Genomic DNA, 57440 nt, shown 5'->3' with positions numbered 1-57440 from the left:
CCTGACATGGGGAGTGCATTACCCAGCAATACGTAATCCAGTGCGGCCGTAATGACCGGCACCAGATAAAACAGGCTCGTTACGTTAACAATGCTCCCTGTGCTGAGCAGCCGGTAAAGCAGTAGCTGCGCTACCACAGAAATAAGTACACCCAGAAACAGCACTGAGGTGAAAAAGGCCGGGGTAAGGCTGACGTGGAAAGTGTCTGTGGGGAGCAGGCAAACGCATAGCACAAGACTTACTCCGTACTGCAGGGGAAGAACGTCTGCAGGGGCCTGGCGGGTTTTCTTTTGCATTATTGCGCCGAACGTCATAAACAGCAGTGCGGCCAAAGCAAATATCACGCCGGAGACAGGCATATGCGAAGCTGAGAGGCTGCGCCACACGAGCAAGACCAGACCTGAAAGTGCCAGCAAAAGCCCGGCGAGCCGGGTTCCCTGCATTCTGCGTTCAACGATGCACAGCGTAAGTATGGGCTGAATGCCCATGATGGTTGCAATCAGACCGGGTGTGACGCCGTGCGCCATCGCCTGAAAATAGCAGACGGAATAACCCCCAATAAGCATCAGGCCGGTCAACATAACCTGTTGGCGGGTACCTTTCTCAGGCAACCAGCGGCGACGTAAACAACCCATTAACAACAGCGTTCCGAGGGCAACGGCGAAGCGGAAAATCAGCAGCGCCAGTGGTGAAGCATTATCCAGTCCCAGGCGGGTAAATATAGCAGCACAGCCCCAGAGCAAAACAAAACCGGATGTTACCCCCTGTGCTAAAAAAGCATCTCTTTTCGCTGTCATTATTTTTGTATTCCTGAGGCGTTTTACGCTGGCCGGCAATCATGACGCCAAAATTACCATCTCAGTTGTAATCACAAAAACGAATCTTTAGCATGCTTAACATGACACATTCAGATGCATAGTCGGGTTCATGGACGTGAATATTCAGAAGTACAAAGCATTTATGAAAGTGGCCGAGGTAGAAAGTTTTACCAGAGCAGCCGAAAAGCTTTTTTACTCTCAGTCCGGTATAAGCCGCATGATTAATGATCTTGAAAAGGAGTGGAACGTTGTCCTTTTTGAGCGCGGGCGTACGGGTGTACGTCTGACTTCAGATGGCGTCAAACTGCTGCCTTTTGCTCAAAAAGTATTTAAGGAATACCAGCAGCTTCAGGCTGAAGTCGATGCGCTGAACGGTCTGCAGTCAGGCGTCATTCGTATCGGCACCTTTTCGAGCGTGGCGACACACTGGCTGCCCGGCATTTTGCAATCCTTCAAGCAGGATTATCCGAACATCGATTTTGAGCTGTTACTCGGGGATTATACGGAAATAGAAAGCTGGATTACTGAAGGGCGGGTTGATTGCGGTTTTACGCGCTTACCTGCTGCATCTGCACTGGAAACCATTTTTCTTGAAAAGGATGATTATCTGGCCGTTCTTCCCGAAGGGCATTTGCTTGCAGAACAGGATACGGTGTCTCTTGCCTCATTATGCGATGAGCCATTTATTCTGCTGGAAAAGGGGAAGAATAATGAGATTTCTGACATTTTCAGAGTGAGCGGGCTGAAACCACGTGTGAAATTTACTCTTTGGGATGATTACGCTGTCATGGCCATGGTGGGGAAAAAACTGGGCGTAAGTATTTTACCCAAGCTCATCCTCAGGAATATGCCCTATGACATTATTACCAGAGAGATAGACATATCGCCTCACCGAAATATTGGGCTGGCCTTCAGAGACAGGAAAATGACCTCCCGTGCAGTGAATCAGTTTATTCAGTATCTTGATTTTAGAACTTGTTAACCACTTCCTGATGCCATTTGCGGGACTGCAAATGGCAATGTGCATGAGAGCAGTCATAATGCCAATGCCCTTACATCCACTCTTTCGGAGAGCTGATGAACACTGCTGATTGTCCCGTTGTGCTTATCCCCGGCTTTATGCTTGATGAAACGTTATGGGACACTTTTACAGCCAACTTTCCCCAGATGCGGCACTTCATCCCGGTAAGCCTGGCGCAGGGAACGACCATTCAGGAGATAGCCGCCAATATAGTCAGGATGCTGCCCGACCGTTTTATCCTGATGGGTTTTTCACTCGGCGGGTATGTAGCCAGAGCCATTTATGAGGCCTTCCCGGAACGCACTGTCGCTATGATCCTGGTCGCCACCTCTCTCAGAGAAGATTCGGCGGAACAGAAGCGGACGCGCATAGCTGCAGCCAGCGCCATTTCTGCCCGAGAATTCACAGGGCTGAGTACAACAGCAATCAGAAACGCTCTTCATGATGGCCGCGCCACTGATTCTGCCCTCATTGAGAAAGTCAGGGCTATGGGTAAAAGGCTGGGTTCGGAAGTATTCAGAGCCCAGTCGGGGCTGAGCCGTGAGCGTCTTACCACAAAGCCAGTTAAGTGCCCGGTATATGTTATCGCGGCGAAACAGGATCGTCTTCGCTCCCTGGAGGAGGCCGAAGCTCTGGCGGCCCTGACCGGAGCCTGTCTGGATTACGTTGAGGGTTGTGGTCACCTTATACCTCTTGAAAAACCAGACAAACTGGCACGGCTTGTTTCCCGCTGGCTTAATGAAAAGGGAGTATGAGGCTGCGCAGATGACAGCAAATTCAAGGTAGTTATAGCAGGCCCAACGTTCTCCTCAATTAAGTTAGTGTTGCGCCGACCAGTTTAACTCCAGCGAAAAGCGGAAATTTACGTCAGATGAGCACCATAACAAGGCAGCTCAGAACGCATCCGCCGATAAAGAACGGTGCATTGATGGCCGTGTAATAAAATGGCCGCGGTATTTGAAGGGGGACGATGGAACCGGTTACTTCTGTACCGTTTACGCGCCTGCAAAAGAAACCTTTCAGGGATGCGCTGCATTTCTAAAATGTAGAAGACGTCGCCCATCGCCATAAACCCTGATATGTAAAAGCTGTCTGTCAACGGACAGCAGAGAATGCGTGCACCTGAACATTGGTCATCCTTGTGTTTTTTTTGATTTGAAGGGAAAAGGGTAACGCCGGATGGGATTTCTGCCAGTCATGGAAGCTGAGTGGTAAGTAACAGGCTGTGAGTGGGACGAGACAGTGGATGAATTTTTTTCGATAAACATAAACGAGCCCTGAAGCTGGCATTGCGCAGCCAGCCGGTCTTCGAACGTGATCTTCAGGCGACTTTTAAGCTGAATCAGGAGGGATGTTATGAGTGTTCAGGATTTCGGGAGTGATATAGAGCCCATCAAAATTTTCAGGGAGGAGGCTGAAGATATTCTGGACAGGATTGCCGGTTTTCTTTTCACCGTTTATCCGTATAAAAAAACCGCGGCTCATATCTGCGATGGGCTTGATAAAGGCCGTGCTAATTTCCGGATTATGGCTCACAGGAAAAAGTATGATCTCTATCTTCGTATCGGCCATACATGGGCGTCAGATGAGCGAAAGAGTATCGTCGTTGCGCGCATAGGATTTGAAAAACAATCGTCAGGGCATGGAACGGCGTTGCTGAAGAAACTGACAGAAATTGCACAAGAGTACGATTATAGGTTTTTGGCGATTGAGTCAGTGAATGCTAACAGTGAAGCGTTTGCCCGTAAGCTCGGTTTCGAACAGCACTCTATACCCAAATGCTACATCATCGCGACTGAAGCGCTGATCATGAACCTGCAAAGGCGGGGAGCATGAAAAGATATTTGAGGGTCAACTTATCTTTTCAATAACCTGAATCTGTTAAAGCCAATTAAACACCGGGACAACCTCTAACGCCGTTGAAAAGGGGCCGTTATAACGAATATGTAAGATCTGGCTGTTATGAAATGAATCATGTTTAGCGTTTTTATTGACCAATTGGTAGAGCCACAAATTTGTAATCTGTTCCTCTTTTCAGGAGGAACTCTTGTGCAATTACGTCACTTATTTATCTTGATATACGTTGTTCTGTTGATGGTCAATGCTCCGGATGCTTTAGCGGCATCCATCCGGCAGAGCGATGACCAGATCCGACAGCTCATTATCGACGAATCGATCGCATCTTATCCTGGAGTCTGTGCTTGTCCGTTCAATTCCGCGCGTAACGGAAGCAGCTGTGGCAGGCGAAGCGCGTGGAGCAAGCAGGGAGGATATGCACCAATTTGTTATAAAAAAGAAATACCAAAAGAGATGGTTGATGAGTGGCGGAAAGGACATGACGCTTAGCCCAACCGCTGGTGGATAATTTTTAGCGCTGGCTGGCATCTATCCCTTTCGAAACTAAGACGACTCATAGCTCATGAATTTACTGAAAAGTCGTGGCTGTTATCGGGATTCCAGGCAGGCAACTTACGGAAGTCTCTCGTCCGCTATGAGCGGAAAGCGGACATCAATCTTTAAGCATGTCCTCAAAGGCCAGGCTCCACGATAAAACCTCAACCGATGCTCGCAAGCCATGGACCCAAAAAGGATCATCGGAAAATATGGATAAGGCCTCTTCTTCATGCTCAGCCTTCACGACCCATAGCGCTCCGACAGGTTGATCGTTATGCTTTTCACGTAATGAACCGGCAGCAAGAACCACACCTCGTTTTTGCTTTAACCAGTCTAAATGAGGATTGAGATAGTGTTTTCTGACATTGTATTCACTTGGATGATCGGTGAACCTTATTGCGAAAAGCATGCGGTTGTCTCGCGTCAGTAAAAAAATGAGAACAATTAAGGGGTCAAAACTTTATTTTGGAGGTTTCAGCCTGTAAGCACTAAAAAGGATAGAAGTTTTTTGAATTTCACTAAAAGGGGGCAGCATTCGCTATAAATTAATTCTGCTGCATATTTGACAGGTTGATTTAACGTCAGCTTATATGCCCTGCCGGTCTAAATAGCCTGCTAACACAACTTTTTTGATAAGATAAGTAAGCGGAATGGCAAGAATTGCTCCGGTGATCCCCAGTAAGGCCTGCCAGAACAGAAATGCCAGCAACTGCGTAGTCATCGTCATGTCCAACTGCTTACCAATCAGGAGCGGTTCTATTACCAAACTCAGCGTCAGGTTTAATACCGTAAAAAATCCCGCCACCACCAGTGCAGTTTGCACATCAAACAGAATGTAGCTCTGGATCACTGGCGGTATCGCTGCCAACAGCGAGCCCAAAACCGGGACATAATTAAGAACGAACATCAGTACTCCCCAGAAAAAAGCAAATTTTAATCCGAGAAGATGTGCGCCTGTGCCGACAATCGCGCCACCAAGGATGCTGCTCAGCGTCTTCACTCGCACATAGACAATGACACTCTGAATACTTTCCTGTAATGCGATGTACAGCGCCTGGTATTTCCCCTGCGAACGGTGTTGCAGCGTGATTTTAAGTAGCGGTAGTTCATATAACATAAACAGCAGCATCAGGAACACCATAAGCCACCAAGAGAGCACGCCAGGGATTTGAGTCAGTAATGCAGTTACCCTACGAACCACCATGCCTGCATCGATAAACGCCAGTATTTCACTGGGTGTCAGAGTGATATCAATATAGGAAAACGTCAGTATCAATTGCTCCACCCGGCTTGCCAGTAACAGTGGTGCCTGGCGACTGAGCTGAATTAATTCCGGTGTCAGCACAGTCAGTTTGACAGTAATGAATACGATAATCATCAGCAAGACCACAATAACTGACAGTGAAGACAGGATGCGTGGGATCCGTTTTTTTTCCATCCCTGTGATGAGGGGATCGAGCATGACAGACAGCAAAACTGCCAGCAAAACCTGGTTAATTAACGGAGCGGCAAGATGTAATCCGAAGATAATCAGGGTGAGACAGGCAAGTGTAAACAGCACGGGTAACAGGGGCGTCCACAATGCAAACCAGTTCTTTCTCATCAATTGTGCTCCTTAACGACAGGGGCTCGCACTATAAATGAAGGTCTGCAAAACGAGCTTGTCTGAAGTCAATACGACTCAACCTAACGTGCCGCATGCGTAAGGTTTTAACCAGCCTGTCAGACCTGACACCATCACGGAGCAAATATTCTGTTCGCCGTTTAAGGTGAAGCCGGTGGCAAGGGTGAATGGACATCATAAACGTCTGATTAATGGCGGGCTGAGTTATTCAGAGCAGCAGTCGTATATCAGTGGTTATTTAATTCATTACTGATCACGGCAACGTTATGCCTGCCCGTAAAGGCAACGTAGTCAGCGTGGTTTATTCTCATCATTCCACACCGACAGTTTTCAGAGTCTGGAAAGTGAATAAAACCGCACCAGAATCAAAAAAAATTTTCTATGCGGTGGCATTATACACGCCAGATTCTGGCGCAACTTTCATTTACTGAAAAATTAAACCTGCATTGCTGACTTGCCAGTGAATATATCAGGATTAGAGGGTTAATCACTATGCATAAACTGTTGATAATATTAATTGGAGTGCTGATGGTCGCTGTCATCCTCATTTCTGACAGCCATGGCGGAAAAGTTCACAACAGGGATCAGGTATTTCAGTTAAAACCGCCTGTAACTGACTGACTGAGTTGTTATTAATTCCGTAATTGTAAATGTTCATACTTTCTGCCCCTTGCGCTTTCCGTCAATCTATATTTTAAACAAGGTAAGTAGAGCTCTGTAAAGAGTAATGAAGTAAAAATCCTGCCACACAAAAAATAATACATTATCTCTTCGCGCAGCGTCAGTTACCAACACTGCCGGCCCGGTGGATTATGTATTCCGGCTTCAGCCCCTGCGGTCCGAAATAAACATTATATTGATTAAGATCAGGGTAATGTTTTTCCCGGCCGGTAGTCTACCCGCCACCGTTATTTAAGCTCCGGAATATTTAATAAAGTTGCTGGTGATTTTAAAAAGTCATGGCAGAGGTAAGTTCAGCGGCTTTTACACATTAACTGTCGTTTATTTTAACAGGCTCAACGCTTTGTCGCACGCGTCTGTCCCTGCTCCTGAGTAAAAGCAAAGCAGGGAGAAGAGATAACTGAGAGAGGTAATAATGAAAATTAACTGTAAAGCGTGGCTTTGGCTCATCCTGGCAATAACGGCCGAAGTCACCGCCACCTTTTATCTTAGCCGTAGCGAAGACACTTACAGTCCTGTTCAGGTCATCACCATCATTCTGGGTTACGGTGTAGCGTATTACGCGCTGACGTGGGTGATGAAATCTCTGCCTCTGGGTTTTGCATACGCGTTGTGGTCCGGTATTGGCATCACGGCCGTCAACTTCATCAATATTGTCTGGTATCAGTACCGGCCTGAGCCAGCTTTTTACGCGGGCCTGATGCTCATAATCAGTGGCGTACTGATTATTAATCTTCTCTCCGGACATAAGGAGGAGAACCGGCATGAGTAACAGCGTGATTATTGCCTGGATGAGCCTGGCAGTCACTGCAGAGGTGCTCGGTACTACGCTTCTGGCCAGAACGGAACATTTCCGCCGGCCTGTTCCTACGCTTCTTGTTACGTGCAGCTATGTCCTCTGCTTTTATGCTCTTTCCCGCCTGATGGCACTGACTTCCCCCGGTCCTGCCTATGCCGTCTGGGCAGGGGGAGGGGTGCTGCTGGTCAGCCTCTCAGGCCAGATATTTTACGGTCACAAACCCGACCTGCCCGGCGCGCTAGGAATTGGCGCCGTCGTACTCGGCTGCGCGATGACTGGCCTTTACAGTTGAGAATGAAATGAGGTGCGTTTTGGAAACATATATCACTCCCCGCATCACCGCGATACGCGATGAATATCTTCAGGCCCGCCCTTCCGTGTGTATTAACCGGGCGCTGGCATTCACCGATGTATACCGCCGGAACCCGGGTTTACCAACCGTCATTAAGCGGGCCCGGGCATTCCGGGCGGCCTGCGAAAGGGCACCGCTGGCAATTTTCGACAACGAGCTGCTTATTAGCCATCCTGCCGGGCGTCGGCGGGGGGGAGAATGTTCGCCGGAAATCGCCTGGCGCTGGCTGGCCGATGAGCTGGATACGCTTAGTACGCGCAGTCAGGACCCGTATGACATTGATGAAAGCGACAAACGGCGCCTGCGGGAAGAGATTTTTCCCTTCTGGAAAGGCCAGTCACTGGATGAAATGGCAGAAACGCAGTTGCGTGAGGCGGGGCTGTGGAGCTGGAGTCATGAGGCGGGTATATGCGATTTGAGCATTAAAACGCAGAATGGCGGCGGCGATTCCTGTCCTGGCTATGGCAACCTGTTATTGAGGCGGGGCATGGCTGCCATCTGTAACGATGCTTATGAGCAGCTGGCCAGACTGGACAGCACCTGTCCGGAGCACATAAATAAAATTCATTTTATGCAGTCCGTTACCGAAACGTGTGAGGGAGTGATGCTTTACGCCCGGCGCTATGCAAATCATGCGCAGACCCTGGCGGGAAGTTGCGCCGATCCGATCCGTGCGCAGGAGCTCAGGAAAGTCGCAGAAATATGCCGTCGCGTGCCAGCCCATCCACCCCGAAATTTTCATGAGGCATTGCAGTCCGTATGGTTTCTGCAGTCGCTGTTTACTCTTGAAGAGAATCAGACGGGTATTTCGCTGGGCAGGGCCGATCAGTATCTCTGGCCGTTTCTGGAAAAAGACCTGAAAGAAGGCACATTAACGAAGGCTGAGGCGGGCGAGCTGATTTGCTGCTGGCTGGTAAAGATGTCGGAGGTTATGTGGCTGTGTAGCGCAGATTCCGCTATGTATTTTGCCGGCTATCAGCCCTTTATCAACCTGGTCGTTGGTGGCCAGAAACGCGAAGGCGGCGATGCGACAAATATGCTGAGCATGATGTTCATGGACTGCTCGGCCCAGCTGAAACTCTACCAGCCCGCGCTGGCGGTGCGGATCCACAATGCATCGCCGGAGCCCTTCATGCGCAAAATTGTCGAAGTGGTCCGCAGCGGCATGGGTTTTCCGGCCTGCCACTTTGATGATGCACACATTAAGATGATGCTGCGTAAAGGTCTGGATTATGAAGACGCCCGCGATTACTGCATCATGGGCTGTGTTGAGCCGCAGGTTGCGGGCAGAATGTACCAGTGGACGTCAGCCGGATACACCACTTTTACCGCTGCTATTGAGCTGGCCCTGAATGACGGCCACAGCCCACGGGACGGTTCGCTTCAGGGGGAGCGCACCGGCAAGCCGGAGAGCTTCAGCGACTACGCGTCCTTTGAAAAGGCAGTCTGGCGTCAGCTGGACTTCATCATCCGGCGGGCCGCTCAGGCAACGCTGATCCTGCAACGTCTGCACCGTGATTACGCGCCAAAGCCGCTCATTTCCTGCCTGACCGAGGGCTGTCTGGAGCAGGGGCTGAACGTTATGGATGGCGGAGCACGGTTCAATAACGGACCGGGTCTGATCTGGACCGGCCTTGCGGATTACGCCAACTCTATGGTGGCGATACGAGAGCTGGTTTATCGCCGGCGGCAGGTTTCTTTGCCGGGATTAGTGCAGGCGCTGAAAGATAATTTTGCAGGTCATACGGCCCTGCATCATGCCTGCATGGAAGTGGCCAAGTACGGTAATGACATTGAGGAGGTGGATAACGTGGCGCGCGATCTCATTAACTATGTCGATCGCGAGCACCGCAAGTATCGCATGCTGTATGGCCCCTTCACACTCGGTACGCTTTCCATTTCCAATAACACGCCGTTCGGCAAGCTGACCGGCGCACTGCCTTGCGGACGACTAGCTGGCCGTCCACTCGCTGACGGTATCAGCCCGGCCCAGCAGACGGACGTACTGGGGCCCACGGCCGTCATCAGCTCCGTCAGCCGTATCAACGTCGAGGCTATGGAGGTCGGGATGGTGCATAACTTTAAACTGATGTACGGCATTCTGGATTCTGAAGAAGGCGAGCGGGGCCTGATTAACCTGCTCCGCACTGCCAGCCTGCTGGGCAATGCACAGATGCAGTTCAGTTATATCGATAATGAAACGCTGCTTGAAGCCCAGCGGTCGCCGGAGGACTACCGCTCTCTGATGATCAGGGTAGCAGGTTACAGCGCCTTTTTTACCGAACTCAGCCGGGAGGTCCAGGATGAAATTATCAGCCGGACGGTGCAGTCAGGTTTCTGACAGACCGGAGGTCACCGGCCGGGTGATCAACATTCAGCGCTTTTCCATCCATGACGGACCGGGCACGCGCACCGTGCTGTTTATGAAAGGCTGCCAGATGCGCTGTGCCTGGTGTGCCAACCCGGAAAGTCAGGACCTGCGGCCTGAGGTTTTTGTAGATGAGTCAAAATGTGACGGGTGTGCCCGCTGTCAGCCTTACCGCCGCGCCTTTTTCGAGCGGCCTGATGTGGCCTTGCTTCCCGACCGTACTGCACCGGATTCTACAGCCTGTCGCGCACTTAAGCGTACCAGTGAGATCATTGCGCTGGATGAGGTGATGGCCCGCCTGCGACGTGATGAGCCCTTTTACCGGCTTTCAGGCGGTGGCGTGACCCTCAGCGGGGGCGAAGCTGCCCTGCAGCCTGACTTTTGCCGGGCAGTGATTACGGCATGCAGAGAGGAAGGGCTGCACACGGCGGTGGAAACGGCCGGCTTTGCGTCGTGGAAAAACGTGTGGCTGACGTGCGGGCAGGCAGATCTCATCTTATATGACCTCAAAATGTCGACAGATGAGCTGCACGTACGCTACACAGGCGTCAGTAACAGGCGCATTATCCGCAACCTCGAAATGCTCCTCGAAGCCGGTAAAAAGGTCCGCATTCGCGTCCCGGTCATACCGGGCGTCAATGACACAGAAACGGAAAGCGACCGGCTAATGGCGCTGATACGCAGCACGACGCTGGGATACAGCAATTTTGACGGAATAGATTTGTTGCCATATCACCGTTACGGCGTACATAAATACCGGATGCTGGGGAAGTCATATCCCTTCGAAACCCGGCACAATGAGAGCAGGCCGGCTGATATGGCGGTCATGAAAAATGCTGCATTGCGCTGGATGCTGATGACTGACGAGGACGCTTGTGTACCTGCTTTAAATCAACCGGTACATTTTCAGGAGCGCCCCCACCGGCACCAAATTTCCCGGCATCCTGAGATGCCGGAATATCAGGCATCATGCAAAAACCGCTTTAAAATTATAAATCCGGTTCATGTTTACCTGTAACGGTATGGACAGACTGCAAAGGTACAGGCATGCACATATGAGCATGCACCATTCACAATATATTTTTCGCAGCCAGTATGAGTTACCAGCATCTTCCAGAACGGCATACTGAACTGCTGTTCTTTGATTAAGGAAAGTGATTTGATTATTTGATTTTCCCGAAACCATACCCTGCCGCTTTTATAGATAATCTTTTTGTTTTTTACTATATTCCTGTTATATACATGCCAGACAATCATGGCCTCCTTTTTCGGATGAGAGATAAACGTAAAAGACATGTGCGTCTCCGGACTGACTAAAGTCTCTGTCACCGTATAAAACATACACTCCCCTTCATTTCATTAACACTAATTAGTTTAATGATAAGGTGAGGGAATAATATTGAGTTACAGCATTTGTATAAATCCGTAAAATATAATATTGAGGCAGTTAAGAGAAGGTTAATCAAATAAAGATAAACAGGTAGAGTTGCATGCCAGTTGTTATTTTTATCCTGAAAGCTCTCCGGTGTTAATTAATGTTACTATCAATGTTATATTTTCTTGGATGATGAATGAATAAATTCAGTACGATGTTAATAAGCAGTGAGGTGCGGAGTTATTACGCAAAGGAACAAGTAATCCAGTATCTCAGGGTTATCTCGCGGCAGTATATTATTGCGGTTTACCAGTACCCGCATGGTAAATCAGCTGTCGGGTATGATCTGGATTCGCGAAACGCGTATGGTCAGAGTGTTCAGGTTGTGGTCTGTGTTCCAGATAAGAGTGCACTCTTGCGTTATGCCAGACTGGCTAAGCCTGCGCCTGAATTCTGATTTTCGCAGTTTCGGGGGATGGCTGACGATGCAGATTTCTAAGACATTGCAAAAAAAGGAAATAATTGTCATTCAGTAATAACATCAGGCGTGAATTGATATCAGGATTTACTATAATCAAGCTGAATTCGGTGTTGCCGCCGTCAGAAGAACATAACCAGAGCAAAGTAGGCGACCAAGTCCCTACGCAGTCGTTTGATGAAATCATTTCAATATTTCGCCAGACAGGAGCGGAAAACAACATACAGTACAGAAAATGCGTGGTTTCAAAACTACAAAAGAAGAGGTTCTTTAAAATTAAAGGCCGCGTAAATCATATCGCCCAAGTACCGAGTTTCTCGTTACACCATTTATAACTGACTGGAAAAAAACGATGATAAGCAATAATACAAACTCTATCCCGTTTTATCAGGTTGATGCTTTCACTTCTCAGCCGTTCGGCGGTAACCCTGCGGGGGTTTGTCCGCTTGCGGAATGGTTGAGTGATGAAACATTACAGGCAATCGCGACTGAAAATAACCTCTCAGAAACGGCTTTCTTTGTGCCAGTAGAAGAGGGTTATCACCTGCGCTGGTTTACGCCCGCTGTAGAAGTGGATTTATGCGGTCATGCTACGCTTGCGGCGTCCTGGGTGTTATTCAATAAACTGGATTACTCAGAGGAAATAATCAGATTCCATACACGTAGTGGAGAACTGGTGGTATCTAAGCCCGGGGACGAGTATTGCATGGACTTCCCGGCGAAAGAAGCTAAGCCCGTAGAAACGCCGACAGGTTTGCTGGAAGCCCTTGGCATTAACACCGGCGCGGTTGGGGTGTGGAAATCTGACGATCTGATCGTTCTGGTAGATAATAAAGCCATCATTGAGAAGTTGTCACCGGACTTTAACTCATTGAAGAGTTTCAATACTCGCGGCGTAATTGTTACTGCTGCGGATGATAAATTTGATTTTGTATCTCGCTGGTTCGGACCGAAAGTCGGTGTAAATGAAGATCCGGTGACTGGCTCTGCTCATACCTTTCTAGCGCCATTCTGGGCTGAACGTTTGGGTAAAAAAGTGTTATTCGCCCAACAGGGCGGTGCACGTAAAGGTTCACTGCGTTGCGTTGTTCGCGATGATGGACGCGTTGAGTTGTACGGTGCGGCGCGTATGACGATTGAAGGGACGTTCAGCCTGTAATGATACATAAAGACCTCAGTTTTGTGGTCACGGTCGGAACGGTCATCCTCATTCTTATGTATTGCGTATGCGTCTGGTTCTGTCTGAGCTAGAGTTTATCTGGGTGGCATATTACCGCGCCACCTCTTTTAAAAGAGTTATCTTCATCGGCACGATGCGTTTCGGCCTGTATGCTTCACCTTCCAGACTGGAAATGCCGCCCGAAAACTGGGCATGTGATGCAGCAGAAATGGTTAATGACTTTGTGGCCCGCCTGGAAATCGGAAACGTATCCTACGTTAAGCCTGTTTTTACAGCAACTTGGTACTGACGGGCTGCTATAAGCGAAAATCGAACCTGGTAAGCGCAGCATGTGGAGCTTAAGAGAGTATTCGTATCCCGGCTACCCGCTGAAGGCGCAACCGGTAAAGAGGTTTAGTTTTGCTTGTTCTGGTAGAGATCCCAGCGATTGCCGTACAGGTCTTCAAATACAACGACTAAACCGTACTCCTCTTCACGAGGCTCCTGGCAAAATTTAACCCCTTTTGATTTCATAGCATTGTAGTCACGCCAGAAGTTATCAGTCTGGAGAAACAGGAATACCCGCCCACCACACTGATTGCCGATAAAGCCTTCCTGCCTCTCGTTTGAGGCGCGAGCCAGAAGAATATTGCAGTCGCTTTCCGGGTCTGGTGTCACCACAACCCAGCGTTTACCTGGCTGCGGCGTATCCTCAATAAGGGTAAAGCCCAGCTTGTCCGTGTAATATTCAATCGCTCGATCGTAATCATCAACTACTACGGCCACATAACCTATGCATCGCTTCTGCGTTCTCATTTTCTGCTCCGTCAGGTTTCAGGCATAACTGCCCGGATAATCCTTTTATCACAAACGAACCGCACTCATCGTCTGGATTGCTCCAAAGTGCCCACATCCGATTCTGGCACGAAGCAGATGTATACAGAATTACGGTCCGCTATGAGCAAAAGCGGACGTTAGATATTAAAAAGTGAATACAGCCCTTCGTAAAACTGCACAGGCTTAACATCCGTTTATGCTTCCAAAAGAATAAACTCTGTACAGATTTTTATATGCGAATTAGTGCATGTGTTGTTGACTGAATGTTTGCAAGAGGCAACACTGGTTTTAATCTTGGACTCAGGAATGACCATGCCGCAACTTCTGCCCCTGCAACTTTTCAAAAATCTCTCTGACGAAACCCGGCTCAACCTGGTGCTGTTACTGCGCGAAAAAGGTGAGCTTTGCGTCTGCGAACTCTCATTCACGCTGAATGAATCACAACCCAAAATTTCTCGTCACCTTGCTCTGCTTAGGGAAAGCGGACTGCTTATCGACAGGCGAGACGGCAAATGGATCCATTACCGTTTGTCTCCGCATATGCCAGCCTGGGCAGCAGCAGTGATTGAACAGGCTTACCTGTGCCAACGGGATGACATCCTTAAGCTCAGCAAGCAGGCTGAACGCGATAACGCAACCACCAACGGCAAGCCTGTCTGCATTTAAAAAATTCGTCCTTACATATTCGTTTTTTTGAATGTGTTATGCGTGGGCTAATTATCAGCGCGTTTTAACGGATGGTTATATTTAAAAAGGAGAATGTATGTTTCTGGCGCTAGGCTTCAGCCCCGGCACCACGCTGGAGTTTGTGACGGCGTCACTCTCTTCGGTGATGAACAACATGCCCACCGTGCTGGTTGGCGCGCTTTCGATTGATGGCAGCACCGCTCAAGGCGTGGTGAAGGAGGCGATGGTATACGCCAACATCATCGGCTGCGATCTCAGCCCGAAAATCACGCCCATAGGCAGCCTCGCCACTCTGTTGTGGCTGCACGTTGGCGCAGAAAAACATTACCGTCAGCTGGTGCTACTACTTCCGCGTGGGCTTCGTGATGACCCTGCCGGTGCTTTTTGTGACGCTGGCCGCGCTGGCTCTGCGCCTGTCTGTTTAACTTAACTCAGAAGGCAGCCTCTGCGCAGCGCCTTAACGGAGAACCGCTTATGACTGACATTACCCTTTACCACAACCCAGCCTGCGGGACGTCCCGTAATACCCTGGCGCTGATCCGCAACAGCGGTGCCGAGCCAGCAGTGATCCTTTATCTGGAGATGCCACCGTCGCGTGACGAGCTGAAAAAGCTGATTGCGGACATGGGCATCAGCGTGCGCGCTCTGCTGAGAAAAAATACGGAGCCGTATGAGCAGCTCGGGCTGGCAGAAGACCGGTTCAGCGATGACGAGCTACTGGACGCCATGCTGGCTCATCCGATCCTTATTAATCGCCCGGTGGTGGTGACGCCGCTCGGCACGAAGCTCTGTCGTCCGTCCGAAGCGGTTCTCGACATTCTGCCAGATCCGCAGCAGGGAGCGTTTACCAAAGAGGACGGAGAATTGGTCATTGATGATCACGGTAACCGCGTCAGCCACTGACCTTTCATCAGGCTGCAAGTTAAACGTGTGTGAAAAACAAAAGCCGGCATCTGTCGGCTTTTTTATATGCTGCGCTGGCTGACCCGCTTTGTGAGCTGCGCGGCACTCTCTTTCCTCTCGTTGTAGCGGTCGGTCAGGTAGTCAATGCGCCCACGCGTCAGTAGGGCGAACTTCATCAGTTCCTCCATCACGTCCACAATGCGGTCGTAATACGGTGAAGGTATCATACAACCATCCTCATCGAACCGTTTCTCCGGTATCTGGTTGGAATACTCTTTAGAAAGTGCAGGCAGCGACATCTCAGATGCTGCCCGTCTCCTATACCTTGATTAGAACCAGGCTTCCCACATCGCACCGACGTTCAACGAGTCGAGTTGTGTATCGTCATCGCTGCCATTCACGCGCGCCGTGCGTTTGTTATCCACTTCGCCGCCGGTGACGTAGAACCGCAACATTGGGCGGAATTCTGGTCCCATCGCAATCGAAATGTTTTGCGATAGCGTCAGCTTCCAGCCATGGTTATCACCACCCATATCGTAATCAACGCGCTGATAACCCGCTTCCAGCCAGGTGGAGTGAACATCATTCCACCAGTACATCGGACGAACAATGGCACCGTAGTTTTTGCGATTATCGGTGTTATCAGCATCATTGTCGTAATCATGGAAGGCGAGGAGATATTCAACTTGTGCCTGTTGAGTGAACTTATAATTACCCTCGAAGCTGGCATAAATCGTTTTTAATTCATCGGTTTTGCTGTAAACGCTGTTATCAGAGTTGTCAGAGTAGCGGGCGATCACTTTGTTAACGCCTTTATCGCCGGTGTGGCTCAATACAAAAGCGCCTTGCCAGGCTTTACTGCGCTCTTCGCTCTCAACGGCTTTTGAGTCAAATCCGTAGTTTGCGTAAATCTCCAAATCCAGCGGGCCAACCTTCATACCGTGAATTTTTGAGGTCAACGCATAATTACCTTTGTCGCCCGTTCCCGAGCCGCCGGTACAAGTAATGCGTGAGGGATTCGCTTCATCATCCATCACTTCCGGGCTACAAGATTCAACGGCAGCGACAGCGGCGACGTCAAACTTCACGCCACCAATATCAAAGTCTTTGACGCCAGCACCTTGGCCATCATGATTCATCCAAAAATAGTCGTTGATGCCTTGCTGTGGTCGTTGATGAAAGTCGCGGCCCGCCCAAAGATAAGCATTAGGATTGGAGGCGAGAATATTGGTCACACCAGCATAGGCTTTTTTAAGGTTCACCTCATCGCCCCAGTGATCGATCATGACGTTAACGTCCCAAATCGCGCCGTTATCGCCTTTAAACGTTTTGGAAAGTTGAAATTCACCGCCGTTACCTTCATTGCCCAAACGACCAATAGCAGAAGCACCATTGTATGAGCCATCTACACCCACGTATTTCTGATCGCCACTCTGGAAGTGCGCGCCGTAACGGGCGTAGCCGGTAAATTTCACCCCAAAAGGGATCGCCATATCGGGGGATTGTGCTGTGCTTTGTGGCTCGTTGATAACGTCAGCTTGTTTGTTCACGGCCGCATCAATTTTTGCCTGCCGTTCCGTAAGCGCTTTATCGACCGCTTTTGCCACGATGGCGTCAATTTGTTCCTGAGTAAATTCTTGTGCAAACACAGATCCAGAGCAAAGCGAAGCCATAACCAGCAGCGAGGCTGGAAGCTTTTTATTTGTTTTCATTGTTGTCTCAATATAGTCAGTTATTTTCAGACAATAACGTTCTCGCTGAACGCGGCACAATAGTGTGCCGTCGCTCAGGAGAGCGGTTTTATTTTTTATTTACAGAGGTAGGTCTTATTTAAGATTGAATTCTGTTTATTACTCCAACTCGTTAATAATAATTTAACGCTGATAAAGATGAATAATCTCAGCAGAAAGTTCACGCGCTAACATCGACGTCATTAAGTGATCCTGAGCATGCACCATAATTAACGTCATCGGCTGCTTCGCTTCGCCGGCATCCTGCTCGATTAATTTGGTTTGCATTTTGTGTGCCTGACGCGCGAAAGTATCCGACTCTTTAAGCAGCTTGTGCGCTTCATCAATACTGCCCTGACGCGCAGCCTGCAAGGCCTCGAAGCACAAACTGCGTGACTGTCCTGAGTTCACGATGATTTCCATCACCGCCTCTTCTAAATCAACCATTCTCTTTACTCCTGCTCATTGAAGCCATTATTTGCTGACGTCGCGGCAAACCATTCACCGCTCTTTTTCACCGTGCGCTGCTGAGTACTTAAATCGAGCTGCACAAAGCCGTAGCGATTTTTATAACCGTTGCACCATGACCAGTTATCAATAAAAGTCCACATGTGATAACCAAGACAGTTGGCGCCTTCGCTTATTCCTTTGTGCAACCATTTAAGATGCTCGGCAATAAATTCAATACGGTATTGGTCGTTTATTATTCCTTCTTGCACAAACCGCTGCTCATTTTCAACGCCCATACCATTTTCAGAAATAAAACAGCGGGGATTACCGTAGTTAATCCGTAAATTAGTCAGAATGTCATATATGCCAGGTTCATAAATTTCCCAGCCACGATAGGGGTTCATTTTCCGGCCCGGCATTTCGTAATTTTCAAAAAACCATTCAGGCATAAACGGGGCGGCGGGATTTACCGCACTGTCACGGCATTTTACCCGACGGGGTTGGTAGTAATTCACGCCCAGCAGGTCAATTTTACCTTCTGCAATTAACGCATGATCGCCCGGAAGCGTGACAGGAAGTTGATCGTACTGACGGAGCAGTGCGACCAGGTCGGCAGGATATTCACCGCGCAAGACCGGATCGAGAAAGCTGCGGTTGAATAACAGATCAGCGTGATGGGCCGCGGTGATATCGGCCGGATGCTGAGAACGGGGATAAGAGGGTGTCAGGTTCAGAACGATGCCAATTTCGCCGTTGTAATGCCCAGCTCGATAGGCCCGCACGGCCAACGCATGAGCCAATACCGTGTGATAGGCCACCGTTGCCGCACGTTTAAAGTCGACCACATTGGGATAGTGGAAGTCGTAAAGATAACCCCCTTCAACCGGGACAATTGGCTCATTAAAGGTGAACCAATGCATCACCCGATCACCAAAAAGGTCAAAACAGATTTGTGCATAACGGCTGAATGCAGCGACAACTTCTCGGTTTTCCCATCCCCCTTTTTCCTGCATCACCATCGGCATATCGAAGTGAAAAAGGGTAATGAAAGGTTTTATGCCTTGTGCCAGCAACGCATCAATAACGTTATTGTAAAATGTGACCGCTTCTGGGTTCACTTCACCGCTGCCGTCCGGGATTAAGCGAGACCAGCTCAGCGAGGTACGAAAGCTGTTGTGATTAAGCTGCTGCAACAACGCAATATCTTGCTGCCAATTTTGATGAAAAGTTGAGGTCTCTGCCGGACCGATGTTTTGATGAAAGCGCCAGGGCTGCTGTCCATACCATGCATCCCAGATGGTGGCACTTTTGCCGCCCGCCAGGCTGTCGCCTTCAGTCTGTAACGCAGAGCTGGCGCTGCCCCACCAAAAATTTTCAGGAAATGCGTATTTCATAACGATCTTCTCCAGACTCATCAATTCGTGCCGACGGTTTCAGCAATCGGGCCACTGTTTTGCGCTTTCTGCTCTTCGGTTTTCATCAGTGAACGTTCGTAAGCACGCAGGAAAGGCAGGTACATCAGGGCTGACATCACCATGCAAATCAGGCACATCACTACCGGGCTGATCGCCCAGTTTGCCGCCCACGAAGCGCCTATTGGTGCTGGCGTTGTCCATGGCGTGAGCGAAACGACTTGCGCCAGCCAGCCCAGCTTGGTCGCGGTGTAGGCCAGCACGGCGTTGATCATCGGGACACAGACGAACGGGATAAACAGCATCGGATTCATGATGATCGGCGCGCCGAACAGGATCGGTTCATTGATGTTGAAGAAGCTTGGCACGATGCCCATTTTGCCGATAGTTCGGAGATGAGTGGCGCGGCTGCGCAGTAACAGGAAAGCCAGTGGCAGAGTGGATCCCACACCGCCAATCAGCAGAAAGTGATCCCAGAAGCCTTGCAAATAGATGTGCGGCAGTACGCTTCCCGCGGCCAAAGCCGCCTGGTTAGCGGATAAATTAGCCATCCAGAAGGGATTCATGATGCCAGTGACGATCAACGCACCGTGAATACCGGCGAACCAGAATATCTGACACAGCAGCACAGAGAGCAGAATAGCGGGCAGGGAATCTGAGGCAGAAACCAGCGGCTCCAGCAGGTGCATGATGGCCTGCGGAATAATCATGCCGGTTTTTGCTTCAATGAATAAGTTAAGCGGATGCAGCGTACCAATAATCACCACGACAGGGATCAGGATCTCAAACGAACGGGCAACACCGGTCGGCACCTCTTTGGGTAAACGAATGGTGATGTTGTTTTGCTTGAGCCAGGCGTAGATGCGTGTCGAGTAAATGGAGGTGATCAGCGCGGTAAAAATCCCTTGCCCGGAAAGATATTGTGTGGAAATCGTGCCGTCAGAATAGGGCGCGGCCACCAGCAAGAATGCCATAAATGCCAGTAAGCCCGACATCACCGGATCGAGCGAAAATTGCCGACCCAGACTCGCGCCGATCCCAACCGAGATAAAAAACGTCATCACGCCCATGCTTAAATTAAACGGCAGCATCAACTGTTCGCGATAGGTGGTGGAAAAATCGAGCCAGGCACGGGCAAAGCCGTTGGTGGTGGTTTCGGAGAAAGGTGGGAAGATAAAAACCAGCATGAAGGAGCCGATAATCATAAACGGCAGCGCAGCAGTAAAGCCATCGCGGATCGCAATGACATACTTCTGTTGCCCAAGACGACCCGCTAACGGTGTGATTGATTGCTCAATGACCGCAATCATAGATTGATATAACGAACTCATAAGCGCACCTATTTAGTTAGCCGCTTCAATGAGCGACAGAGCATAATCAAGGACCTTGTCACCGCGTTGCATACCGTAGTCCATCATGTCGATAGGCTGAACGGGAATGCCTTGGGTGGCCGCTTTTTCTGACAGGGTTTTCAGCATGTATTTCACTTGCGGCCCGAGTAGCACAACCTGATAACGCGGGAATTGTTCATCAAATTCCGCGATGCCAAAGGCATTAATTTCAACTGCTAAGCCTCTTTCTGCAGCCACTTCTGTCATTTTTCGCACCAGCATGCTGGTGGACATGCCTGCCGAGCAACACAACATTATTTTGTACATCACCATCCCATCCTCAACGTTTTACGCGTTAGTGTGGCGATGATTGGATATCATATGGAAACCGGTTTCCATAGATTGAAGTGAGAACTGTGATACTTATCAATATCTGAGTTTTAAGGGGTTTCTTTATACGATTTACGTCACAAATTTTCTGCTGTATTGGATAGAAGAAGTATCCAAATGGAAAATCGGTTTCCATGATAAATGGAAATGGCTATACTTTCTGCGGTGAATAAATGCGCTAACGTTTGCATTCATATTTTAAGGTATACGCAGGTTTCAGGGGAGAAAGATGTCTACTATCAACGATGTATCGCGTTTGGCTGGGGTGTCAAAAGCCACAGTCTCACGGGTGTTGAGTGGTTCACGCGGCGTGAAAGAAGCCAGTCGTCTTGCCGTGTTGAAAGCTGCCGATGAATTGAAATATCGTCCCAACGTGATTGCACAATCCCTGTTCAGTCAGACCACTCACTGCATCGGCGTTATTTGCGCGCAGGAAAATATCAACCAGACAACCGCCTATCTTTACGCGCTGGAAAAGCAGTTAAGCCAGCATCAAAAACATCTTTTGTTGCGCTTCGCCAATAGCAAAACAGAAATCATGAATGCGTTGGATGAACTCAGTTGCGGGCTGTGCGATGACGTGCTGATTATAGGCGCACGCTTTCCGCTGAATATTGATGATGAAAACGTGGTTCTGGTGGATTGTGTTGAGTCAGAAGGGCCAAACAGCATTCAGTTTGATCACGCTTTTGCGGCGGAAACGGCCTGTAATTATCTGATCAACCAAGGTAAGCGCCAAATTGCGCTGATCCATCCTGAAGCGGGCGGCTCTGCCGAGCAGGTATTATTGGGCTACAAGCTGGCGCTGGAAAAGAATTTCCTGCCGTTTAATCGCAATCTGGTCATTATGGATCCGGTCTCCTCCTCCGTAGCCATTCAAATGCTGCTGAACAATGCCAGTACCCTGAATTTCAACGCGCTGCTGGTGGCCAACGAACAAGAAGCGCAGAACGTGATTTCACAGTTGCAGGCGTTCAATAAATCCGTGCCTGCCGACATCATGGTGTTCAGTTTGGCCGGCTCGGTAAATCTGCCGGGTATTCCCGCCATTGAATATTCAATGGATGCGATGGCATCACGCATCGTTAACTGGCTGACGACCAAAACGCACGATATGTTGGGATCTGCTGTACTGCGAGGACATTTAATCCTTCCGGATATGCGTAAGCGTTAAGAAAATCAACTGACAAGCAATGCTTGTTTGAAAGACAAAATATGAATCCGTGACGCTTCCTCTGCACCCTCGGCGTCACCCGCTTCCAGTGCACGAATGATATTTTCGTGTTCATCAATGACTTCCTGCATATGCGCCGCGCTGGATAACGTGGTGGCCCAAAAGCGCTGCGCCTGGGCGTGAATGACGCTGAGAATGTCGGAGAGACGGCTGTTGTCAGCGATGGTCGCCAATAAAAGATGAAACTGACAATCCAAGAGCATCATCTGCTCTTTATTCTTCGCCTGGCTGGCTGAAGCAATATGACCATTAAGCGCACGCAAAGCGGCGATATGTAATGGATTGACTTTATGACTGGCTAAACGCATGCAAAGCGCTTCATTCACCAGTCGCACCTCGATCAACTCCAATGCATCATCAATAGAGAGCGGTGAAACCATCACGCCCTTGCGTGGAATAATCTGTAATAAGCCTTCCGTCGCCAGGCGGTGAATAGCTTGATTGATCGGCGTTCTCCCCATCGCCAAATCTTCCATTACCTCAGCAGTATTAAGATACTCGCCCGGCTTGTAGCGCAGCGTAATAAGTTCATGCTTGAACGCCTGATAGGCTTGTTCATTTAGCGAAACATGTTTAGGTCTGGCCTGGCGGGTACGGTTTTCTGCAATCGAATCACTCATCACATTCTTCCTTATTTTGGCTGCTCCGACATCTTACACAAAAACCTGGCATGAAAATGGCTTAGTTAACATTACAGTGAAATTTCACAAGCATTTCTGAGACGAGGAGCATTTCATGCACTTAACGTTCAAAACAGGCGACGCACAAGGCGTTGAGTTAACTGTTGAGATTACGCAGTTAGTGATTGCGGGATGGGTAGGGCGCGATAAAGAGGCCGTATTGCACCATATAAGGGAATTAGAAGCGCTTGGCGTGCCCCCTCCAGGTGCAGTGCCGCTGTTTTATCGTGTTGCGACTAATCAGCTCAGCCAGTATCAGCAGCTTGAAGTGGTGGGAGAAGAAACGTCAGGTGAAGCGGAACCTTTCATCTTCTTTCATCGCGGTGAATTCTGGGTATCACTGATTTCCGATCACACCGATCGTCATCTGGAAACCTTCAGTGTGGCGTTATCCAAACAAGCCTGCATTAAACCCGTCGCCAGCCAAGCCTGGCGAATGAGTGAACTTGAAGATCACTGGGACGAGCTGATACTGCGCTCCTGGATCAAAGAGCAGGGCGAATGGGTGAGCTATCAGCAAGGTTCGCTGGCGTCGTTATTAACGCCGATGGATCTAGTGGCGCGCTACCTGGCAGGCCAACCGGTAAAAGAAGGGTTTGCGATGTCATGCGGCACGCTAAGTGCAATAGGCGGTATTCGTCCCTCCAGTGAGTTTCGCATGGCGTTACACGATCCAGTAACAGGCCGCACGTTGGAACATCAATACCTGACTGGCCTGTTGCCAGTTGTTGCGTGATGAGGTGTGAAATGACGACATTATGGCAAGCCAGCCAGCAGATTCATTCAGCAGAAGCACACCCGGAAAGCTTTACCGAGGCAGCGTTATCTGCTGCTTCCGACATCAATGGAGAAGGTAAACGTGTTTTCCTTAGCCTTTACGCTGAACAGGCTTTATTGACGTCGCAGCAGGCGGGAGCGCGTTGGTTAGCCGGCAAGCCCAAGAGCGCCATTGACGGTTTACCTGTCAGCATCAAGGACTTGTTTGATGTGGCGAATGAAGCGACTACCGCAGGATCAAACCTCCTTGCGTCGGCTCAACCTGCTCAGCAGAACGCCACTATTGTGAACCGGCTGATTCAGGCGGGTGCGGCAATAGTCGGCAAAACCAATATGACCGAGTTCGCTTATTCAGGCCTTGGCATTAATCCTCATTATGGCACGCCAGCTAACCCATGGCGCCGCGATGAAAAACGGATTCCCGGTGGCTCATCTTCGGGGGCAGCGGTAGCCGTGAGTGATGGAATGTGTCTCGCCGCCGTTGGAACCGATACCGGGGGGTCGGTGCGTATTCCCGCTGCACTTTGTGGGCTGACCGGTTTTAAACCCAGCGCCAGGCGTATTGATCAAACCGGCACATTACCGTTATCCACCTCGCTCGACAGCATCGGCGTGATAGCCCATGACGTGCGCAGCTGCTGGTTACTCGACGCGGTCATCGCTGATGCTCCCTTGACGTTATCCGAGTGTGACTTAACGCAGGCGCGCTTTGCCATTCCTCAGACCCGCGTGCTTGATGGCCTGGATGAAAATGTCAGCCACGCCTGGATGAATGCGCTGGAACGCTTGCGTACTGCTGGCGCCACGCTGGTGGAACTCCCACTGGAAGCGCTAGCCGAGCTGGAAAGCATGAATGCCCGTGGAGGCATCACCGCTTATGAATCCTGGCAATGGCACCAGCAAGGCGCGCAGTCCAACCCTGAGGCTTACGATCCTCAGGTATTAACCCGTTTACAGCGTGGCAGTTTGCTCACCGATCAAGATGCAGAAGCGCTTTATCAGCAGCGTGCAGCCTGGAAGAACAAAGTTGAAGCTGAACTCACAGGTTTCGACGGCATGCTGATGCCAACCGTGCCACGTGTTGCGCCAACCCTCGCTGAACTCGATAACTCCGCTGTTTATATGCAGATCAATGCGCTGATGCTGCGCAATCCCAGCATCATCAACATGCTTGATGGCTGCGCCATTTCTTTACCTTGCCATCAAGCCGATACGGCACCTGTTGGCCTGATGTTGGCATCCACACAGGGAAAAGACGCGCAGTTATTGAGTTGGGCTTTAGCCATTGAAATCATTCTGATAAGGGGAAACTGAACATGAAATCAACCCACGGCATGCTGTTTGTCGCCACGAACATTGCACCGGAAGATGAAGCCGATTTTAACCAATGGTATGACCAGGAACATGTTGAAGAGCGAGTGGCGATCAGCGGTTTTTTAAGCGGAACGCGCTATCAGGCTGTGGATGCAGATCGTAAATACCTCGGCCTGTACGAAACCGATTCGCTAGAGGCGTTTACCAGTGCAGATTACCACGCAGCCTTTACCCGCCAGACAGAGTGGTCGGTGAAAAATCTGCAGAAAATGGTTAATCCAATGCGACGCGTTTGTGCTGTCAGCCATAAACAGGGCAAAGGCAGCGGGAATCATCTGGCGGTGTTGACGCTGAATGAAACCGCGGATATCGGCGTATTACCCGCCTGGCAGGAAAAGATTCATCAAACGCCGGGTTATATCGCTTCGTACCTGTTAACGCCGTATACCGCGCTGAGCTCGCCTTTGCCGCGTGAAACTAATGAAAATCGTGCCATGCGCCCAATGCTGATCATCAGTAGCAGCGATCCCGCCTGTTGTGAGCAACTTGCTCGCGCCGCCGCAGCGATGCTGAGTGCCGAGATTCAACTCTATTCATTGGGCTGGCAGTTGACAAAACAGGAGCTAACGAATGGCTAATATCGATTCGACTCTTCCGCAGGCGGATCGCGGATCCTCCTCCAAAACCAAAACGGGTCGCCTTGCGGCGGCCAGTTCAATAGGAACCGCGCTCGAGTGGTATGACTTCACGGTCTATAACATTATGGCGGCGCTGGTTTTCAACCATGTTTTCTTTCCCAGCTTCGATCCGCTGGTGGGCACCATTTTGGCGTTTTCCACCTATGCGGTCGGCTATGTTTCGCGTCCGGTAGGCGGTTTTATCTTTGGCCATCTTGGCGATGTAGCAGGACGTAAAGCGGTCTTGATTACCACGCTGGTGATCATGGGCGTGACCACCGCGTTAATGGGATTGTTACCCGGCTACGCGAGTTGGGGCATCTGGAGCCCGGTTCTGCTGGTGGCGCTGCGTTTTATTCAGGGAATCGCCTTGGGTGGCGAATGGGCAGGCGCGGTGTTGCTCTCTATGGAACATGGTGAGGCTAACAAACGGGGACGCAATGCTTCTTTTGCTCAAGTTGGGCCTTCTTGCGGGACGTTAATCGGCACCGGATTTATCACGTTGGTGACGTTGGCGCTCAGCGTTGATCAGTTCCAGGCGTGGGGCTGGCGTATTCCTTTCTTGTTGAGTCTTCTGCTGGTGATGTTTGGACTGTGGCTGCGTCGCGGTGTTGAGGAAACACCCACCTTTGTTGCCATGCAGGCTGCGGAAAAAACCACGCACACGCCGCTGAAAGAGGTCTTCAAAAGTTATCCGCGCCAGCTACTGATTGCCGGTGGATCACGTATCGGCTCCGACGTTCTCTACGCCTTGGTCGTGGTGTTTACCCTGACTTACGTGACAACGGTATTGAACTTGCCACGTCCGCTGGCATTAATGGCCACGATGCTCGGCGCCATAGGTAACGCTATCACCGTGCCGATGTTTGGTGCGTTATCCGATCGGCTCGGCAGGCGTCCCGTTTATATAGTCGGTGCATTGCTGGCGATTATCTGGTCATTCGTCTTCTTTGAATTGCTCGACAGTTCGCAACCGGTGCTGATTGTGATTGCCGTTATTGTGGGTTTGCTCATCCACGCAATCATGTATGGCCCACAGGCAGCCTTTGTCACCGAACAGTTCCCGACTCACGTTCGCTATGCTGGCTCGTCGCTGGCTTACACCCTGGCGGGTATTATCGGCGGTGGATTTGCGCCGCTGATCATTACAACGTTATTCAAAGAAATGGGAAGTACGCTGTGGGTTTCGCTGTACGTCTCTCTGGCGTTAGCCATCACGCTTGTTGCTTTATGGTGCGCCAAAGAAACGGCGCATAAGCCGCTATAAAAAAAGGTATTTTGGCGAGGGATCGCCAAATACCTTCAACATAACCTGTAAGCAACCGATCGCCTGAGCGTATGTTGCGTGCGCTGGTGAGTTTCATGCGTTAACTGCCCGCTGAGACAGCCGCCATTTCGCGTTTAAATACCGCCAGCGTATGTGCTTTTACCCGAATAAATTCGGGATGGCTCATCATCTCTGCTGTGCGGGGACGCGGCAATGCAAACGGAACGATCTCTGCTACGCGCGTAGGCCGTCGGGTTAATAGCAATATTTCATCTGCCAGAAACACCGCATCTTCCAAATCATGCGAGACAATCAGCATGGTAACGCCAGTAGCCAGTTGTACCTGCTGCAGTTTGTCGCGGATAAACAGGGTCATTTCAAAATCCAGCGCTGAGAAAGGCTCATCTAAAAACATCACTTCAGGTTTCGTCGCCAATGCACGCATGATGCAGACCGTTTGTTGTTGTCCGCCCGACAGCTCATAAGGATAGCGCTGTAGATCGAAGCGGATATCAAACATTTCTGACAGTTCTGCCACCCGCTTTTTCACCGCATCCACTTTCATGCCACTGCGTTTCAACGGATAAGCGATGTTGTTCCAGGCTGTTAACCAGGGAAATAGCGCATCACGATAGTTTTGAAAAACGTAACCGATGGCTGTTTCCGCCAGTGTTTTCCCGTCGAACAGAATCTGTCCGCGATCTACCGGTATCAATCCGGCAATCATGTTCATCAGTGTCGATTTTCCGCAGCCGTTTGGGCCAAAAATTGACACAATCTTTCCTTTAGGAAAATCGAGGTTGAGATTATGGTACAGAGGTTGTCCGGCGAAGTTTTTGTCCAGTCCACGAATCGTGACATGGGTATTTGGCTGAGGATAAAGAGGATTTTTCATGCTTTGCCACTCCAGTGTACGCAACGCTTCTCAATAAGCAGGAAAGCCAGATTCAGTAGATAACCAAACGCACCCGTGATCAGGATCGAAGCGTACATATCCAGGATGTTGAATAACTGCTGAGCATCAATGATGCGATGTCCGAGACCCGTTTCGGAGCCGATAAACATCTCAGCAACGATGACAATCACTAATGCCATTGAGACGCCGGTGCGCAAGCCGACAAAAGTCTGCGGCAGACTTTCCATCAGCATAATGTCTTTGAACACATGCCAGCGTGAAACACCCATAACCTGCGCCGCCATGATGCGCGTCTTCTTAGCATTCATCACGCCATACGCGCTGTTAAACAGGATGACCAGCACCGCAGCAAAGGCTGCGATAGCAATTTTATTGGTATCGGTAATACCAAAAATCAACATAAACAAGGGGATTAAAGCCGAAGAGGGCGTGGATCGAAAAAAATCCACCAGAAACTCAACGCTGCGATAGAGGCGTTCGCTGCTACCGAGCATCACGCCTAACGGCACGCCAATAACGGCAGCCACTACAAACGCCATCAGCGTGCGGTATAACGTATCGCCAATATCTTGATTCATACTGCCGTCGGCCAGTGCGCTAAAAAGATAGCGCAGCGTATCACCGGGTGAAGGCAGTAAAACCGGGTTGAGCCATTTAGCGCTGACCGCCGTCTGCCACAACAGGAATAACAGTAGCGGACCAACCAGCGGGAGTAACTTATGACGCCAGGTCTGAATCATCTTACCTCTCCTTAAGCCCGATAAATCAATGATTCCACTTGCAGCGGCTTGCTGAAAATTTTTCGCTCGGTAAAGACGTCATAAAATTTCTGAAACCACTGTAAGTTTTCGCCGGTAAGTTGGTCATACATGACAAAGCCGGGCAGCGGAACTTCCTTCACAAGTGCGGCTTCAATGCCGGTATAACCGGCGACAAAGTGGCGAGCCTCGTCAGGATGTTGCTGAATAAACGTTACCGCCTCGCCATAAGCGTCAATAACCTGTTTTGCCCGCGCTTTATCGGCATTAATAAAGCTGCTGGTCAAAGCCGCTGCGCCGCCAAACCACGGTGCGCTGGCATCCCCCAACACATATTTAGAAATGACGCCGGTTTCAAGAACCTTGCCGATTCCCTTCATGCGGGCAACCGTGCCGGTGGGTTCGAGCGTATAGACGCCGTCGATCTGACCCGCCGCTAACGAAGGGGCATGTTGACCTACAGGAAGCTCAATAATTTTGGTATCGGTAAAACCATTTTTCTCCAGAATGATCTTCGCCATCGTGACATTTTGGATGCCGGGGCCACTGGCTATGCGCTTCCCTTTTAAATCGGCAATCGACTTAGCCGTGCTAGTGACAGGCACCAGAAACTCATCTAACACCATTTTTTCATTGGAGGGATTTGAGCAGATAATTTTGAACAGATCCGGGCTGGTGATGGCGCCTAAGCCGAGTGCTCCCGTTGCGGTTCCATTCGCGCAGCCATGGATGCGTCCTGTAATCATGGCTTCAACGACCTGCTGCGGACTGGCAAATTTTACAGCGCGGACATTTAATCCAGCCTGCTTGAAAAAGCCTTTTTCAATACCGGTGTATAAAGGCAAGCCGCCGACAATAGGCCAGTACCCGATTAATATTTCATCATCCGCCGCCATTGCAGGTTGGCTTCCCAACATGCCGCTGAGCGCAACACCTCCCAAAGCCAGCATTGAATATTTCATCATCTGGCGACGCTTAGCATCGATATTCTCTTTATCATTCCTGCGCAAGATTCATTCTCCTAAGTCATCGATCGTTATGCGATCTTGTATACAAGCCTGGAAAGCTGATGCAGGAGTTATGCCAGCTTGGACATTACGCGGAAGCCGTGACAGGAAATTTTTTCGGGGTTTAAAGCGCGTTATTGGTGCATAACACGCACCATTGACGGACATAGCCAAGAGAGGTTTTGCCGATTTGAGGCCACCAAGAGAGACCGTTAAAAAATAAATGAAAAGATTAGTAGACGACTGGTCTAATTGAGGCTAAGGTTAGTCCATGAACAAAACGCTGTCACTGAATAATAGCGGTACGCGGCAGGGCATTCTTGATGCAGGACACCGCATCATGGCCGCAAAAGGGTTTTCCGCGGTTGGACTGAATGAGATCCTGACAGCTGCATCTGTGCCCAAAGGTTCTTTTTATAACGACTTCAGTTCTAAAGACGCTTTTGGTGAAGCGCTGCTGGACGACTACTTTGCTGATTATCGGCTATGACGGTAACACAGCGCCTGCTTAATCAGACTGCCTGAGCAGACGCAACGTAAGAAAACGCCTTATCGGCGTTTTTTTGAAAGAACTTCCAAGACGACCGGTCTACTTTAAAAGTGACCTTAAAAATTAAATTAATCCCAAAAATCCATCAGGAGATACACCATGAAAGTATTAATCGTACTGACCTCGCACGACGTACTCGGCAACACTGGTCGTAAAACCGGTTTCTGGCTGGAAGAACTGGCCGCTCCTTACTACGCATTCAAAAGTGCCGGTGCTGAAATCACTCTGGCTTCCCCAAAAGGAGGTAATCCGCCCTTAGATCCAAAAAGCAATGAACCCGATTTCCAGACTGAGCAAACGCATCGCTTTGAAGCAGACGCAGAAGCGATGGCCCAACTCGCGTCAACCGTCCGTTTAGACAGCGTTTCGCAATCTGATTTCGACACCGTTTTTTATCCTGGTGGCCACGGCCCATTATGGGACCTTGCTGAAGATAAAGACTCTGTCGCGCTGATTGAGTCATTCGTGGCGGCAAACAAACCTGTTGCGTTCGTATGTCATGCACCAGGCGTACTTCGCCATGTGAAAACGTCAGCCGGCAAGCCGCTGGTAGAAGGTAAAAAAGTCACTGGATTTACCAATACCGAGGAAGAAGCGGTAGGCCTGACAAATGTGGTGCCGTTCCTGGTTGAAGATGAGCTTATTGCTAAAGGCGGCATTTATTCCAAGGGTGAAGACTGGAGTTCTTATGTTGTCCGCGATGGTCTGCTGATTACTGGACAGAATCCAACCTCCTCACAAGCGACAGCAGAACTGCTTATCAAACAGTTTACGCAGTAATTCGCATCACTTTGGTGGTGGCAGGCCGGTGGGCCTGTCAGTACCTCGAAGCCCGGACGTAGAGACCAAAAAGTGGGTTAGCCGTTTAATCCAACAAGCATTCTGATTCATAAGCGATGATGCCGATGTCAGCATCGGAAACCGGCCTGTCATTCGCGGCCATTTTTATACTCTGATGAGAAAATAAAACCATGATGAAGAAAACATTAAGCGCACTGGCGCTGAGCCTGGCTATGTCTGTATCAGCACAAAGTGCAATGGCTGAACCGGTAAAAAACATTGTTTTGGTGCACGGTGCCTTTGCTGACGGCTCAGGTTGGGGACCTGTCGCAAGTGCGCTTGATAAAGCAGGCTATAAGGTTTCGATTGTACAAGAGCCGCAAACGTCTTTGGCTGATGATGTGGCCGCGACACGACGCATTTTGGCTCAACAGAAAGGGAGATCGCTGCTGGTTGGGCACAGTTATGGCGGTATGATTATCAGCGATGCGGGCAATGATCCCTCGGTTGCCGGGTTGGTTTATATCGCCGCTTTCCAGCCAGACGCGGGAGAGAGCTTACTGAGCCTTGCCAGCAAGATCCCTTCAGCGAATAAATCCATTGTTGAAACGCCCGATCACTATCTCTACCTTAAGCCGGAAAGATTCCAGGCTGATTTTGCCGCTGACTTACCCAAAAAAGAGACGGATATGATGGCACGATCTCAGGTGATGCCTGCGGCAGCGGCCTTCGGGACACCTGCTGGCAAGCCAGCCTGGCAAACTAAACCGAGCTGGGCGATTGTGGCTACTCAAGACCGTACTATTAATCCTGAACTGGAGCGATACATGGCTAAGCGTGCCCACAGCGATACTGTAGAAATTAAAGGCAGCCATGCTATTTTTGCCTCACAGCCGGATAAAGTTGCGGCAGTGATTGAGCGTGCAGCGCAAAGTTTGACGCAATAAATGCAACTTCACAGGCTGTAATCTGATACGCCAGCCGCGCTCTATTTTGCGTGCTGGCTTATTTCGACAGGGTAGTTATGAGCCTGCCGCCTCGTTAAAGAAATTACACAAAAGCTGCCAAAAATATTGCGCCGCGGGCGTCAGACGATGATCCGCGCTGCGCAGCAGATGACACTGGCTTTCACGTGCAATGCGATGATCAATGGGGATTGCAATCAGCTCACCTTGCAGTAACGGCGTTTGCACAGCTTGCGCAGTCATAAACGCAATGCCTAATCCCGCCTTGCTCAAAGCAATCGCGCTGGAAAAGAGATTACAACTGTAGGAGGGCGTGAAAATGACGCTTTCACTTTTGAAGATGGCGTTGATGTAGCGTTGCAGGCCAAAGCTCTCATTCATAGCGATTAAGCGATGTTGAGCGAGTTCGGTAACACTCACCTGAGACAAGCGGGCAATCGGATGTTCCCGCTGCACAATGGCGCAGATGGGGCCACGATTTATGCTCAGGCACTTCAAGCCCGGCGGGCCGGTTGGGCCAAAACCCACAGCCATATCCACTTCACCTTTGGCGATCAGCATCACTGTGCTCTGCATATCACCGGAAAGCATATTCACGAACACGCCAGGATAGGCGGCAGAGAACGCTTTCAATACATGGTTAACGACATCGTCTACCATGCCTTGCCCAATACGCACGGTAATCGAACCGCCGCGCATGTGCCGTAAATCCTGCAACTGACGTTCAAGCTGCTTTCGACGCTGGTTCGTTTTTGCAAAATCCTCTGCCAGCAATTTGCCAGCTTCGGTCAACACTACGTTACGTCCGCGCCTTTCAAGCAGCGGCAGCTGCAAGTTGCGCTCAAGTAATGAAAGTTGGCGGCTGACCACCGACGGATTAATGCCCAACGCATCCGCTGCCCGACGTATCCCGCCATGCACACCCACTTCATATAAATAGCTTATGGATTTTTCTGGATATGTCGATAAGGTCATATTTTTAGCTTATCTGTTGCTCTCAGGGCAACAATATTAGCATTCACTCCTCATTTTTTAACGTGTTCATTTCTGCGCATACTGCCAGTGACGTTTAAGACAGATGGGTAAAAAATGAAAAATATAAAAGAGTATTTGCAGCAACACGCCGACGAGATTCTGGGAGATATTAAAAAACTGGTTTTGGCCGAGTCGCCTTCGTTGGATAAAACCGCAGTGGACAGTTGTGGTGAAGTGCTGCAGAGCATTTTTCAGCAACGTCTGGGGATAACCGCAGACGTTGAGCATCAGGATCAGCTGGGTAATCACCTCAAATTCACGTTGGGCAGCGAAGGACCACAAACCACCGTTCTTGGCCATTTCGATACCGTGTGGGATATCGGTGAGCTGCCGCTGCGTGAAGAGGATGGCAAACTTTACGGCCCTGGCATCCTGGATATGAAATCGGGCCTGATTCAGGCGATCTGGGCAGTACGTGCATTAGCGCAACGGGATCTTATTAAAGATCAGCGCATTGTTTTCCTCTGTAACAGTGACGAGGAGATCGGCAGCGTAAGTTCCAGCGACTGGATTGCACGCCATGCGCAGGGTTCAGCACAGGTGCTGGTGGTGGAACCGGCGGTAGCGGGCAGCGGCGCGCTGAAAATTGCGCGTAAGGGTACCGGACGTTACGACGTCACGATAAATGGCTTAGCGGCGCACGCAGGTAACAACCCGGAAGAGGGTATCAGTGCTGTTCAGGAGATGGCGCAGCAAATTCTATTCTTGCATGGACTCAACGCCCCGGAACGCGGCACCACGGTAAATGTGGGTATTGCCAGCGGTGGCAACCGTATCAATGTCGTGGCGGATAAAGCGGTGCTGGGCATCGACACGCGCGTCACCCATGCAGAAGAAGCACAACGTATCCATCAGGCAATCATGCAGATCACGCCGTTTACCCCAGGTATTACGTTACAGGTCAGCGGAGAGCAGTCGCGCCCGCCTATGCAACAGACGCCTGCGTCGCTGAAAATGCTGGAGCGTGCACAGCGCGTGGCGCAAGCACTTGGTTTTAGCGTTGAGGGCAAGGCGGTTGGCGGCGGCAGCGACGGTAATTTCACCGCGGCGATGGGTTTACCGACGCTGGATGGATTAGGCGCAACCGGCGCAGGTATTCATGCGCGTCATGAACATATTCTGATTGCTAACGTTGCGAGTCGTGCAGCGCTGGTGGCGGGTATGATCCTCGGTGACGCGCTGCCTGAGGGAGAAACGCCATGTCACAAGTAAACGTTCATAAGGAAACCGCGCAGGCGCCAGTGCCATCCAGCGGGCAAAGCCCTTATCTTCTGCTGTTTATCATCCTTGTCATCGCGGCAGTGGCAACCTGGTTGATCCCCGCGGGAAAATTCGATTTTGTTACGCGTGATGGCATTAAATTTGCGGTCAGAGACAGCCTGCATGCGGTACCGCAAACCGGTGTTTATCCGCTTGAAATCTTTATGGCGATTGCCAAAGGTATGGTCAAGTCCTCTTCGATCATCTTTCTAATCCTGTTCACCGGCGGTGTGCTTGCTGTTGTGGAAGCGACGGGATCCATTGCCACCGCGCTCAACTCACTGTCGCGCAGCACGCGGTTAAGCGATACGCGCATCGTACTGATCTTTGCCGTCATCTTTGCTCTGTTGGGCACCACTGGCGTGGTGGTCAATGCCGTGGTCGCCTTTGTACCCATCGGCCTGCTTGTCGCCCGATCCATGGGCTTACCCCCAATTTTAGGCGCATCACTGGTTTATCTGACCTGCGCGGCGGGCTTCAACGTGGCGATTTTGAATCCGGGCACCACCGGGTTAACGCAGCACCTGGCTCAGCTTCCGCTGTTTTCAGGCATGTTGCTGCGCAGCCTGACTTTCCTGATGTTTATCATCACGGCAGTGGTTTATCTGATTTGGTCAGTGCGTCGAGCACGTAAGCAAGGCCATTTGCGTCCCGATCTGACGGCAACCAATGAACCTGTTGAAGCGGTTACAGGACGTCATAAACTGATTCTCGGAACGACCGCGCTGGCGTTGATCCTGTTTATCGCGGGCACCATCCAGTTTCATTGGGGAACTGATGAGATGTCTGCCATGTTTATTCTGCTCTCGATTGTGGTTGGGCTGATTGGGCACATGTCCGGCTCTGAAATTGCTAACACCTTTTTGAGCGGCTGTTCAAAGCTAGTGAAAGGGGCATTTATTGTCGGTATGGCTTCCTCAATCTCGCTGGTGTTGCAGCAGGGCAACGTGCTTGACCCAATTGTTGGCTTCTTGTCAGATTTATTGGCACCCATCCCGCCCTCTATCGCAGCGGTGGGTATGTTTGTCAGCGCCGCTGTCATGCACTTCGGTATCTCATCCGGTTCCGGTGAATCGGCGCTTTTGATACCGATTTTCTCTCCACTGGGCGATAACCTTGGACTGACGCGCCAGGTCATGGTGCAAACGGTGTTACTGGGTGAAGGCATTGTGAACTGCATGACTCCCACCTCCGGGGTATTAATGGCTGTGCTGGCGACCGCCAATGTTCCCTTTGGTAAATGGCTGCGCTTTGTCGCGCCAGTGATCGCTGTGTGGTTCGTCATCTGCGTCGTGATGCTGCTGATTGGCGTAGCGATTAAGTGGGGACCGTTCTGATAGCGTTAAGGTAATCAGCAAACAGGCCCGCCAGGCATTAGCCTGCGGGCTTAATTTCATATTGATACGGCTAAAATGGATAACATATAGCTTTCCTTATCCGCACAAAAAATCATCTTTCCGCACCTGTTTCTCTGTTGATCGTTCAGTTCATCACTCTCTGACTCATTTCAAGCTTTTCGCCTTGCTTGCTATTCGTATTTCTCTCGAAACGCGCCGTGGTGCTTCCTTCTCTACGCAATTCATGCGCAGAGAATGTAGGTTGCACAGCGGAAAGTTTGCGCAGGCGCAATGTTACGATTAGTATTCAAAATCAATCAGTTAAAATGACATCAAGCGGATGTGGTTGAGACGTTTTTACAGTCTGCACACTTTTTCATAAGACCTTGCCAGCGCGTTGGCATGATTTAACGATTAAGGAAGGATATGCCTTGCGTTGTGATGAAGAGCAAACCCGTTCTGTCCAGTATTTCAATGCTGCTGGCTGGCTACATCAGCACGGCGCAGGCCGACACCGTCTGGCTGAACAATGGGGATCGTTTAACGGGCACGGTGCGCTATCTGAGCGACGGCAAACTCGGACTTGAAACGACCTACGCAGGCACGATTACGGTTAACTGGAATGATGTCAGCACGCTGGCTAGCGGCAATCCTTTTTTAGTCGAAAATAAGCGAACGGGCGAAAATTATCAGGTCAGGTTATCTTCCTCCGATCCCGGCTATGTGTGGGTTGAAAGAAGTGAGCGAGAAGAAAAAGTGTCGGTGAAGCGCATCGATGAATTCATGAAAGCCAAGGTAAGAACCGATGCGCTCTCCTGGACCGGAAACATTGACGCCGGCGTTAACTTGAAAAAAGCGTCTACCCATAATGATGACTATAACTTTTCTGTTAACTCTAAGGTTTCGCAGGGCAAGTGGCGACACAATATGGGCGCGACCTACAATCGTGAAAAAGAAAATACAACGGTTAACACCCATAATTACAGCCTGCGCTATGCCTTTGATTACATTATGCGCGAGCAGTATTTCTGGCAAAGTCGAATGACCTATAAGCGGGATTGGGTTGAAGATTTAGCGCGACAGTCTTTGATTGGTACCGGGCCAGGTTATCAGTTGTGGGATACTGAGTTGAGCCGATTTTCATTGTCATTCCTGGCGGGGGGGTTTGGTTATGGCTACAGCGACGGTAGTAATGATGAACATTTGGGAGCGTCGGTTCGGTGGGATTATGAGCGCTCTCTTCTGGGGAAATCACTGACGCTCTATAGCAACGGCGACGTCGGCCATTCACTTGATGAAGACGAGATATTTACGCTTGATGCTGAAGTCGGCCTACGTTACACCTTAACGTCATGGTCTTCTCTGCATATTGGCTATCACCACAATCTTGTCAGCGGAACGCGAGATACGTTGAATGAAAGGATCTTTTCAACCGGCTTGGGGATTAAATGGTAGGCCGCGCGCGTGCTTGTCGTGAGTGCGAAGAATAGCAAGATGCTGGCGAGTGAAGCCATGAATCCAGTGCCGATCCTGTAAAGTTGCATTGTTGTTCTGATTAAACACCCCATCTCTTGCCTCAGATGGATTCCAGTAATCGCGAATTATCGGGCCATATTTTCCCGGGAAATAGCTGAAGCCGGATACTAAACAGATAAAACAGCGGCATGAAGACGGCTTCGTCGTTCTCAGCGTGGAATTCCAGATGGATGAGGAGATAGTCCAACTCATCCAGTAGATCCTGATGTGGCGTGGTCTGCAATACCTTCATTTTCCGGGTCAGGTACAAACTGATCTCATGAAACATTTGAGCGCTGTCTAACTGATACTGAAGCAATATCTCTCGATGTCGGGCGTAATAGTCGTAGCAGCTGACGCCTAACCACACTTCCTTAATCAGATTACCTGACGATACCAATTTAGGATGGGGATCGAGGCGTAAACGCGGAAGAATGAAATTCACTTTGTCCAAGGTGCCGGCAATAAAATGGTGACGTGCGAGAAGTGAAGACCCATTTCGTTCTGTTTCTTTAACAAATCTCAGCAGGTCACGCAGGCCTGTGTGCAATGCACGTAGCGCACTCCATGAGGGGCGTTTGTTACGGATAAGTGCCGTGATGACAACTGTAAACAGCAGGCCGACCATGGAAGAGATCGCTGTGTTAATAACAGCAACGACATCCGGGGCAAAATGATGACTCATTCCAATAAAACCTGGAATTTGAGTGGCTGCACTGAGCCCCATCATATTTGACGAGGGCCGGGCGATCGCCAGTCCAAGCGCGAAAAGGCCAGGCGTCAGGCAAAGATACAGCGCCTCTAAGGTCACGGTCTGAGGGATAAGAAGCGCAATATATAAAATGCTGATCGCTAAGGCGATAAGCACACCCCGAACAAACTGTTTCATGGAATTAACGGGCGTATCTGCAGTTGCAAAAAAAGATGAAAGGATCGCCGCCATCATCGGGGCTGTTGCACCGCTGGCCCAGCCGGTAGCCATCCAAAACAGACAGGCTCCAAATGTGGCAAGAAAAGCGGTGGTTGCCGACAGCATTAACATGCCTTGATCAATATGGCGGTGAGTCTGTGCAGTGCGGCCTGCGGGAACGCTTTCGGAAAGATTACTTACTCGCGCGCTGATGCTGTGGTAAGCCCCGGCAATACGCACAAAATCGGCCAGACGTTCCAGAAGCCCCGTCAAGAGTAGGCACTCCTCGGTAGAGAATGCACCCCTTCGCCAGTTGTCTTTAAGTTGTGTTTGGGCGATAGCAAATGTGTCTTCGACGACGGCAACAGAATGGGCATTATTACTGTCATTTAGCCAGAGTAAAAATTGTTTTAATGCCCGCGCAGCGGGTTCAGGAACAGCGGCATTCAGAAGCGATAACCGCTGCAGTCGCACTTCAATGGCCGTTAGCGTTGGAATGAGGTAAGAGAGATGCTGATACTGCACATTGATCAAGCGTGTGACTTTGCGCGCTGCCTCGCCCTCATAAACGCAGTGAGTGATTAGCGTTTCTACCTGCTGGGGAAGCGCTGCCATGCGGATAAGAATCTCTTCCCGCTCGGTTGATCTGTTGCTATGCATCTCTGTCAGGAGATCTCTGCACAGCTGACTACCACTCTGGTACCAGCCACTGACACTTTGTGTCAGTAGGCTCTTCATTGAAACCGGAAAGATCAGACGGTGGACTAAACTACTGCACACGATCCCTAAAGTAATTTCTTCAATACGAGAAATTACCGTTTCGCTGATTGTTAAGGGATGAGTAACGCCTGGAAATCCCATAATAGCTGCGCTGTAGCCTGCCAACATGAACACATAACTTTTTGGTGTACGATCATGTAAAGATAAATAGAGGCAAAAGCTCACCCAAAGTGAGACACACAGGCTGAAAAGCAGTGGCGTTTGCACCGTAAGCGGGTAGATCAAAAAGATAAATATACCGCCAAGCAATGTCCCCAGCAGGCGAAATACTGATTTAGATAGGGTTGAAGCAGCATAGAGTTGTGAGGATACATAGACTGTAGTCAGTGCCCAGGCTGGTTTGTCTAAATTAAGTTCAAGGGCAATGTAAAGTGCGATGAAAGCGGCCAGGCAAGTTTTAACGGAAAAAAGCACTGCGTTTTTAGAAAACCACTGCATTTTAAAAATGATACCGGTAACAAACTGAGTTACACCTATGGTGCCAGAACGGTTGCAATGCGCCTGAGGATTAATAATTCAGAATGTTTCATAATTAAAATAGTTATTCCCGCACAGTGATTGAACCCATCGGTAATTATCCACGCTTTCTGAATACATTTTAAAGCGGTAACTGCAAACAGGTTTACGCGTCTGCAAGATGAATATCTAAATCATCGTGACCAGTTAGGTTCACAAATCGTTGAGCTATGTGTAAGTAATAAATGATATTTTTATTATTTTTGGATATGCGCACTGCATTATCTAAACAGTAATCTACAGGAAAAGGTCTATTCGCACTCAATAAACCTCTCTATAAAACACGCGTTCACTACGTTAACGCATTTCCCTGAGTACTATGAGACAAAAACTGGATAAGGAATTGCATTAACACTGTAAACATGACGGATTGTGGTAAAGCCATCATTGCTTTGCTGAGCATGGCAATACCATAAAAATTTTCGTACAGCTTCAGGTGTCATCCGCCAGCACTGATGCTCAATTCAGCGACTAAACCCAAAAAAGGTAAAAATGGCAATGGGCATCAACCCCGGTTTTTAATCTCTCTCGTTGCCATGCTGAGCGAATCTTTTAACCGGCACTTTCACAAAGGATTACGCGATTGTGGCCCAGGTTTTTTAATGATCATCACGCATCTCACAAAAAACTTTCCTGAGCCGCGTTGAATAACGCTTTTTTTCAGGGGATTAAACAGTCGACAGACGTCTGTAAGCACGGGTGGCCTGCTCATTTATGCTGAAAGGACGATGTTTTGTTTAAGCCAGGCCACAACCTTCGCAATGTTCTGGCTGGGTGAACCTGCTTCGTGTGGCACATCAGTCCAGATTGGCTTTACGCATCGGCATTCTGTCAATGGTGGAGAGCAAATCCTCTGAACTTATCGGTTTTGTTTCCCGTATTTTCATACCGCCATCTTTGCCAATAAGCACAACTTCAAACCCGGCGGGTTTTAGTTGAGCGCGTAGGTGTCCTTTTGAGGCAGGGGAAGTATCGCTCAGTACGATAATATCGCGATCGGCTAGCTCAGCCTTGCTCTTTTCCAGCATCGCCATTTGGTGAACATAATTCAGATCTGTCTCCGAAGGGGCAAAGATCACAACGGGCCGATAATGCCACTGATACTGATTCAGACTGGTGGTTTCAGGCATTAAAGTACGAAACAGAGTGATGTCAGCCGCCTGAGAAGCCGTGCACAACAGCAGAAATAATGTGGCCATGAGTTGGCATGAAGTCCGAAGAATGCCACGCCGGAAGTGACGATAAGGGTGGGAAGGGGCCGATAAGAATAATTTGATGCGCCGCATTGCGTTTCTCTCCCAGCCTGAACAAGCCGTTTATTAAGATGACGAAGCGTCATGATTTTAAATGAACGGTGCTGTAACAAGGCTAGTGGAATTTTAATGGCCTGGCCGCATATTTACGAATCGGGCCAGTTGAGGTGGAAGGACAAACTATTACCAACTCTCCCGTTCTTATTTCATGTTATTAAGAACGGGAGAATGTCTGTTTACCCTTTCCCCGAGATGAATAAACCAGGTGTTGTTCAGGGACGACCGGCATCAACCCTAGCCTGCCACTGCTGAACGCTGGGTCTTGCCAACATCCTGGCGTGGCAGTCACATAATACGACGCACTCTGCCGGGACGGGAAATTTCACTAACGTCGAAAAATCATGCCGCCGATGACGGCAATGTCAGCCACTGAGAACTAGTCACCGGCAACGCTAGAATGCGGATGAGCGCCATTGGCGTTGCTTGTTGTTGCCGGTACGTACCGCCAGAGAATGCGCTGCCCGTTGTGAACGCGCCATGACTTCTCTCTGATCAAGATGCGTGAATTCTCCGTCTCGCAATAGCCATTTACCATCAACAAAGACATCACTGACTTCATGCCCCAGAGCAGAATAAACAAGAGATGAGACCGGATGATGGATGGGTGTCATTGCCGGATGACGCGTATCGACAATGACAACATCAGCACGCTTGCCAGGTTCAAGTGAGCCGACAAGATGATCAAGACCAATTGCACGCGCCCCATCAATGGTTGCCATTTCCAGCACCTTTTCAGCGGTCATGATGGTGGGATCGCGATGGACTCCTTTTTGCATCAAAGCGGCGACTTTCATGGCCTGAAACAGGCTGTGATTATTGCTGCTGGCAGGACCATCTGAACCTAAACCCACGGTTAAACCCGCCGCCAGCATTTCCGGGATGGGCGGCACGCCAGATGCGAGATAAAGGTTGCTGCAAGGATTGTGTGAAACGCGAGTGTCATGATGTTTTAAGGCGCGGATATCGCGGGAGCTGCACTGCACACAATGAACCGCCAGCACATCGGAACCAAGAAAACCAATTTCGCTGAGAAATTCAGTATCTGTTGCCTGAAAGCGCAGCTTTGCCTGTTCGATTTCGAAGTCAGTTTCGGCCACATGGGTGGTGATCATAACGCCTGTTTCATCTGCCAGCTTGCGCGTCCCTCTCAGCACCTTTTCATCCAGTGCCCAAATCATACTGGGCGCAATACCGACTTTTACGCGCCCATCAGGGCGATGGTATTTGTGGATCACTGCCCGGGCATCTGCCAACGCCTGTTCCGGCGTTTCAATCAATTCTGTCGGGATGCCATGTTCAGCACCGCTGGTGAGGAAACCTCGGCAAACGTGTCCACGTATTCCACTGATTTCAAATGCTTCAATGACTTTCGCCGTCAGGCCCGGTTTGGGATGCGCGTACATAAAATCAACCAGTGATGTCACGCCGGAGCGCAGCGATTCAATGCAACCATGCAGCGCAGCAGCGAAAACGTCCTCTTCAGTGAGCGCAACAGCACTCGGACCCGTCATGCAGGTAAACCACTTTTTGAGCACCATATCATCACCCAATCCCTTCAACAGGGTTTGAAACAGATGCGTATGGGTATTGACCATGCCTGGCATGATAATGCGTTCACGGCAATCAACGGTCTCTGCTTCTGGATAGGCTTTTGCCAGCGCTGTCCGTGTTCCAATCGCACTGATCCTGTCATCTTCAATCACCAGACTGGCTTGTTCTAAGATTTCACGCTGCGGGTTCATGGTGATGATCCAGCCATCAGCAAGCAAGTAGCTCATTAATCTGCCTTAAGTTGGTGAAGGATTTCAGTGGAGTTGACCACGAAGCCAAAGCACTGCTGCACGTTGTAAAGCGTTGCATCACGGCAATAGTCCGGGGAGGTGGTGGCGCTGCAATCTTCTAGCAGCAGACAGTCATAACCGCGGAAATTGGCGTCCTGTAACGTACAGAGCACGCACTGATCGACATTGACGCCAGCGAACAGCAGCGTAGTGACATCCAGATTACGCAAGATGCTATCGAGTTCGGTATCCTGAAAGCCGGACATGCGGTACTTGTTTACGTGAATATCATCTTCACTGGGCTTCAGTTCATCAACCACTGCCGCTGCCCAACTGCCCGCTTCCAATACAGGTGCACCAGAAATCGGAAGCGGATCGCCCAGCCCAATGCCGTCGCCTTGTGGGTTGTAGACGTGAAGCAGGGCGGGGCTCAGATTCAATTTGTCCGGCCGGTTGCCCCAGTTAAGCCAAATGATCGGGACATCAGCCTCTCTTAACGTCGGAAGTAACTGTTGCAGCGGCGAAATCGGCGCGCGGGCGGGATTGATATCAACGCCCAGGTTGCCCAGCCAGCCATCGGGATGACAAAAATCATTCTGCATATCCACCACCACCAGTGCGCTGCGGTTTAGATCGATAATCACAGAACGATTACGCGTCTCAAGCGTAGCGGATCGCGATTGTCTTGTGGGCCGAAGCGTATCGACCACCTCCGGCGAGACCCGCCACTGGTTTTGTTGGGTGCTGCCTAATACATACGCTGGCATATTACTCTCCCGACAACATGGATAAATCTTCTGCATCCAGCGTGACTGACTCACCGCTTCGGATGAGCTCTGAAAATCCTTCATTGGGTGTCATCACCGTTAGCGTATACAGTTTTCCTGTACCCGTGTTGCGAATGGCGTGATCGTTGCCTGGGTGAAGCAACAGCGAGTCGCCTTTTTTGATCGTTACCTCCTCATCGTTACAGCGGGCAATCCCTTCACCGTGCAGCACATAAAAAAATTCGTGGGCAGTTGCATGTTCGTTTGGGGGTGTCGCGCCACCAACATTAAAAATCTCGACGACAAAAATATTCTCAATATCGTCCAGGGGTTTATCAAACAGGATGGCAAAATAATTACTGCTGTCAGCACTGATACGGAATGCCTGAACATCTGCGATATTATTAAAACGAAATTTTTTCATGTTTTATTCCTTACGATATGGCTGGGTTAACGCGCTGGGTTGTAGCGTGCGGCCTACCACGCCAGACATGGCCAAAATGGTCAGCAAATAGGGCAGGGCGAGCAGAAGTTGGGGTGGCAGCGTGTTTTCAAACAGTTGTAGTGATAACTGCAGTGCATCTGCTGCCCCGAAGATAAATGCAGCCACCATCGCCTTGAGTGGACTCCAGCGGCCAAATATCACAATGGCCAGCGCGATAAAACCTTGCCCGCTAACGATGTTGTCGCGAAACAAACCAATTTGTGCGGTAACCAGATAGCCGCCCGCCAGTCCGGCACCCACGCAGGAAAACAGCACACCCCACGTGCGGATTTTCAACACATTGAGACCCGCAGCGTGCGCAGCACGAGGATTTTCTCCCACGGCCCGTAAAGAGAGGCCAAAGCGGGTATGGAACAGGCCATAGTGCGCCACTACCGCCAGTATCAACGTCAGATAAAGCGGCAGCGGCTGCTGAAATAAGATCGGGCCGATAAACGGCAATGACGAAAGTAGCGGTATATGCCAGGGTTCGAGCATCGGAATCGTCGGCGATGAGGCCGTACCCATAACCAGCGCGTAGATCCAAGTCGCGAGACCCGCAGCAAAAATATTGAAGACTATGCCAACTACAATCTGACTGGCATGGGCGCGTAAATAGAGGGCGGCAAGCACGCAACCGACGATGAGTCCGCCTACGCCGCCTGCGATAAACCCGAGTGCGGTCGAGCCGCTGGCGACAGCCGTCATATAGCTGGTCAATGCGCCCATTAAAATGGTGCCTTCAATACCAATGTTTAATACGCCAGACCGTTCGGCATAGATTTCTCCCAGTGCGGCCAGCAGCACTGGCCCAGCAAGGCGAATTGCCGCAGCCAGCCAACTGATAAAAAATGCCGTATCAAGGTTTGCCAATGCGCTCATGATTTATCCTCCGCGAGCTGACAACGTCGCTTATTCAGGCCGGGTATGCGCAATCGGTAATAGCGCAACATATCGCCTGCCAAAATCAGTAACACCACCAGACTTTGCAGGATCAGTACCACCGAGGTGGGTAACCCGGTTTGCCGCTGCATTGCGCTACCGCCAACTTCGAGACCGCCATAAAGAATGGCTGTGGGGATCACCAACAAGGGATTTAGTCGTGCTAACAGAGCCACAACGACGCCAATAAATCCGACCCCGCCAGAGATGCCTTCCATTAATCGGTGTTGAACGCCGAGTACGGCGCAAAGACCGGCCAATGCCGCCAGGCCACCGCCAAGGAAAATGGCACCCATTTGACGACGATTTACATCAATGCCGCCATATCGGGCTGCGCGAAGATTAAGGCCAGCCACTTTTATCTCATAACCGGCAGGCGTCGCGCGCAAGAGCCAAAACACAAACAGCGTGGCGACCAGCGCAATAGCAATGCCCCAGTGGGCGCGCATACCGCTCATCACGAAGGGCAGCCAGCTCTCCACCGGCAGGCGTGGGGTCTGTGGCAAATCTCCTGGCGCGCGCATTGGCCCAGAGACCAGATACTGCACAATAAATACCGCCACATAATTGGCCATCAGTGAGATCAGTACATCATTTCCGCCAAAGCGTACGCGCAAGGCGCCCACCCAACCGGCCCAGATTGCGCCGGCCAGAAAGGCGGCGAGCAACACCAGTGGCCAGTAGAGCAATGGGGGAATAGACCAGGGAAAGCCCTGTGGCGTGCCCGCTAATGCAATCCAACTTGCAGCAGTGGCGCCCACAAGAAAGCAGCCTTCAAATCCGATATAACCCAGACCTGCACGCCAAACCACAATGGTGGCCAAGGCGATCAGTATGAGCGGTGTGGCTTGCACCGTGCTGAGGCCAATGCTGCGTAGTGAGCCAAATGCCTCATCAAACAGAAAGCTATAGGCCGCCAGCGGGTTGCCGCCGAAGGGGATAAACAGCAGCCCGGCAATGACAAAAGCGGCAAAAATGCCGCAAAAGCTGGACAGCATGACTGCGGAGGTTGATTCAGCCGGGGCGAGACGACGCTCAAGCAGCTTCTTCATCATTGCCCTCTTTATTAGCCAGATGCGCGCCCGCCATCAGCGCGCCGATTTGTTCTGGTGTGGCGTCTGCGGCATTGAGTACACCCGCGATCTGGCCGTTGTACATCACGGCAATGCGGTCGGAAAGATTCATGATCTCTTCCAGCTCCGCTGAAATCATTAAAATGGCGCAGCCCCGATCACGTGCTGCAATCAGCCCTTGCCATACGCTTTCAATCGCCCCGACATCCAGCCCGCGAGTCGGCTGTTCAACCACCAGCAAACAGGGCTCACTCGCCACTTCTCGACCCAAGATCAGCTTCTGCAAATTGCCGCCGGATAATTTACCGGCCTCAAAATCGACGTCTGGTGTGCGTACCGCAAAACGCGCAATGATGTCGCGCGCATGTTGACTCATCCGTTGTCGATCCAGCAGCCAACCTCCCGCACGCGTGAAGCTGCGATGAGTGCCAAGCATGGCATTATCAGTGATAGAGAGCTCAGTCACTGAGCCGACACCCCGACGATCGGCCGGTATAAAACCCATTCCTTTATTGCGGCGTTCAGCGGGCGATGCATCACTGATATCTTCGCCGTTTAAACGAATATGGCCGGCTTCGATTTCTCGTAGATTAAGCAGCGCTTCGGCCAGTTCTGACTGTCCATTTCCGTCTACGCCAGCAACACCGAGAATTTCACCCGCTGCTACGGTCAGTGAAACGCGCCAGATTTTTTGTTGGCCGCTCGCATCACGCACGGCGATATTGTCAACATGCAGCACAGTGTTGCCCGGCTTGCACGGTTGCTTCTCTACTCGAAGCACTACATCGCGGCCCACCATTCGGCGAGCCAGATCGCGTTCCGAGGTCTCTTCTATGGCTACGGAATCGACCATCTTTCCGCCCCGCATTACAGAGACGTGATCGGCGATTGCCATGATTTCATAGAGTTTATGGGTAACAATAACCACTGAGCGGCCCTCTGCGCACAGCGAGTGCAGCGTTGAAAACAGGCCCGCTTTTTCTTGTGGTGTCAGTACTGCGGTGGGTTCATCCAGGATCAACACTTGCGCGTTGCGATAGAGCAGTTTAAGAATTTCAACACGCTGCTGTACGCCGATAGGAAGGTGTTGCACTTTTGCCCAAGGATCTATTGCCAGCCCATGCTTATCCGACAACGCCTGCAAACGTTCTGCCGCCGCTTTCAAATTAAGTACGCCGCTGGTGTTTTCCTTCAGGCCCAGCACGACGTTCTCAACAACCGACATGGGTTGCACCAGCATAAATTCCTGATGCACCATACCGATACCACAGGCTATGGCGTCGCTGGGATCGCGGAAACTTACTGCTTTGCCATCCACCACTATCTCACCTTCATCTGGCTGATAAAGTCCGTACAGGATCTGCATTAAAGTGCTTTTTCCGGCGCCGTTCTCTCCCAACAGCGCATGGATTTCACCTTGCTTGATGCTGAGCGAAACATCGTCATTGGCGGTGACACGGGCAAAGCGTTTAGTAATGTGGTTAAGCGCGATCCGTATAGTAGCCGTTGCTGTCATGACACTATCCGCCTGTTAAACCGTTGGCTTAAGCGCGCCGCTGTCCAGTTGTTGCCAGATCTGCTCGAACGTAGCCCAAGCACTGGCACTCACCAGTTTTTCGTTGTACTGCTTACTGCCATTGACGACCGACCAGGCTTTACCCACGCTTGGGCTCCACTCTTCACCGCCATCAAAATGCTTGCTCGCAACGGACTCACCGACCTGCTCAACCATCCAGTCGAGGTTTTGGCGGAAACTGCATGCCACGAAGTCCGGGGCGACATCTTTCTGATCAACGTAGCATCCCATAGCTTTAACTTTTCCTGCGGCTGCACCCTGCATCGCACCAAGGCCGGTCACGTCAGCGGCATGCCAGATAACATCTGCGCCGTTACCGATCATGGTAGTAGCCGCTTCACGTCCCTTGGCAGCATTGTCGTAATCGCCCGTGACTACGCCCATGCCACGAATACCGGGGCGGGTTTTCTCAGCAGCCTGAATAAAGGCGCGCATCATGGCTTGTTGAGTTGGATTATCGCCACCGCCGACAAAGCCAACAGCTTTGCCGTTATCTGAAATCAGGGCGGCCAGCGCACCCGCGGCGTAAGCGCCCTGGATATAGGCGAGGTTGACATACTCAACGTTGGTCGGCGTCTTTTCGGCGGGTTTAAAGGTGGATGCAAAGAAGTAGGTATCGGGATATTCGGGGGCGATTTCTGCAAACGCCGAACCGTATTCAAAGCTGTGCCCGATAATCAAGCTATAGCCATCGTCGGCATAGCCGCGGATCACTTGTTCCATTTGCGCTTGTGGCACACTTTCGCTGTAAGCCACGCTGAAACCACTGTTTTTGAGATTTTGAAGGCCGGCATAAGCCAGTGAACTCCAACCGCCATCGGCTACCGAGCCGGGCAACAGAAGCGCAATTTTTACGTTGTTGTTCGCTGCTAAAGCTTTGCGTGACAGAAGGGGAGCCATTGCTGGCAGCAATAGCGCACCAGCCACTAATTTTGCAAAATGTCTGCGGGATACGTCTGCCATCATTTCTCTCCGAATGTAGTTAATGATGTATTAATGACCCGGAGTTCATTATCTTAAAAGCATCATTTTTCGTCCTTACTGATGCCTAAAAGGCAACGCAGGAAAATTATGCTTCAGCATCGTCTTTTTGTTTATCTTGATCAGGTTGCACGCAGTGGTTCCATCCGCAAAGCAGCAGAACGTCTGCATATCTCAGCTTCCGCTATTAACCGGCAACTCCTCGCGTTAGAGGAAGAACTGGGCACACCGCTGTTCCAGCGTCTGCCGCGAAAAATGGTCCTGACTGCGGCTGGCGAAGCGCTGATTTATCATGTGCGTCTGAGTTTTAAAGAGATTGAATGGGCGCAAATGAAAATTGAGGAGCTGAAAGGGTTGCGTCGAGGGGAAGTGACCATTGCGATGATGAGCGGGCTGGCGGCGAATTTGATCCCGCGTACAGCCTCTGAATTTCGGCGAGCAAATCCACGCGTCAAACTTAATCTGCAGCAATTAACGACGGGTGAAAATATCACAAACGCTGTGGCGAGCGGCGAGGCAGATTTGGGTATTGGATTTGATTTTGATCTGCAACCAGTACATCGCAACATTGCCAGTGTCGCTGTGCGGCTTGGTGCGGTAGTGGGTGTAGGCCATCCATTGGCAGATAAACCCAGCTTGCGTTTGAGTGATTGCTTACCCTATCCGATTGTTATAGCCGATAAATCAATGGTTATCCGGCCTTATCTCGATGAGGTTTTTGCCCGTGCTTCGGTGAATCTCCAACCAGTGATTGAAACGAATTCGATTGAATTGATGCGTCAGTCGGCCATCATGGATCAAACCCTGACTTTCCTGACGCCCATAGATATTGAGTTTGACCAGCGTAGCGGCAGGTTAATCTACATTCCTGTTAGAGAACTTTCGCAGCAAACGCAAACACTGATGCTGATAGGTCACGATCGCGGGACCAGTGCCATTGGTAGCGTTTTTGCCGAAACGATTAAAAGTATGATGTCGGAATTATGCTGAAGCAGGCCCATATGGGCCTGCTCTGAACTATTCCTGACGGCTTGAAAATGCCGTAGTAGAACGCAGCATCTTCATTTCACATTCATGCACTTCTTTAATCAACGTCAATAAAGCCTGAGCTGCGCGATCGGTGGCAACTTTACCGCGTTCCGCATCTGCTGCAGAAGCGTTACCTGTGGCACCAGAAAGATGCAGATCCTGCGCCATCCAGCCAAAACCCACACCGCCTTCGGGTGTTAAAATGCCGCCTTTGGCTTCAAGGGCAACGGAGGCAGAAACAAAGTTATCAGCATGATCCATTTGCACTAACTCAGGATGCAGATGCAGCATCATGCTTGTTTCAGACTCACCACCATGGATGCCATGCTGCATTTCGTGGGCGCTGTAGAGATCAGAGGCATCAATGGTATGAAACCAGCTCGCACTGACGGCCAACATGCCTAACTCTATGCGCAACTGACGGCAAACTATCTCCATCAACTGCGGTTGGCCACCGTGTGAATTCCAGAAAATAATCTTACGAATACCCGCTCGCCAGGCACATTTCGCCATCTCAAACCACACTTTACCCAGTACTTCATAAGGCAGAGAAAGCGTTCCTGGATAGGCGATATGCTCATCTGATTTGCCAACCGGTACGGCTGGCATAAACAAGACGGGCAAGTCTGATGGCAACAGCTCAACTGCACGATTAACAATGCCTGCATTGATGGCCGCATCCACCCTGACCGGTAAATGGGGCCCATGCTGCTCTACTGCGCCGACAGGCAATACCGCCACGATATTAGCCATATCCAGTTCACTAAATTCACGGGTGGATAAGTCCCACCACCAGGGTGAAGAAGGTTTGTTCATGTTTTCCTCCATTTTTGAATAACATAGTCTTTTCCCTGTTCATTGGAAGAAACATAATTCGTCCTGCCTGTTGCCTTTTAGGCATCATTGAATAGGCAATTTAGTGAGGGAATATCGTTGGGACAACTGACGTTGCTTTAGATGGATACAGCAGGAAAAGCGTACTTTGGACGGTTTACTTCGATAATTGCGTTTACCTATCGAAATGGTTGTTTACGCCTGAAAAATGGAAGAGTCATGGAGGGGGGCCGCTTGGAAAACGGAAAATATCTTATGCAAGCCTGTTTTCTGTACAGACTACTCTCCACTGAGCGTAATGCGCGGTATTTACCCTGTCCCAGTTTGAGGTTTGTTCGCCAGACGTAATCCCCGCTCAGGTTGATAATACCGGGATAAGCACTAGTGCCATTGCACATGAAGTTAATACTACCCGGCAAACCATACTCAGGGTAAAAGCAGGGCAGCAATAATCCTGCATACAGAAACGGCTTCAGACGCTACCGACTTTGACCGTCCGCTTTGGGCCAAAAGCGGAGATTGCCGTCCCTGGCCATTAAATGAATAATTCGTTAATCGCTGACATTTTATTGAGAAAAGCCGAGGGGCCTATTACCGGTTTTGGTTATTAAGGGAGAATCCACGTTTCGCTACTAATCTGACTCACCACCCATCTGTTGTCGCTTTAGCGGTAAAAAAGACCTGGCGGCTTCTGGCGAGTCGCAATCACTTCATACGACTAAAAATGTCAGCTCTCAAACCGCGTATTCTGCTTTCTCATTTGGAAATCAAAGCTCATCAATCCAGGCCGTCACGGCTTTGTTCACGTCCTCACTGCGATCCTGCATAATCCAGTGACCCGTCTGCGTCCAGTAGTCTGTTTTTGACTTTGGGTTTGCAAACCATGTCCGCATATTCCCTGCCTGAGTGGCATCGCGACAAAGGTGATAAACAGGAATCGTTAAGCTACGACAAAAATTCTCACTCGCTTTGCCAATACCCACTTGTCCCGCACCCAGAAACAGTGGACCGAATGATTCCCGTATCACATGCAGCGGCACACCCTGAAGACGTCTTGCATGCCAGCGCTTAAACGCTGGCGGGGTACTTTTATCGTAAAAAAGTTCAAATAACGCCGGACCGGTCAAATAGGGATCGCCGTTTTGCAGGTCATCAACCGCTTTCTGAAAAAGCGCCGCCTGTGTATCCGGGAATCCCATCGAACCATCTATAGAGACAACAGCACTCACTAAGTCAGGTCTTTTCGCTGCAAGACGAGCTGCAATCTGGCCACCCATGGAATGGCCAATAAGAATAAATTTTTGGCCAGGATAGTGTGTCAAAATCAGTGCTTCAATATCGGCAACATAGTCAGCAGGAGCATAATGTCCTGATGGCATAACCTGCGATCGTCCATGCCCGCGTAAATCAACAGCCACCGTACGGTATTTGCTTTCAAGCTCGGGTAATTGCCAGCTCCAGTCATGCGAATCACACGTCCAGCCATGTAAAACCATTATGTTTTTGCCTTCCCCTTTTTCCGTATAAAAAAGTTTGGCCGTCGACGAATCCTTTGGCGCAAAATGTGCCGGACTTGCTTTCACTGTCGCCGAAATAACGGTGGCGCTGGCGAAGGCCAGCAGGTTACGTCGGGACAGAGAGAACTTTTCTTCTTTCATAATGGGTCCTTAGTACTCGCTAAATATTTGTCCTGCCGTTTTATTTAGCAGAAGATGCGGTTGGGAGTGAGATATTTATACCAACGTCAGTAGCATGGTATATAACATTCAATTAAGGTCAATTACGCACTTTTAAGCGAGTAGATATACTGAAGGATACCTATATGACAAACATTGTTGATCCCGTTTTTTTTGCGGACTGTGCCGCGCGTGTCTTTTTCGATCAGGTAGCAAACAAATGGAGTGTAATGATACTGACTTTACTCAATGAAAATACAATGCGTTTTAATGAAATGAAGCGCAGCATGGAAGGGATAACACACAAAGCACTCACCCAGGCGTTGCGTAAAATGGAACGTAACGGGTTGATTAACCGTACGGTTTTGCCCACTTCTCCGGTTGCAGTAGAATACGCCATCACCGAACTTGGCCGCTCTTTGCAAAAACCTTTTAGCGCCATGTATGATTGGGCGATTAATCATCTTGAACTTATTGAAAAAGCACAGGAAGCGTATGATGCCAGCGCTTCTGTGATTAATGAAAATAGTCGTTTGCAGAAATAAAATGAGGGCTTTGCATGAACCTGACTTAACACCCGTCAAATAATTAAAATAAAAGACTTTGAATGTTGAGTCATTATTTGGCACGTGCGTGGTATTAAGTGAAGCCACTTTTACACGCCCTTATTAAAATAACCCTCTCATTCTGTTTCTATTATTTAGATAACGGCTGTTGACATGTGGGATTTAAAGATCCTTTTAAAAAATTTATAAAATCGGATGGAGCTCCATCCGGACGAAAAAACCTTATGACATATTTAAGTATGCCCGACTGTCGCTGACATTAATGTTATGCCTTTTAGACCATTACTGGTTTTGCTGAAAGTGACTTTTAGGTTATGCCACATAACTGCTATTAAACTGATGACAATAAGAAAGTAGCGCTGTAATGCATATAAAATTTCGGCTATATCATCTTGTTGAAAGCATCCCTGATATTTAGGTTGACCTTTAAGTTAGTGACAATCGAATGATGACATTCACTCAATGTCCGCTTTGTGCCAACAGCGGACACAATCATCTCTAAGATCAAAGATTGTCATTATCTACCGCGGTTAAGGTAACAAGGCACTACGGTCGAAAATATACCAACGAGTAGTTCAATGTTATAGAAAAAATAATTAATGCAATACCTACATTTCCCAATGGTCATCCACCCATGAGGCGGGGCAATCATCGATGCGAACATCCCATTCTGCTGTTGATAATACAGATGTTAAATGCGTGATAGCATTTAGCCAATAAATAACTGACTCAACGATAGTATTTTCGTCTTGATAAGGGAGTTTAATTGCCCCTTCCAGTATGTATTCATCTGATGGCGCGCTGTAAAATGATAGTGTTTCACCTTCATCTTTGTAAGGGAAACTCTCATTAAAAACATCTACAATTGACAATAAATGTACGCTCTCCACTGCATTAATAGGTAGATTTCTTATGGCTGAATAATAAATAGATACGCTCATATATGTTCCTAAATTGCAATTATGAGTTTGGATACAACAATTCTAGATTGAAGAAAATGCAAGAAAAGTAATTAATTACTCTCCATTCTTTTATTCTATAATTTTAATTCACTGACAATATTTCTCGTAAAGATCATTGAACGACTTGATTTGCAAGCGATATTCACTCACGAAGAATTCATCGTCAAATGTGTATAAAATGGGTCGGCGTGAGTATTTTACATTCAATATCAGATGATATGGCTCAGCAGAAATAAAACGAGCACCTATTTTTCGATTAATTTCTGTTTGACCAGAAATGATTCCGAACACATAATCCTCATCCTCAAAGTGATGGGTTTTCATTTCGGAGAATGATATTGGCTTTGAAAAATCGATATCACTATCGCAAAAACCCAACATCATTTTCTTCAAATGTGAACTTGAAGGTTCTTTTGCTAAAAAACCTTTGAATAAATCACAACTGCCCGGTGAACTCGCTACCTTTTTAAGAAAACCAATCACATATGGCTTAATTTGTTCATGCTGAAAATTTTCTTGGCCATACGAAACTGGAACTATAGATGTTAGAAGCGACGCTGATAAAACCACACCTTTCATGAGCCTTCTTCCTTGAATGGACGTGCATGTTACATCGGCAAAAAAAATTCATAACTTTAATAACTTGGGATTTTAAACCACATTAGACGGATAAATCACCTTGTGATGCAATCAGTCCGTTCCTTGCTCGAAGCGGACCGTGGGCCAGCGCGAGTCCGCTTTATGCCATAAGCGAAGACGCATAACGTTGGCTCATCTGAGTTCAGTGTTACTGCATGTAAAATGCGTTGCATGCTTTCATGTCAGATAAAGTGAATGAGTATTACTATTTAGAATAAGAGCCTTAGCTCGTAATATTTCACTACTTGAACTTTGCAATCCGTGCGTATAAAGGGTATCGACAAGGAGAGTTATGACTAACAAAACGATTTATTTTATCCACCGCCCGAGCCCTACGTTAGGTCGTTCGCCTTTACATGGCGGGTATTTCCCTTACTTTCTGACTGAGAAGTTTATTAAAAGTTTGCAAAGAGAACTCGACAGGAGGGGGTTACCCTGGCAGGTGATGCCAGATGATACCGGCTCAGATATTGAAGCACTAATTGCACGTAAGGCTGCGTTGCTTGTCTGCGCTCCGGGGCTCAGGTTTCAGTTTTATCATCAGGGATTTGAGAAACCTAACATTATCTGGTTAGGTTTTATGGAGTACGTTTCTGTCGACATATCTGCGATCATCAACAGGCTTAGCGAGCTGGTATCAGCGGATACTTAGGGCAAAGTCAGGTATCCGCTTTATGTACCCAAACGTCCGCTCTTCGCTCATAAAGGGCCTTGCCCCGTGCAAATGTCTGCTTTGTGCCAGAAGCGGACATTGGTACAGTTTGATTGCCCGTGAAAGAAGAACCGTTCATGGTGGTAAAACAGCCGCATCAAGTATGCTAAAACCAGGAGAAGTGATGACTGCTCAGCAAGCACCTCGACTTGAAACAGAACGACTGATTTTAAAGTAATTTACGCTCGACGAGTTTCCAACGCTTATGGCGTGCTGGAGCACTCCTGAAATGGCTAAAATTAATGGCGGTGAGAATCCAACAGCAGAAATGGTTTGGACCCGCTTATTACGTTATATCGGGCACTGGCACGCGTTAGGGTATGGCTATTGGGCAGTGTTTGAGAAAACAACAGGTCGTTATGCTGGTTCGTTTGGTTTCCAGGATGCTCATCGTGATATCACACCTGAGTTAAAATACCCTGAAGCTGGATGGACGTTGATTCCTGAGGTTCGTGGCAAAGGTTATGCGTCTGAAGCACTGGCCGCAGTTTTACTATGGGCCGACCAGACATTTTCCTCCCCAGTGTGTTGTATCATTGACGAAGAAAATAAACGTTCAAATTATCTGGCTGAGCGTTTTGGTTTCCAGTTTCAAGATTATGTTAACTATCGCGGTAAGCAGGTACGCATGCTTATACGCCAGTAAGTAATCAAACCATAAAGGCAAATTATTAGCGGGTCATTTGAGGAATTAGCCTTTAAAGGCCTTGGTCGCTTTTCCGCTTTTGCTGAAGCCTGCCTGCGACATTCAAGTATACGCAAATGTCACAGGGTAAATTCCTCCTGAAATCTCCTTATGTCATTATCTTTATGTCATGAGTATGAATGTCATAACCCAAATGTCATCATTTAGTCCGCACTAAGGGTGCACATATGTATTGTTGGCGGCGAGGGCAGTGTATTGCATAACATTTTGCAGGTGCGGTCACTTGATTGAGCCCAGAATAAATAACGCGCTTAGCCTGGGATAATTTCCGTTTTTCAAGCGGACCCCTTATTACACGATTCAGGCGGTAGTTACGTAAAATTGGCAATGATTAAGTCAACATTATGTCTTGCTCCGTTGGCTGTTTTCATCGCACGCATAACGTTAAGGGAGTGATTTTGGGCTTGTAAATTAATCAGTCTTATCAAAGCAAAGGAAAGTAATGAAACTAGTTACATCATCCTTTAAAACGATTAATACCCTTGGCCCGCAGCCAAGGCGAGTCCAGTTCTTCAAAGAGTCTGGTTACGCGGGGAAAGTAGAGTGTAAAAAATTATTTAAATGGCTGGTGGTAGCCAAACTGATACCTTTGTCGCTTAAGATTCTCGCGGCTATGAGTCCTGAAACCGGCGCAATTTTCGCGTAGCAACGTCAAAATGCTCTGTATGAAAAAAATATGATAAAAAGCCGCCCCGTGTTTTTCCCTTCAGATACTTGCCCGTCCCGGCAGTATCAGAAAATCACACATTAAATCAGTCCAGGAAATCTCAAGACACCGGTAGATACGCTAAAAGGTTACAAATATCCCAATATGAATGCCCAGCGCTGATCTGCATGGAAGGTCAGTCCAGGCTTGTCCGCTGTTTAAGCATCCTTGCTACGTTGCTGGATAACTGACAAGCCTGTGATAACGCATATTATGCCAAGGCGGGAAGTCCCTTCAGTAGCTTATCCAGTGTTACCGGATAATCTCTCACACGAACGCCGGTGGCGTTGTAGATCGCGTTAACGATGGCCGAACTGACACCACATAAACCCAGCTCACCCACACCTTTTGCTTTCATGGGCGAGGAGATAGGGTCAGTGTCATCCAGAAAAATGACCTCCTGCTCAGGAATATCGGCATGAACGGGCACTTCATAGCCGGCCATATCGTGGTTTACAAAATAGCCCAGTCGCTTATCGACTATCAGCTCCTCCATCAGTGCCCCACCTAGGCCCATCGTCATTGCACCAATCACCTGGCTTCGTGCGGTCTTGGGATTGAGAATACGACCGGCTGCGCAAACCGCCAGCATGCGGCGAACTCTGACTTCACCCGTTGCAATATCAACCCCGACTTCAACGAAGTGCCCTGCAAACGTTGACTGCTGATACTGCTCATCGAGATCACCAAACTCAATGCTGTCCTCTACGGTAAGGGGAGCTTGAGCAGCAGCAGCAGCAAGCGGTGCACTACTGTTCCCGTCATGTACCTGACCATCACTGAAGGTGGCATTTTGGGGGTCAAACCCAAATTTGGCTGCGACAGCCTCGCGGAGTTTCACGCAGGCCGCATAAACACCTGACGTAGAGGTGTTTGCTCCCCATTGACCGCCTGAGCCTGCAGAAACCGGAAAGCTCGAATCCCCCAATCGCACAACAACCTGGTCAATGGAGACACCCATCATTTCTGCTGCCGTCTGGGCGATAATGGTGTAGCTGCCGGTGCCGATATCGGTCATGTCGGTTTCGACGGTAATGGTGCCTTTATCATCTAAATGCACACGTGCACCCGATGTCGCCACCATATTATTACGAAAGCCTGCCGCCACGCCCATTCCTACCAGCCAGCGCCCCTCTCTGACCATTGCCGGTTTAGCGTTGCGGCGGCTCCAGTTAAAATGCTCCGCTCCGGTTTTAAGGCACTCAACCAGCTGACGGCGCGAGAAAGGGCGATCGGGATTAGCGGGATCGACTTGGGTATCGTTGAGAATGCGAAACGCGATGGGATCCATGCCCACTTTTTCTGCGATTTCGTCAATCGCAATCTCCAGTGCCATCAGACCCGGTGCCTCACCCGGTGCTCGCATTGCGTTTCCTTCGGGAAGATCGAGCTTCGCCAAACGCAATCCTGTCAGGCGATTAGCGCCAGCATAAAGCAACTCTGTTTGCTGAACCGCTGTTTCTGGCGTGCCATCCGGTAGATTACCAGACCAACTTTGATGTGAGATGGCCGTAATATGACCGTCGCGATCTGTGCCGATACGAATGTGTTGAATGGTTGCCGGACGGTGGGTCGTATTATTCGGAATCATAGGTCTTGGCAGCAT

General features: G+C 49.6%; 53 protein-coding genes and 5 pseudogenes (2 of these 58 cut by a window edge). 29 read left to right on the top strand and 29 right to left on the bottom strand.

The features are described 5' to 3' along the window. Positions 1–797, bottom strand: the 5' portion of a protein-coding gene (locus tag MUG06_RS18015; protein WP_243079522.1) for a DMT family transporter. 64 nt of this gene lie to the left of the window's left edge; 797 of the gene's 861 nt are visible here — the first part of the coding sequence; it begins with the start codon at positions 795–797; its stop codon lies beyond the left edge, outside the window. Positions 798–927: 130 nt separating this feature from the next. Between MUG06_RS18015 and MUG06_RS18010 the strand changes: the two genes are divergently transcribed. The 4 genes from MUG06_RS18010 (at position 928) to MUG06_RS17995 (ending at position 4185) form a co-directional block, all read left to right on the top strand. Further along, on the top strand, positions 928–1800 hold the full coding sequence (locus MUG06_RS18010; RefSeq protein ID WP_243079521.1) for a LysR family transcriptional regulator: 873 nt from the start codon (positions 928–930) through the stop codon (positions 1798–1800). A gap of 95 nt (positions 1801–1895) precedes the next feature. Then, positions 1896–2594, top strand: coding sequence for an alpha/beta hydrolase (locus MUG06_RS18005; protein ID WP_243079520.1), 699 nt, complete (start codon positions 1896–1898; stop codon positions 2592–2594). Positions 2595–3195: 601 nt separating this feature from the next. Then, positions 3196–3675, top strand: a complete 480-nt coding sequence (locus tag MUG06_RS18000) for a GNAT family N-acetyltransferase (protein WP_243079519.1) — start codon at positions 3196–3198, stop codon at positions 3673–3675. Positions 3676–3888: 213 nt separating this feature from the next. After that, positions 3889–4185 (top strand): hypothetical protein, encoded by a 297-nt coding sequence (locus MUG06_RS17995; protein ID WP_243079674.1) that lies wholly within the window; start codon positions 3889–3891, stop codon positions 4183–4185. Between the two features lie 163 nt (positions 4186–4348). On the opposite strand, the gene MUG06_RS17990 is transcribed toward MUG06_RS17995, so the two are convergent. Further along, positions 4349–4642 carry a YciI family protein gene (locus MUG06_RS17990; protein ID WP_243079518.1) on the bottom strand — a complete coding sequence of 98 codons (294 nt, stop codon included), beginning with the start codon at positions 4640–4642 and terminating at the stop codon, positions 4349–4351. 177 nt (positions 4643–4819) lie between these two features. Beyond that, a complete protein-coding gene (locus tag MUG06_RS17985) occupies positions 4820–5836 on the bottom strand; it encodes an AI-2E family transporter (RefSeq protein ID WP_243079517.1) in 1017 nt (338 codons plus the stop codon). A gap of 1117 nt (positions 5837–6953) precedes the next feature. On the opposite strand from MUG06_RS17985, the gene MUG06_RS17980 reads away from it, so the two are divergent. The 6 genes from MUG06_RS17980 to MUG06_RS17955 all read left to right on the top strand — a co-directional run bounded on the left by MUG06_RS17980 (position 6954) and on the right by MUG06_RS17955 (position 13379). Beyond that, on the top strand, positions 6954–7310 hold the full coding sequence (locus MUG06_RS17980; RefSeq protein ID WP_243079516.1) for a multidrug efflux SMR transporter: 357 nt from the start codon (positions 6954–6956) through the stop codon (positions 7308–7310). Continuing rightward, a complete protein-coding gene (locus tag MUG06_RS17975) occupies positions 7303–7629 on the top strand; it encodes an SMR family transporter (RefSeq protein ID WP_243079515.1) in 327 nt (108 codons plus the stop codon). Before MUG06_RS17980 ends, MUG06_RS17975 begins: the two co-directional genes overlap by 8 nt. Before the next feature lie 19 nt (positions 7630–7648). Next, positions 7649–10030, top strand: coding sequence for a choline trimethylamine-lyase (gene cutC, locus MUG06_RS17970; RefSeq protein ID WP_243079514.1), 2382 nt, complete (start codon positions 7649–7651; stop codon positions 10028–10030). Further along, positions 9993–11075, top strand: coding sequence for a glycyl-radical enzyme activating protein (locus MUG06_RS17965; RefSeq protein WP_243079513.1), 1083 nt, complete (start codon positions 9993–9995; stop codon positions 11073–11075). The genes cutC and MUG06_RS17965 overlap by 38 nt, the downstream gene beginning before the upstream one ends. A gap of 1187 nt (positions 11076–12262) precedes the next feature. Continuing rightward, positions 12263–13069 carry a PhzF family phenazine biosynthesis protein gene (locus MUG06_RS17960; RefSeq protein WP_243079512.1) on the top strand — a complete coding sequence of 269 codons (807 nt, stop codon included), beginning with the start codon at positions 12263–12265 and terminating at the stop codon, positions 13067–13069. A 67-nt stretch (positions 13070–13136) separates the two neighbouring features. Next, entirely contained in the window at positions 13137–13379 is a 243-nt protein-coding gene (locus tag MUG06_RS17955) for a hypothetical protein (protein WP_243079511.1), read from the top strand. A 104-nt stretch (positions 13380–13483) separates the two neighbouring features. On the opposite strand, the gene MUG06_RS17950 is transcribed toward MUG06_RS17955, so the two are convergent. Then, positions 13484–13885 (bottom strand): VOC family protein, encoded by a 402-nt coding sequence (locus MUG06_RS17950; RefSeq protein ID WP_243079510.1) that lies wholly within the window; start codon positions 13883–13885, stop codon positions 13484–13486. A 333-nt stretch (positions 13886–14218) separates the two neighbouring features. Between MUG06_RS17950 and MUG06_RS17945 the strand changes: the two genes are divergently transcribed. The 3 genes and pseudogenes from MUG06_RS17945 (at position 14219) to arsC (ending at position 15496) form a co-directional block, all read left to right on the top strand. Beyond that, a complete protein-coding gene (locus tag MUG06_RS17945) occupies positions 14219–14572 on the top strand; it encodes a metalloregulator ArsR/SmtB family transcription factor (RefSeq protein WP_243079509.1) in 354 nt (117 codons plus the stop codon). 139 nt (positions 14573–14711) lie between these two features. Further along, positions 14712–15018, top strand: a pseudogene (locus tag MUG06_RS17940) (ArsB/NhaD family transporter); the annotation flags it as partial. 49 nt (positions 15019–15067) lie between these two features. Further along, positions 15068–15496, top strand: coding sequence for a glutaredoxin-dependent arsenate reductase (gene arsC / locus MUG06_RS17935; protein WP_243079508.1), 429 nt, complete (start codon positions 15068–15070; stop codon positions 15494–15496). Positions 15497–15558: 62 nt separating this feature from the next. On the opposite strand, the pseudogene MUG06_RS17930 reads toward arsC, so the two are convergent. The 6 genes and pseudogenes from MUG06_RS17930 to MUG06_RS17905 form a co-directional block, all read right to left on the bottom strand. Further along, positions 15559–15741: pseudogene (locus MUG06_RS17930) on the bottom strand (arsenical resistance protein ArsH); the annotation flags it as partial. 84 nt (positions 15742–15825) lie between these two features. Further along, the gene (locus MUG06_RS17925) at positions 15826–17208 is read right to left on the bottom strand and encodes a carbohydrate porin (RefSeq protein WP_243079507.1); all 1383 of its coding nucleotides are present in this window, start codon (positions 17206–17208) and stop codon (positions 15826–15828) included. A 162-nt stretch (positions 17209–17370) separates the two neighbouring features. Beyond that, complete coding sequence (locus MUG06_RS17920) at positions 17371–17673, bottom strand: PTS lactose/cellobiose transporter subunit IIA (RefSeq protein ID WP_215844764.1); 303 nt, start codon at positions 17671–17673, stop codon at positions 17371–17373. A 5-nt stretch (positions 17674–17678) separates the two neighbouring features. Beyond that, entirely contained in the window at positions 17679–19070 is a 1392-nt protein-coding gene (locus MUG06_RS17915; protein WP_243079506.1) for a glycoside hydrolase family 1 protein, read from the bottom strand. A 20-nt stretch (positions 19071–19090) separates the two neighbouring features. After that, positions 19091–20419, bottom strand: coding sequence for a PTS sugar transporter subunit IIC (locus MUG06_RS17910; RefSeq protein ID WP_215844765.1), 1329 nt, complete (start codon positions 20417–20419; stop codon positions 19091–19093). Positions 20420–20431: 12 nt separating this feature from the next. After that, on the bottom strand, positions 20432–20746 hold the full coding sequence (locus MUG06_RS17905) for a PTS sugar transporter subunit IIB (protein ID WP_243079505.1): 315 nt from the start codon (positions 20744–20746) through the stop codon (positions 20432–20434). A 292-nt stretch (positions 20747–21038) separates the two neighbouring features. Here MUG06_RS17905 and MUG06_RS17900 point away from each other — a divergent pair, with 292 nt between their 5' ends. Then, a complete protein-coding gene (locus MUG06_RS17900) occupies positions 21039–21983 on the top strand; it encodes a LacI family DNA-binding transcriptional regulator (RefSeq protein ID WP_243079504.1) in 945 nt (314 codons plus the stop codon). Between the two features lie 5 nt (positions 21984–21988). On the opposite strand, the gene MUG06_RS17895 is transcribed toward MUG06_RS17900, so the two are convergent. Beyond that, on the bottom strand, positions 21989–22663 hold the full coding sequence (locus MUG06_RS17895) for a GntR family transcriptional regulator (protein ID WP_243079503.1): 675 nt from the start codon (positions 22661–22663) through the stop codon (positions 21989–21991). 115 nt (positions 22664–22778) lie between these two features. On the opposite strand from MUG06_RS17895, the gene MUG06_RS17890 reads away from it, so the two are divergent. The 4 genes from MUG06_RS17890 to MUG06_RS17875 are packed head-to-tail and all read left to right on the top strand — an operon-like array spanning position 22779 to position 26758. After that, positions 22779–23459 carry a DUF2848 domain-containing protein gene (locus tag MUG06_RS17890; RefSeq protein WP_243079502.1) on the top strand — a complete coding sequence of 227 codons (681 nt, stop codon included), beginning with the start codon at positions 22779–22781 and terminating at the stop codon, positions 23457–23459. A gap of 11 nt (positions 23460–23470) precedes the next feature. After that, on the top strand, positions 23471–24814 hold the full coding sequence (locus MUG06_RS17885) for an amidase (RefSeq protein WP_243079501.1): 1344 nt from the start codon (positions 23471–23473) through the stop codon (positions 24812–24814). 2 nt (positions 24815–24816) lie between these two features. After that, positions 24817–25452: a DUF4286 family protein gene (locus tag MUG06_RS17880; protein WP_243079500.1), complete on the top strand. Its 636-nt coding sequence runs from the start codon at positions 24817–24819 to the stop codon at positions 25450–25452. Continuing rightward, positions 25445–26758, top strand: coding sequence for an MFS transporter (locus MUG06_RS17875; RefSeq protein ID WP_243079499.1), 1314 nt, complete (start codon positions 25445–25447; stop codon positions 26756–26758). The genes MUG06_RS17880 and MUG06_RS17875 overlap by 8 nt, the downstream gene beginning before the upstream one ends. A gap of 100 nt (positions 26759–26858) precedes the next feature. Here the strand turns inward: MUG06_RS17875 and MUG06_RS17870 are convergent, their stop codons facing one another. The 3 genes from MUG06_RS17870 to MUG06_RS17860 are packed head-to-tail and all read right to left on the bottom strand — an operon-like array spanning position 26859 to position 29442. Beyond that, positions 26859–27653, bottom strand: coding sequence for an ABC transporter ATP-binding protein (locus MUG06_RS17870; RefSeq protein ID WP_243079498.1), 795 nt, complete (start codon positions 27651–27653; stop codon positions 26859–26861). After that, the gene (locus tag MUG06_RS17865; protein ID WP_243079497.1) at positions 27650–28414 is read right to left on the bottom strand and encodes an ABC transporter permease; all 765 of its coding nucleotides are present in this window, start codon (positions 28412–28414) and stop codon (positions 27650–27652) included. The genes MUG06_RS17870 and MUG06_RS17865 overlap by 4 nt, the downstream gene beginning before the upstream one ends. Positions 28415–28425: 11 nt before the next feature. Continuing rightward, positions 28426–29442 carry an ABC transporter substrate-binding protein gene (locus MUG06_RS17860; RefSeq protein ID WP_243079496.1) on the bottom strand — a complete coding sequence of 339 codons (1017 nt, stop codon included), beginning with the start codon at positions 29440–29442 and terminating at the stop codon, positions 28426–28428. A gap of 268 nt (positions 29443–29710) precedes the next feature. Here MUG06_RS17860 and MUG06_RS17855 point away from each other — a divergent pair. The 3 genes and pseudogenes from MUG06_RS17855 to MUG06_RS17845 form a co-directional block, all read left to right on the top strand. Further along, positions 29711–29920 (top strand): annotated as a pseudogene (locus MUG06_RS17855) (TetR/AcrR family transcriptional regulator); the annotation flags it as partial. A 168-nt stretch (positions 29921–30088) separates the two neighbouring features. Next, positions 30089–30769, top strand: a complete 681-nt coding sequence (locus MUG06_RS17850) for a type 1 glutamine amidotransferase domain-containing protein (RefSeq protein WP_243079495.1) — start codon at positions 30089–30091, stop codon at positions 30767–30769. A gap of 191 nt (positions 30770–30960) precedes the next feature. Continuing rightward, positions 30961–31716, top strand: a complete 756-nt coding sequence (locus MUG06_RS17845) for an alpha/beta hydrolase (RefSeq protein ID WP_215844769.1) — start codon at positions 30961–30963, stop codon at positions 31714–31716. 75 nt (positions 31717–31791) lie between these two features. On the opposite strand, the gene MUG06_RS17840 is transcribed toward MUG06_RS17845, so the two are convergent. Next, the gene (locus tag MUG06_RS17840; protein WP_215844770.1) at positions 31792–32709 is read right to left on the bottom strand and encodes a LysR family transcriptional regulator; all 918 of its coding nucleotides are present in this window, start codon (positions 32707–32709) and stop codon (positions 31792–31794) included. 114 nt (positions 32710–32823) lie between these two features. Here MUG06_RS17840 and MUG06_RS17835 point away from each other — a divergent pair, with 114 nt between their 5' ends. The 3 genes from MUG06_RS17835 to MUG06_RS17825 all read left to right on the top strand — a co-directional run bounded on the left by MUG06_RS17835 (position 32824) and on the right by MUG06_RS17825 (position 36821). Further along, positions 32824–33981, top strand: coding sequence for a M20 family metallopeptidase (locus MUG06_RS17835; RefSeq protein WP_243079494.1), 1158 nt, complete (start codon positions 32824–32826; stop codon positions 33979–33981). Then, on the top strand, positions 33969–35366 hold the full coding sequence (locus tag MUG06_RS17830) for a Na+/H+ antiporter NhaC family protein (protein WP_243079493.1): 1398 nt from the start codon (positions 33969–33971) through the stop codon (positions 35364–35366). Before MUG06_RS17835 ends, MUG06_RS17830 begins: the two co-directional genes overlap by 13 nt. 441 nt (positions 35367–35807) lie before the next feature. Then, positions 35808–36821: a DUF481 domain-containing protein gene (locus tag MUG06_RS17825; protein WP_243079673.1), complete on the top strand. Its 1014-nt coding sequence runs from the start codon at positions 35808–35810 to the stop codon at positions 36819–36821. Positions 36822–36942: 121 nt separating this feature from the next. Here the strand turns inward: MUG06_RS17825 and MUG06_RS17820 are convergent, their stop codons facing one another. The 9 genes from MUG06_RS17820 to MUG06_RS17780 form a co-directional block, all read right to left on the bottom strand. Then, positions 36943–39009, bottom strand: a complete 2067-nt coding sequence (locus MUG06_RS17820; RefSeq protein WP_243079492.1) for an FUSC family protein — start codon at positions 39007–39009, stop codon at positions 36943–36945. An 875-nt stretch (positions 39010–39884) separates the two neighbouring features. Beyond that, entirely contained in the window at positions 39885–40286 is a 402-nt protein-coding gene (locus tag MUG06_RS17815; RefSeq protein WP_243079491.1) for a DUF4174 domain-containing protein, read from the bottom strand. A gap of 506 nt (positions 40287–40792) precedes the next feature. Beyond that, positions 40793–42178, bottom strand: coding sequence for an amidohydrolase (locus tag MUG06_RS17810; RefSeq protein WP_243079490.1), 1386 nt, complete (start codon positions 42176–42178; stop codon positions 40793–40795). Next, on the bottom strand, positions 42178–42948 hold the full coding sequence (locus MUG06_RS17805) for a cysteine hydrolase family protein (RefSeq protein ID WP_215844785.1): 771 nt from the start codon (positions 42946–42948) through the stop codon (positions 42178–42180). The genes MUG06_RS17810 and MUG06_RS17805 overlap by 1 nt, the downstream gene beginning before the upstream one ends. Position 42949: 1 nt before the next feature. Continuing rightward, complete coding sequence (locus MUG06_RS17800) at positions 42950–43372, bottom strand: cupin domain-containing protein (RefSeq protein ID WP_243079489.1); 423 nt, start codon at positions 43370–43372, stop codon at positions 42950–42952. A 3-nt stretch (positions 43373–43375) separates the two neighbouring features. Beyond that, positions 43376–44314 carry an ABC transporter permease gene (locus tag MUG06_RS17795; protein WP_243079488.1) on the bottom strand — a complete coding sequence of 313 codons (939 nt, stop codon included), beginning with the start codon at positions 44312–44314 and terminating at the stop codon, positions 43376–43378. Beyond that, entirely contained in the window at positions 44311–45429 is a 1119-nt protein-coding gene (locus tag MUG06_RS17790) for an ABC transporter permease (RefSeq protein WP_243079487.1), read from the bottom strand. The genes MUG06_RS17795 and MUG06_RS17790 overlap by 4 nt, the downstream gene beginning before the upstream one ends. Beyond that, entirely contained in the window at positions 45410–46963 is a 1554-nt protein-coding gene (locus tag MUG06_RS17785; RefSeq protein WP_243079486.1) for an ABC transporter ATP-binding protein, read from the bottom strand. Before MUG06_RS17785 ends, MUG06_RS17790 begins: the two co-directional genes overlap by 20 nt. 15 nt (positions 46964–46978) lie before the next feature. Beyond that, positions 46979–47989, bottom strand: coding sequence for a BMP family protein (locus MUG06_RS17780; RefSeq protein WP_215844787.1), 1011 nt, complete (start codon positions 47987–47989; stop codon positions 46979–46981). Positions 47990–48094: 105 nt separating this feature from the next. Between MUG06_RS17780 and MUG06_RS17775 the strand changes: the two genes are divergently transcribed. Beyond that, entirely contained in the window at positions 48095–48994 is a 900-nt protein-coding gene (locus MUG06_RS17775) for a LysR family transcriptional regulator (RefSeq protein WP_243079485.1), read from the top strand. A gap of 27 nt (positions 48995–49021) precedes the next feature. Here MUG06_RS17775 and MUG06_RS17770 read toward each other — a convergent pair whose 3' ends face one another. Beyond that, on the bottom strand, positions 49022–49849 hold the full coding sequence (locus MUG06_RS17770) for a creatininase family protein (protein WP_243079484.1): 828 nt from the start codon (positions 49847–49849) through the stop codon (positions 49022–49024). Between the two features lie 365 nt (positions 49850–50214). Between MUG06_RS17770 and MUG06_RS17765 the strand changes: the two are divergent. Continuing rightward, positions 50215–50319: pseudogene (locus MUG06_RS17765) on the top strand (helix-turn-helix domain-containing protein); the annotation flags it as partial. Positions 50320–50634: 315 nt separating this feature from the next. Here the strand turns inward: MUG06_RS17765 and MUG06_RS17760 are convergent. Further along, complete coding sequence (locus tag MUG06_RS17760; RefSeq protein WP_243079483.1) at positions 50635–51525, bottom strand: alpha/beta hydrolase; 891 nt, start codon at positions 51523–51525, stop codon at positions 50635–50637. Positions 51526–51689: 164 nt separating this feature from the next. Here MUG06_RS17760 and MUG06_RS17755 point away from each other — a divergent pair, with 164 nt between their 5' ends. After that, positions 51690–52088, top strand: a complete 399-nt coding sequence (locus MUG06_RS17755) for a helix-turn-helix domain-containing protein (protein WP_243079482.1) — start codon at positions 51690–51692, stop codon at positions 52086–52088. Between the two features lie 629 nt (positions 52089–52717). Here MUG06_RS17755 and MUG06_RS17750 read toward each other — a convergent pair. Continuing rightward, positions 52718–53050 carry a hypothetical protein gene (locus MUG06_RS17750; RefSeq protein WP_243079481.1) on the bottom strand — a complete coding sequence of 111 codons (333 nt, stop codon included), beginning with the start codon at positions 53048–53050 and terminating at the stop codon, positions 52718–52720. Positions 53051–53158: 108 nt separating this feature from the next. Beyond that, a complete protein-coding gene (locus tag MUG06_RS17745) occupies positions 53159–53650 on the bottom strand; it encodes a hypothetical protein (protein ID WP_243079480.1) in 492 nt (163 codons plus the stop codon). 352 nt (positions 53651–54002) lie between these two features. Here MUG06_RS17745 and MUG06_RS17740 point away from each other — a divergent pair, with 352 nt between their 5' ends. Both MUG06_RS17740 and MUG06_RS17735 read left to right on the top strand, forming a co-directional pair. After that, positions 54003–54362 (top strand): hypothetical protein, encoded by a 360-nt coding sequence (locus tag MUG06_RS17740; RefSeq protein WP_243079479.1) that lies wholly within the window; start codon positions 54003–54005, stop codon positions 54360–54362. A gap of 184 nt (positions 54363–54546) precedes the next feature. Further along, positions 54547–55068: pseudogene (locus MUG06_RS17735) on the top strand (GNAT family N-acetyltransferase). 977 nt (positions 55069–56045) lie between these two features. Here the strand turns inward: MUG06_RS17735 and paoC are convergent. Further along, positions 56046–57440: the 3' portion of an aldehyde oxidoreductase molybdenum-binding subunit PaoC gene (gene paoC / locus MUG06_RS17730; protein WP_243079672.1), read on the bottom strand. Its footprint extends 804 nt past the window's final position; only the last 1395 of its 2199 coding nucleotides appear in the window; the start codon falls outside the window, past its right edge; its stop codon occupies positions 56046–56048.

The sequence above is a fragment of the Pantoea sp. MQR6 genome (assembly GCF_022761075.1).
GTDB classification, from domain to species: Bacteria; Pseudomonadota; Gammaproteobacteria; order Enterobacterales; family Enterobacteriaceae; genus Pantoea; species Pantoea phytostimulans.
This window is presented reverse-complemented; position numbering and strand designations above follow the sequence as displayed.

Bases quoted from the DNA above. Each gene is read 5' to 3' on its own strand.
- MUG06_RS17810 (WP_243079490.1), bottom strand. From the start codon at position 42,178: ATGAGCTACTTGCTTGCTGATGGCTGGATCATCACCATGAACCCGCAG.
- MUG06_RS17780 (WP_215844787.1), bottom strand. From the start codon at position 47,989: ATGATGGCAGACGTATCCCGCAGACATTTTGCAAAATTAGTGGCTGGT.
- MUG06_RS17785 (WP_243079486.1), bottom strand. From the start codon at position 46,963: ATGACAGCAACGGCTACTATACGGATCGCGCTTAACCACATTACTAAA.
- MUG06_RS17945 (WP_243079509.1), top strand. From the start codon at position 14,219: ATGCCGCAACTTCTGCCCCTGCAACTTTTCAAAAATCTCTCTGACGAA.
- MUG06_RS17905 (WP_243079505.1), bottom strand. From the start codon at position 20,746: ATGTACAAAATAATGTTGTGTTGCTCGGCAGGCATGTCCACCAGCATG.
- MUG06_RS18000 (WP_243079519.1), top strand. From the start codon at position 3,196: ATGAGTGTTCAGGATTTCGGGAGTGATATAGAGCCCATCAAAATTTTC.
- MUG06_RS18010 (WP_243079521.1), top strand. From the start codon at position 928: ATGGACGTGAATATTCAGAAGTACAAAGCATTTATGAAAGTGGCCGAG.
- MUG06_RS17745 (WP_243079480.1), bottom strand. From the start codon at position 53,650: ATGAAAGGTGTGGTTTTATCAGCGTCGCTTCTAACATCTATAGTTCCA.
- MUG06_RS17920 (WP_215844764.1), bottom strand. From the start codon at position 17,673: ATGGTTGATTTAGAAGAGGCGGTGATGGAAATCATCGTGAACTCAGGA.
- MUG06_RS17815 (WP_243079491.1), bottom strand. From the start codon at position 40,286: ATGGCCACATTATTTCTGCTGTTGTGCACGGCTTCTCAGGCGGCTGAC.
- MUG06_RS17915 (WP_243079506.1), bottom strand. From the start codon at position 19,070: ATGAAATACGCATTTCCTGAAAATTTTTGGTGGGGCAGCGCCAGCTCT.
- MUG06_RS17770 (WP_243079484.1), bottom strand. From the start codon at position 49,849: ATGAACAAACCTTCTTCACCCTGGTGGTGGGACTTATCCACCCGTGAA.
- MUG06_RS17885 (WP_243079501.1), top strand. From the start codon at position 23,471: ATGACGACATTATGGCAAGCCAGCCAGCAGATTCATTCAGCAGAAGCA.
- MUG06_RS17990 (WP_243079518.1), bottom strand. From the start codon at position 4,642: ATGCTTTTCGCAATAAGGTTCACCGATCATCCAAGTGAATACAATGTC.
- MUG06_RS17755 (WP_243079482.1), top strand. From the start codon at position 51,690: ATGACAAACATTGTTGATCCCGTTTTTTTTGCGGACTGTGCCGCGCGT.
- MUG06_RS17820 (WP_243079492.1), bottom strand. From the start codon at position 39,009: ATGCAGTGGTTTTCTAAAAACGCAGTGCTTTTTTCCGTTAAAACTTGC.
- MUG06_RS17975 (WP_243079515.1), top strand. From the start codon at position 7,303: ATGAGTAACAGCGTGATTATTGCCTGGATGAGCCTGGCAGTCACTGCA.
- MUG06_RS17800 (WP_243079489.1), bottom strand. From the start codon at position 43,372: ATGAAAAAATTTCGTTTTAATAATATCGCAGATGTTCAGGCATTCCGT.
- MUG06_RS17870 (WP_243079498.1), bottom strand. From the start codon at position 27,653: ATGAAAAATCCTCTTTATCCTCAGCCAAATACCCATGTCACGATTCGT.
- MUG06_RS17850 (WP_243079495.1), top strand. From the start codon at position 30,089: ATGAAAGTATTAATCGTACTGACCTCGCACGACGTACTCGGCAACACT.
- MUG06_RS17955 (WP_243079511.1), top strand. From the start codon at position 13,137: ATGCGTCTGGTTCTGTCTGAGCTAGAGTTTATCTGGGTGGCATATTAC.
- MUG06_RS17985 (WP_243079517.1), bottom strand. From the start codon at position 5,836: ATGAGAAAGAACTGGTTTGCATTGTGGACGCCCCTGTTACCCGTGCTG.
- MUG06_RS17890 (WP_243079502.1), top strand. From the start codon at position 22,779: ATGCACTTAACGTTCAAAACAGGCGACGCACAAGGCGTTGAGTTAACT.
- MUG06_RS17740 (WP_243079479.1), top strand. From the start codon at position 54,003: ATGACTAACAAAACGATTTATTTTATCCACCGCCCGAGCCCTACGTTA.
- MUG06_RS17895 (WP_243079503.1), bottom strand. From the start codon at position 22,663: ATGAGTGATTCGATTGCAGAAAACCGTACCCGCCAGGCCAGACCTAAA.
- MUG06_RS17795 (WP_243079488.1), bottom strand. From the start codon at position 44,314: ATGAGCGCATTGGCAAACCTTGATACGGCATTTTTTATCAGTTGGCTG.
- MUG06_RS17960 (WP_243079512.1), top strand. From the start codon at position 12,263: ATGATAAGCAATAATACAAACTCTATCCCGTTTTATCAGGTTGATGCT.
- MUG06_RS17750 (WP_243079481.1), bottom strand. From the start codon at position 53,050: ATGAGCGTATCTATTTATTATTCAGCCATAAGAAATCTACCTATTAAT.
- MUG06_RS18005 (WP_243079520.1), top strand. From the start codon at position 1,896: ATGAACACTGCTGATTGTCCCGTTGTGCTTATCCCCGGCTTTATGCTT.
- MUG06_RS17900 (WP_243079504.1), top strand. From the start codon at position 21,039: ATGTCTACTATCAACGATGTATCGCGTTTGGCTGGGGTGTCAAAAGCC.
- MUG06_RS17775 (WP_243079485.1), top strand. From the start codon at position 48,095: ATGCTTCAGCATCGTCTTTTTGTTTATCTTGATCAGGTTGCACGCAGT.
- MUG06_RS17825 (WP_243079673.1), top strand. From the start codon at position 35,808: ATGAAGAGCAAACCCGTTCTGTCCAGTATTTCAATGCTGCTGGCTGGC.
- MUG06_RS17910 (WP_215844765.1), bottom strand. From the start codon at position 20,419: ATGAGTTCGTTATATCAATCTATGATTGCGGTCATTGAGCAATCAATC.
- MUG06_RS17805 (WP_215844785.1), bottom strand. From the start codon at position 42,948: ATGCCAGCGTATGTATTAGGCAGCACCCAACAAAACCAGTGGCGGGTC.
- MUG06_RS17830 (WP_243079493.1), top strand. From the start codon at position 33,969: ATGTCACAAGTAAACGTTCATAAGGAAACCGCGCAGGCGCCAGTGCCA.
- MUG06_RS17880 (WP_243079500.1), top strand. From the start codon at position 24,817: ATGAAATCAACCCACGGCATGCTGTTTGTCGCCACGAACATTGCACCG.
- MUG06_RS17835 (WP_243079494.1), top strand. From the start codon at position 32,824: ATGAAAAATATAAAAGAGTATTTGCAGCAACACGCCGACGAGATTCTG.
- MUG06_RS17840 (WP_215844770.1), bottom strand. From the start codon at position 32,709: ATGACCTTATCGACATATCCAGAAAAATCCATAAGCTATTTATATGAA.
- MUG06_RS17980 (WP_243079516.1), top strand. From the start codon at position 6,954: ATGAAAATTAACTGTAAAGCGTGGCTTTGGCTCATCCTGGCAATAACG.
- MUG06_RS17790 (WP_243079487.1), bottom strand. From the start codon at position 45,429: ATGATGAAGAAGCTGCTTGAGCGTCGTCTCGCCCCGGCTGAATCAACC.
- MUG06_RS17875 (WP_243079499.1), top strand. From the start codon at position 25,445: ATGGCTAATATCGATTCGACTCTTCCGCAGGCGGATCGCGGATCCTCC.
- MUG06_RS17925 (WP_243079507.1), bottom strand. From the start codon at position 17,208: ATGAAAACAAATAAAAAGCTTCCAGCCTCGCTGCTGGTTATGGCTTCG.
- MUG06_RS17760 (WP_243079483.1), bottom strand. From the start codon at position 51,525: ATGAAAGAAGAAAAGTTCTCTCTGTCCCGACGTAACCTGCTGGCCTTC.
- MUG06_RS17865 (WP_243079497.1), bottom strand. From the start codon at position 28,414: ATGATTCAGACCTGGCGTCATAAGTTACTCCCGCTGGTTGGTCCGCTA.
- MUG06_RS17845 (WP_215844769.1), top strand. From the start codon at position 30,961: ATGATGAAGAAAACATTAAGCGCACTGGCGCTGAGCCTGGCTATGTCT.
- MUG06_RS17965 (WP_243079513.1), top strand. From the start codon at position 9,993: ATGAAATTATCAGCCGGACGGTGCAGTCAGGTTTCTGACAGACCGGAG.
- MUG06_RS17950 (WP_243079510.1), bottom strand. From the start codon at position 13,885: ATGAGAACGCAGAAGCGATGCATAGGTTATGTGGCCGTAGTAGTTGAT.
- arsC (WP_243079508.1), top strand. From the start codon at position 15,068: ATGACTGACATTACCCTTTACCACAACCCAGCCTGCGGGACGTCCCGT.